55 protein-coding genes and 2 pseudogenes (2 of these 57 cut by a window edge) are annotated in these 57,524 nt (G+C 53.0%); 19 read left to right on the top strand and 38 right to left on the bottom strand.

The annotated features are described in order from the left end of the window. From rph to NWF31_RS09120, 9 genes are all read right to left on the bottom strand, one after another. Positions 1-421, bottom strand: partial view of a ribonuclease PH gene (rph, locus tag NWF31_RS09160; RefSeq protein ID WP_258360200.1) — the 5' portion only. 335 nt of this gene lie to the left of the window's left edge; the window shows 421 of its 756 coding nt (coding positions 1-421); it begins with the start codon at positions 419-421; the stop codon falls past the left edge of the window. Positions 422-436: 15 nt separating this feature from the next. Further along, a complete protein-coding gene (gene murI / locus NWF31_RS09155; protein WP_277998920.1) occupies positions 437-1,252 on the bottom strand; it encodes a glutamate racemase in 816 nt (271 codons plus the stop codon). A gap of 74 nt (positions 1,253-1,326) precedes the next feature. After that, on the bottom strand, positions 1,327-1,896 hold the full coding sequence (locus tag NWF31_RS09150; RefSeq protein ID WP_258360198.1) for a DUF2179 domain-containing protein: 570 nt from the start codon (positions 1,894-1,896) through the stop codon (positions 1,327-1,329). A 59-nt stretch (positions 1,897-1,955) separates the two neighbouring features. Beyond that, the gene (locus NWF31_RS09145; protein WP_258360212.1) at positions 1,956-3,860 is read right to left on the bottom strand and encodes an N-acetylmuramoyl-L-alanine amidase; all 1,905 of its coding nucleotides are present in this window, start codon (positions 3,858-3,860) and stop codon (positions 1,956-1,958) included. A 148-nt stretch (positions 3,861-4,008) separates the two neighbouring features. Next, the gene (locus tag NWF31_RS09140; protein ID WP_258360197.1) at positions 4,009-4,617 is read right to left on the bottom strand and encodes a GerMN domain-containing protein; all 609 of its coding nucleotides are present in this window, start codon (positions 4,615-4,617) and stop codon (positions 4,009-4,011) included. 73 nt (positions 4,618-4,690) lie between these two features. Beyond that, positions 4,691-5,794, bottom strand: a complete 1,104-nt coding sequence (gene hisC, locus NWF31_RS09135; protein ID WP_422880268.1) for a histidinol-phosphate transaminase — start codon at positions 5,792-5,794, stop codon at positions 4,691-4,693. 8 nt (positions 5,795-5,802) lie between these two features. Continuing rightward, entirely contained in the window at positions 5,803-6,234 is a 432-nt protein-coding gene (locus tag NWF31_RS09130) for an ACT domain-containing protein (protein WP_258360195.1), read from the bottom strand. Positions 6,235-6,261: 27 nt separating this feature from the next. Next, positions 6,262-7,533 carry a phenylacetate--CoA ligase gene (locus NWF31_RS09125; protein WP_258360211.1) on the bottom strand — a complete coding sequence of 424 codons (1,272 nt, stop codon included), beginning with the start codon at positions 7,531-7,533 and terminating at the stop codon, positions 6,262-6,264. 150 nt (positions 7,534-7,683) lie between these two features. Beyond that, the gene (locus tag NWF31_RS09120; protein ID WP_258360194.1) at positions 7,684-9,081 is read right to left on the bottom strand and encodes a SpoVR family protein; all 1,398 of its coding nucleotides are present in this window, start codon (positions 9,079-9,081) and stop codon (positions 7,684-7,686) included. A 375-nt stretch (positions 9,082-9,456) separates the two neighbouring features. Here NWF31_RS09120 and NWF31_RS09115 point away from each other — a divergent pair, with 375 nt between their 5' ends. Both NWF31_RS09115 and NWF31_RS09110 read left to right on the top strand, forming a co-directional pair. Continuing rightward, complete coding sequence (locus NWF31_RS09115) at positions 9,457-9,924, top strand: LysM peptidoglycan-binding domain-containing protein (RefSeq protein WP_258360193.1); 468 nt, start codon at positions 9,457-9,459, stop codon at positions 9,922-9,924. Between the two features lie 10 nt (positions 9,925-9,934). Further along, entirely contained in the window at positions 9,935-10,045 is a 111-nt protein-coding gene (locus NWF31_RS09110) for a LysM peptidoglycan-binding domain-containing protein (RefSeq protein WP_258360192.1), read from the top strand. A gap of 190 nt (positions 10,046-10,235) precedes the next feature. Here NWF31_RS09110 and NWF31_RS09105 read toward each other — a convergent pair whose 3' ends face one another. Next, positions 10,236-10,442, bottom strand: coding sequence for a hypothetical protein (locus NWF31_RS09105; RefSeq protein ID WP_258360191.1), 207 nt, complete (start codon positions 10,440-10,442; stop codon positions 10,236-10,238). Between the two features lie 287 nt (positions 10,443-10,729). Between NWF31_RS09105 and asnB the strand changes: the two genes are divergently transcribed. The 9 genes and pseudogenes from asnB to NWF31_RS09060 all read left to right on the top strand — a co-directional run bounded on the left by asnB (position 10,730) and on the right by NWF31_RS09060 (position 20,526). Continuing rightward, on the top strand, positions 10,730-12,571 hold the full coding sequence (gene asnB, locus NWF31_RS09100) for an asparagine synthase (glutamine-hydrolyzing) (RefSeq protein ID WP_258360190.1): 1,842 nt from the start codon (positions 10,730-10,732) through the stop codon (positions 12,569-12,571). Between the two features lie 95 nt (positions 12,572-12,666). Further along, positions 12,667-13,137, top strand: a pseudogene (locus tag NWF31_RS09095) (P-II family nitrogen regulator); the annotation flags it as partial. Between the two features lie 244 nt (positions 13,138-13,381). Beyond that, positions 13,382-13,981 (top strand): ANTAR domain-containing response regulator, encoded by a 600-nt coding sequence (locus NWF31_RS09090; RefSeq protein ID WP_258360189.1) that lies wholly within the window; start codon positions 13,382-13,384, stop codon positions 13,979-13,981. Between the two features lie 136 nt (positions 13,982-14,117). Further along, a complete protein-coding gene (gene glnA, locus NWF31_RS09085) occupies positions 14,118-15,452 on the top strand; it encodes a type I glutamate--ammonia ligase (protein ID WP_258360188.1) in 1,335 nt (444 codons plus the stop codon). Positions 15,453-15,474: 22 nt separating this feature from the next. Continuing rightward, entirely contained in the window at positions 15,475-16,581 is a 1,107-nt protein-coding gene (locus NWF31_RS09080) for a class II glutamine amidotransferase (RefSeq protein ID WP_258360187.1), read from the top strand. Further along, positions 16,563-18,071: a glutamate synthase-related protein gene (locus tag NWF31_RS09075; protein WP_258360186.1), complete on the top strand. Its 1,509-nt coding sequence runs from the start codon at positions 16,563-16,565 to the stop codon at positions 18,069-18,071. The genes NWF31_RS09080 and NWF31_RS09075 overlap by 19 nt, the downstream gene beginning before the upstream one ends. Before the next feature lie 17 nt (positions 18,072-18,088). Continuing rightward, positions 18,089-18,544, top strand: coding sequence for a 4Fe-4S dicluster domain-containing protein (locus NWF31_RS09070; protein ID WP_141264766.1), 456 nt, complete (start codon positions 18,089-18,091; stop codon positions 18,542-18,544). After that, positions 18,541-19,773 (top strand): NAD(P)/FAD-dependent oxidoreductase, encoded by a 1,233-nt coding sequence (locus NWF31_RS09065; protein ID WP_258360185.1) that lies wholly within the window; start codon positions 18,541-18,543, stop codon positions 19,771-19,773. The genes NWF31_RS09070 and NWF31_RS09065 overlap by 4 nt, the downstream gene beginning before the upstream one ends. 15 nt (positions 19,774-19,788) lie before the next feature. Further along, a complete protein-coding gene (locus NWF31_RS09060; RefSeq protein ID WP_258360184.1) occupies positions 19,789-20,526 on the top strand; it encodes a GltB/FmdC/FwdC-like GXGXG domain-containing protein in 738 nt (245 codons plus the stop codon). A gap of 392 nt (positions 20,527-20,918) precedes the next feature. Here NWF31_RS09060 and NWF31_RS09055 read toward each other — a convergent pair whose 3' ends face one another. The 6 genes from NWF31_RS09055 to NWF31_RS09030 all read right to left on the bottom strand — a co-directional run bounded on the left by NWF31_RS09055 (position 20,919) and on the right by NWF31_RS09030 (position 25,962). Then, entirely contained in the window at positions 20,919-22,739 is a 1,821-nt protein-coding gene (locus NWF31_RS09055) for a hypothetical protein (RefSeq protein ID WP_258360183.1), read from the bottom strand. A 108-nt stretch (positions 22,740-22,847) separates the two neighbouring features. Further along, a complete protein-coding gene (locus NWF31_RS09050; RefSeq protein WP_258360182.1) occupies positions 22,848-23,165 on the bottom strand; it encodes a nucleotidyltransferase domain-containing protein in 318 nt (105 codons plus the stop codon). A 16-nt stretch (positions 23,166-23,181) separates the two neighbouring features. Then, positions 23,182-23,625: a nucleotidyltransferase domain-containing protein gene (locus NWF31_RS09045; protein WP_258360181.1), complete on the bottom strand. Its 444-nt coding sequence runs from the start codon at positions 23,623-23,625 to the stop codon at positions 23,182-23,184. A gap of 161 nt (positions 23,626-23,786) precedes the next feature. Beyond that, complete coding sequence (locus NWF31_RS09040; RefSeq protein WP_258360180.1) at positions 23,787-24,107, bottom strand: nucleotidyltransferase domain-containing protein; 321 nt, start codon at positions 24,105-24,107, stop codon at positions 23,787-23,789. Positions 24,108-24,507: 400 nt separating this feature from the next. Next, the gene (locus tag NWF31_RS09035; protein WP_258360179.1) at positions 24,508-24,819 is read right to left on the bottom strand and encodes a hypothetical protein; all 312 of its coding nucleotides are present in this window, start codon (positions 24,817-24,819) and stop codon (positions 24,508-24,510) included. A gap of 117 nt (positions 24,820-24,936) precedes the next feature. Further along, entirely contained in the window at positions 24,937-25,962 is a 1,026-nt protein-coding gene (locus tag NWF31_RS09030) for a ParM/StbA family protein (protein ID WP_258360178.1), read from the bottom strand. A gap of 189 nt (positions 25,963-26,151) precedes the next feature. Between NWF31_RS09030 and NWF31_RS09025 the strand changes: the two genes are divergently transcribed. Then, on the top strand, positions 26,152-26,538 hold the full coding sequence (locus NWF31_RS09025) for a carbonic anhydrase (protein WP_258360177.1): 387 nt from the start codon (positions 26,152-26,154) through the stop codon (positions 26,536-26,538). Between the two features lie 95 nt (positions 26,539-26,633). Here NWF31_RS09025 and NWF31_RS09020 read toward each other — a convergent pair whose 3' ends face one another. After that, positions 26,634-27,401, bottom strand: coding sequence for a type II secretion system F family protein (locus NWF31_RS09020; RefSeq protein WP_258360176.1), 768 nt, complete (start codon positions 27,399-27,401; stop codon positions 26,634-26,636). A 302-nt stretch (positions 27,402-27,703) separates the two neighbouring features. Continuing rightward, positions 27,704-28,168 (bottom strand): annotated as a pseudogene (locus NWF31_RS09015) (reverse transcriptase domain-containing protein); the annotation flags it as partial. A 142-nt stretch (positions 28,169-28,310) separates the two neighbouring features. Here NWF31_RS09015 and NWF31_RS09010 point away from each other — a divergent pair. Further along, positions 28,311-29,165, top strand: a complete 855-nt coding sequence (locus tag NWF31_RS09010) for a DUF6544 family protein (RefSeq protein WP_258360175.1) — start codon at positions 28,311-28,313, stop codon at positions 29,163-29,165. 129 nt (positions 29,166-29,294) lie between these two features. On the opposite strand, the gene NWF31_RS09005 is transcribed toward NWF31_RS09010, so the two are convergent. From NWF31_RS09005 to NWF31_RS08985, 5 genes are all read right to left on the bottom strand, one after another. Then, positions 29,295-29,504, bottom strand: coding sequence for a type II toxin-antitoxin system antitoxin (locus NWF31_RS09005; RefSeq protein ID WP_258360174.1), 210 nt, complete (start codon positions 29,502-29,504; stop codon positions 29,295-29,297). A gap of 44 nt (positions 29,505-29,548) precedes the next feature. Beyond that, entirely contained in the window at positions 29,549-30,586 is a 1,038-nt protein-coding gene (locus NWF31_RS09000; RefSeq protein WP_258360173.1) for an SPFH domain-containing protein, read from the bottom strand. A gap of 95 nt (positions 30,587-30,681) precedes the next feature. Beyond that, complete coding sequence (locus NWF31_RS08995; protein ID WP_258360172.1) at positions 30,682-30,825, bottom strand: hypothetical protein; 144 nt, start codon at positions 30,823-30,825, stop codon at positions 30,682-30,684. A gap of 147 nt (positions 30,826-30,972) precedes the next feature. Continuing rightward, on the bottom strand, positions 30,973-32,136 hold the full coding sequence (yhbH, locus tag NWF31_RS08990) for a sporulation protein YhbH (RefSeq protein ID WP_258360171.1): 1,164 nt from the start codon (positions 32,134-32,136) through the stop codon (positions 30,973-30,975). A 16-nt stretch (positions 32,137-32,152) separates the two neighbouring features. Next, complete coding sequence (locus NWF31_RS08985) at positions 32,153-34,045, bottom strand: PrkA family serine protein kinase (protein ID WP_258360170.1); 1,893 nt, start codon at positions 34,043-34,045, stop codon at positions 32,153-32,155. Between the two features lie 169 nt (positions 34,046-34,214). Here NWF31_RS08985 and NWF31_RS08980 point away from each other — a divergent pair, with 169 nt between their 5' ends. Both NWF31_RS08980 and NWF31_RS08975 read left to right on the top strand, forming a co-directional pair. Further along, the gene (locus NWF31_RS08980) at positions 34,215-34,592 is read left to right on the top strand and encodes a hypothetical protein (RefSeq protein WP_422880269.1); all 378 of its coding nucleotides are present in this window, start codon (positions 34,215-34,217) and stop codon (positions 34,590-34,592) included. Positions 34,593-34,688: 96 nt separating this feature from the next. After that, positions 34,689-35,423, top strand: coding sequence for a glucose-6-phosphate isomerase family protein (locus tag NWF31_RS08975; protein ID WP_258360168.1), 735 nt, complete (start codon positions 34,689-34,691; stop codon positions 35,421-35,423). 68 nt (positions 35,424-35,491) lie between these two features. Here the strand turns inward: NWF31_RS08975 and queG are convergent, their stop codons facing one another. Together queG and NWF31_RS08965 are read right to left on the bottom strand one after the other, a co-directional pair. Continuing rightward, positions 35,492-36,586 carry a tRNA epoxyqueuosine(34) reductase QueG gene (gene queG / locus NWF31_RS08970; protein ID WP_258360167.1) on the bottom strand — a complete coding sequence of 365 codons (1,095 nt, stop codon included), beginning with the start codon at positions 36,584-36,586 and terminating at the stop codon, positions 35,492-35,494. 32 nt (positions 36,587-36,618) lie between these two features. Then, positions 36,619-36,774 carry a hypothetical protein gene (locus NWF31_RS08965; protein ID WP_258360166.1) on the bottom strand — a complete coding sequence of 52 codons (156 nt, stop codon included), beginning with the start codon at positions 36,772-36,774 and terminating at the stop codon, positions 36,619-36,621. 101 nt (positions 36,775-36,875) lie between these two features. On the opposite strand from NWF31_RS08965, the gene NWF31_RS08960 reads away from it, so the two are divergent. Further along, a complete protein-coding gene (locus NWF31_RS08960) occupies positions 36,876-37,082 on the top strand; it encodes a hypothetical protein (RefSeq protein ID WP_258360165.1) in 207 nt (68 codons plus the stop codon). A gap of 83 nt (positions 37,083-37,165) precedes the next feature. Here NWF31_RS08960 and NWF31_RS08955 read toward each other — a convergent pair whose 3' ends face one another. From NWF31_RS08955 to NWF31_RS08895, 13 genes are all read right to left on the bottom strand, one after another. Further along, a complete protein-coding gene (locus tag NWF31_RS08955) occupies positions 37,166-37,747 on the bottom strand; it encodes an HD-GYP domain-containing protein (protein WP_258360164.1) in 582 nt (193 codons plus the stop codon). A 69-nt stretch (positions 37,748-37,816) separates the two neighbouring features. After that, positions 37,817-39,292, bottom strand: a complete 1,476-nt coding sequence (locus NWF31_RS08950; RefSeq protein ID WP_258360163.1) for a long-chain-fatty-acid--CoA ligase — start codon at positions 39,290-39,292, stop codon at positions 37,817-37,819. 103 nt (positions 39,293-39,395) lie between these two features. Further along, positions 39,396-40,649, bottom strand: a complete 1,254-nt coding sequence (locus NWF31_RS08945; RefSeq protein WP_258360162.1) for an adenosylhomocysteinase — start codon at positions 40,647-40,649, stop codon at positions 39,396-39,398. A 111-nt stretch (positions 40,650-40,760) separates the two neighbouring features. Further along, on the bottom strand, positions 40,761-41,624 hold the full coding sequence (locus NWF31_RS08940; RefSeq protein WP_258360161.1) for a DegV family protein: 864 nt from the start codon (positions 41,622-41,624) through the stop codon (positions 40,761-40,763). 19 nt (positions 41,625-41,643) lie between these two features. Next, positions 41,644-43,266 carry a DAK2 domain-containing protein gene (locus NWF31_RS08935; RefSeq protein ID WP_258360160.1) on the bottom strand — a complete coding sequence of 541 codons (1,623 nt, stop codon included), beginning with the start codon at positions 43,264-43,266 and terminating at the stop codon, positions 41,644-41,646. Between the two features lie 158 nt (positions 43,267-43,424). Continuing rightward, positions 43,425-44,735 (bottom strand): TRAP transporter large permease, encoded by a 1,311-nt coding sequence (locus tag NWF31_RS08930; protein WP_258360159.1) that lies wholly within the window; start codon positions 44,733-44,735, stop codon positions 43,425-43,427. 3 nt (positions 44,736-44,738) lie between these two features. Further along, positions 44,739-45,281, bottom strand: coding sequence for a TRAP transporter small permease (locus tag NWF31_RS08925; RefSeq protein WP_258360158.1), 543 nt, complete (start codon positions 45,279-45,281; stop codon positions 44,739-44,741). Between the two features lie 126 nt (positions 45,282-45,407). Next, positions 45,408-46,565, bottom strand: coding sequence for a TRAP transporter substrate-binding protein (locus NWF31_RS08920; RefSeq protein WP_258360157.1), 1,158 nt, complete (start codon positions 46,563-46,565; stop codon positions 45,408-45,410). Positions 46,566-46,832: 267 nt separating this feature from the next. Next, positions 46,833-48,137 carry a TRAP transporter large permease gene (locus NWF31_RS08915; protein WP_258360156.1) on the bottom strand — a complete coding sequence of 435 codons (1,305 nt, stop codon included), beginning with the start codon at positions 48,135-48,137 and terminating at the stop codon, positions 46,833-46,835. Then, positions 48,134-48,604, bottom strand: a complete 471-nt coding sequence (locus NWF31_RS08910; protein WP_258360155.1) for a TRAP transporter small permease — start codon at positions 48,602-48,604, stop codon at positions 48,134-48,136. Before NWF31_RS08910 ends, NWF31_RS08915 begins: the two co-directional genes overlap by 4 nt. 167 nt (positions 48,605-48,771) lie before the next feature. Continuing rightward, on the bottom strand, positions 48,772-49,860 hold the full coding sequence (gene dctP / locus NWF31_RS08905; protein WP_258360154.1) for a TRAP transporter substrate-binding protein DctP: 1,089 nt from the start codon (positions 49,858-49,860) through the stop codon (positions 48,772-48,774). A gap of 417 nt (positions 49,861-50,277) precedes the next feature. After that, positions 50,278-52,377, bottom strand: a complete 2,100-nt coding sequence (locus NWF31_RS08900; protein WP_258360153.1) for an oxidoreductase — start codon at positions 52,375-52,377, stop codon at positions 50,278-50,280. A 238-nt stretch (positions 52,378-52,615) separates the two neighbouring features. Next, on the bottom strand, positions 52,616-54,007 hold the full coding sequence (locus NWF31_RS08895; RefSeq protein ID WP_258360152.1) for an N-acyl-D-amino-acid deacylase family protein: 1,392 nt from the start codon (positions 54,005-54,007) through the stop codon (positions 52,616-52,618). A gap of 165 nt (positions 54,008-54,172) precedes the next feature. Here NWF31_RS08895 and cas3 point away from each other — a divergent pair, with 165 nt between their 5' ends. The 3 genes in view from cas3 to cas8c are tightly spaced (at most 39 nt apart) and all read left to right on the top strand, a layout consistent with a single transcriptional unit that may run on beyond the window. Next, positions 54,173-56,344 carry a CRISPR-associated helicase Cas3' gene (cas3, locus tag NWF31_RS08890; RefSeq protein ID WP_258360151.1) on the top strand — a complete coding sequence of 724 codons (2,172 nt, stop codon included), beginning with the start codon at positions 54,173-54,175 and terminating at the stop codon, positions 56,342-56,344. A 39-nt stretch (positions 56,345-56,383) separates the two neighbouring features. Continuing rightward, positions 56,384-57,079 carry a type I-C CRISPR-associated protein Cas5c gene (gene cas5c / locus NWF31_RS08885; RefSeq protein WP_258360150.1) on the top strand — a complete coding sequence of 232 codons (696 nt, stop codon included), beginning with the start codon at positions 56,384-56,386 and terminating at the stop codon, positions 57,077-57,079. A gap of 9 nt (positions 57,080-57,088) precedes the next feature. Beyond that, a protein-coding gene (gene cas8c, locus NWF31_RS08880) for a type I-C CRISPR-associated protein Cas8c/Csd1 (RefSeq protein WP_258360149.1) crosses the window boundary here: on the top strand, positions 57,089-57,524 show its start. Its footprint extends 1,238 nt past the window's final position; only the first 436 of its 1,674 coding nucleotides appear in the window; the start codon lies at positions 57,089-57,091; the stop codon falls past the right edge of the window.

Raw genomic sequence — 57,524 nt, 5'->3', positions numbered from 1 at the left:
CCAGGGCCACGAAACTGCCGGTAACGGCTGCCGTCCGGGTACCGCCGTCGGCCTGGATGACGTCACAATCAAGCCAGATGGTTCGCTCACCTAAAACCGCCGTGTCGACGACACTGCGTAAAGACCGGCCGATGAGGCGCTGGATTTCCTGGGTACGGCCGCTGGGGCGGCCCCTGGTCGCCTCTCGCACGGTTCTCTCCTGCGTTGAGCGCGGTAGCAGGGCATACTCGGCCGTAATCCATCCCTTGCCGCTGTTACGTAAAAAAGGTGGTACTTTTTCCTCCACAGTGGCACTGCAGATTACCCGGGTATCACCTATGGTAACCAGCACCGAACCCTCGGCGTACTTAAGATAATGCCTTTCGATAGTCACCGGGCGTAACTCCCGGGGACTGCGCCCCTTTACCCTGGTTAGAGACATAGTCGCCTCTCCTTATTAATCGAGTTTCAATTGCCTGACACCCTTAAGCTCCGGCCAGCCTACCAGCTGCATCCCCACCCTGGTAAATAACCGGGCATCACCGCTGACAAAAAAGCTGTGGGCCTTGGAGTAGTGGGCACCCCTGAGGCCGCCACCCGCCGCCAGTACTTGCTTTAGCTCCCGTACCGTGGCTGCCGCCGGGTCAATTAAAGTGACACCCGGACCGGCTACCTCCTGGATTACCGGAGCCAGGAAGGGATAATGGGTACACCCAAGGATCAGAGTATCAATTCCCGCTTCAATCAAGGGTTGCACATATTCTGCCACTGCTGCCTCTACCTCGGGACCGGAAACCAATCCGGCCTCAACCAGGGGTACCAGCTTGGGGCACGCTCTGGCAAAAACCCGGACTTCCCCGGCAAGAGCGTGGATAGCTTTTTCATGGGCATTGCTGGCTACTGTTGCTTCCGTAGCGATGACACCAATGCGACCGTTTCGCGTAGCCCGCAGGGCTTCTGTAACTCCGGGTTCAATTACGCCGATAATGGGGACAGAGTACTTTTTTTTAAGGTAAGGCAGGGCTACCGCAGAGGTAGTGTTGCAGGCATCAACAATAGCCTTGGCTCCCCTGGCAATTAAAAAGGCGGTTATGGTATCGGCAAACTCTCTCAATTCTTCAACAGTCCGGGAACCGTATGGAACATGGGCCGTATCTCCATAATAAATAATGGTTTCTGCCGGCAGCTGCCGGATAATTTCCCGGGCTACCGTCAAACCCCCGATTCCGGAATCAAAAACACCCACTGGCTGGACGGGCTGCACCGCCCTCATCTCCTTATCGAGGATGCTATCTTAAATTAAGAGCAGTACCTCATATTATATGCTTGCTTGGATATAGTTAATGTCTATTTTCCTTTGCGCCGGTAATGACAAAAACCACCATAAGTTGTCCTTGCTTCAAGTACAACTACAAAGGCATTGGGATCCCATGCCTTTACCATATCCCGGACAATATTTAGCTGTTTGCGCGGGAACCCAAGGTTTAAAATGGGATGGCTGCCATCCCGCCCCTGGCCTTCGGTTACAGTGACGCCAAAGCCGGCCGCCCGCAAATTTTCGGCCAGCTCCATGGGGTCCTTAAGGGTAATGATCTGGACCGTTACCTGTCCCAGGGCCACCTTTTCTTCAATGAAACTGCCGACAATATTGCCGGTGGCAAAACCCAGGGCGTAAAAGATAAGGCTTACGGGGTCGTTTAAACGATCAACAACATATTTCAAAGCAATTACATAGATGGTAACTTCAAAAATACCGATCCCCGCCGCGTAAAAGCGTTTACCCCTGACTAAAAGGAGCATTCTCAAAGTAGCCATGCTGACATCGGTAACGCGGGCCAGGAAAATTAAAAAGTATCCACCTACCAGGGCCAGCACCGGTACCCCTCCCGCCAGGTTGCTGCTCCCCCATTGTAACAAAGAAGCAAGGAGCCTGCAAGTAATTGCAGGCTCCTCTACACGGTCAACTAGCAGTTAATTTAATTGCCGGCAAAGTAAGAGCCGAGCCCGTTAAAAATACCCTCCGCCACCCTGGCCTGGAAAGCAGGGTTGTTCAAGAGCTGTTCCTCGGTGGGGTTGGAGATAAAAGCCGTCTCGACCAGTACCGAAGGCATGCCGGTGTTGCGTAAAACGGCAAAATTGGCTTCCAGGACACCGAGGTCTTTTCTCCCAATGGCTTGCACCAGGGCAGCCTGGATGGCAGCAGCCAGGCGCTGGCGCTCTTCCCGCTGCTCCCCGAGAGCCGTGCCCGGCGGGGCATAGAAATAGGTCGAAGTGCCGGAGGATTCGGAGCTTAAGGAAGCGTTGGCATGGATACTGATAAAAAGGTCGGCGCCCACATCATTAGCGTAATAGGCCCGGCCTGCAAGGGTATAGGGACAGGTTTCCCCGTTGCGGGTAAGGTATACGGTAGCCCCGGCCCCCCGGAGTAAGGCCGCCAGTTTCTGGGCTATAGCCAGGTTGACGTCCTTTTCTTTAACGCCGGTAGGGCCAATGGCACCGGGGTCGGCCCCTTCCGGGTCGGTACCGTGGCCGGGATCGAGGACGATCTTACTTCCCTGAATTGAAGGCTTATCTATAATAAAGGTCGTCTCACCCGCGCCGGCTTCTTTTAGCCTTAGCCTGGCGATTCCACTAAGATCAAAGACGAGACGGACGGTATCCGCTGTATACTGACCCAGGCGCACCCTGTCCACGAGAGAGTGGTTCACTTCCACTATTCTCTGTCCTTCCGGTACGGCCAGAAGGGCGCCGGGAATATCCACTATCAAGCGCTTGTCCCAGCGGGAAATTTGATAAGTAAAGATCCAGCTGGCTTTAACGGTGACTTGGAGGGCATCTCCTGCAGGTTTTACCGTCACGCCGGTTATCCGGAGGTTGGATTCCTGGTCATCATCATTCTCCGGAGGTTCATAGGGGGCATAAACGGCAAGGGCACTGGCCAGCCAGCCGCGCCGGCCGTCGTCCATTTCCACCAGCCACCAGCCGTTTCTTTCCTCCCAGATCGGCAGTTTACTGCCGGCAGCAGCCGTGCCCACCTGCTTTTCTACCGGGCTTGGGCCGGCCATAATTGCTACCGGCCTGCTGCCGGTAACTGCCAGGCCCAGGGGTTGACCGGCAGGCGTCTGGCCTTGGCCGGGCGAAGAGTTATCCCCAGGCGGCCGGGTTTGACCCGGGGGCGGGTCCTGGCCCGGCTGCCCGCCGTTTCCCGGCAGGTTATTGTCATACACAGGCTCGGCATAGGTAGCTGACACCCAGCCCTGGCGGCCGTCGCTTAACTGCACACGATACCAACCGGCAGTTTCGCCGAGCAACCCCAGCACCGTATCCCTGGGGAAAACATCAATTATAGTGTAATTGAGCCCAGGACCGGACCTGATGTTTACATAACTGCCAGTCAGGCGGACCTTTCCGGTACCCGTTGCCGTTCCCAGGGTGATCCTGATCGTCTGGGAAGCGGTGTTCCATTCCACCTGGCCGCCAAAGGCCTGGGATACGAAACGGACTGGGACCATGGTCGTCCCGCCCTTTAATACCGGTGTAGTATCCAGCAGGATGCCCTGTCCATTTACATATGCCTGGCGGCTACCAATCCACATCTTTAAAGTTGTTGCTCCCCGGTTGATGACAATACCCTTTTCCTTTTCCACCCATTCCACCCCGGCCCCCATATACTCCATCACAAAACGCAAGGGTACCATGGTGCGGCCGTTACTGTCAATATATGGCGGTACCGATGGATTAACTTGCGTACCGTTAAGGATAAGGGAAACCCCGGGGCCGGCTGTGGCCGGGAGGGCCTTCAATCCCAGCGTTAATATATTCATTAACGCCATCATTAACAATAAAAGACCCCACCGGGCCGTAGATATACTCTTGTCCATCACCCTTCCTTTCTCCTTTCATCTTTACAGCTACCATAAAAACTATTCGCTGCCTCGCAGTTCTTTCCTTCCTTCTTCACCATTTTTTGTGGAAAAAACAAAAAAGGTGCCTGTAAGGCACCCGGACTTTACATATTTCGACAAAAATTTACTGGGCTTCCTTTTTAATAAGGCTTTCATTACGGCTTATAGCCGTCGAAACGTCAATATGACCGGCAATAGTTTCAACGTACTGGCCGTTCACCAGGAACTGGACCTGCTTGACTGTCGGGAACTGGGTCAGGGTATTGACAATGGAGTATACAGTTAAACTTTCTCCCAGGGATCCGCCACTGTGGTTGGCGACCAGTTCTTTGCTAAAATCTACCCTGCACAGGCCGTCGGGGCGGATGTTAATATCTTTTAGAACCGTCCCCCTGGGAATAGTCGGCAGGAGCTGAGAGCCAGGTCCCGGTCCTTTAATGAGTTCTTCAATGGTCGCCCGGGCGATACCCTCTACCAGCGGGATGGTACGCTCTTCAGCTACCAGGTAATTCCCTGTGGGGTCACTGAAATAGAGGACCACTTTGGTTGTTTTGACTTCTTCTTTTGTTTCCCCGCTACTTACCTCCGGCGTGCCGGTTTCCGGTGGTGGCAGCTGGACCTGGACCTGGGACCGTGACCTGCCCGTCAACCTGTCTATTATCCCGCATCCACTCACAAGGGTAGCAACCAGTAACAGGCTCACTATAACTGCCAGGTGTTTTCCTGCCCGCAAAAAAATCCCTCCTTTCAATCCTGCTATAAAATAAATATCAGGGAAAGGAGGGATATATTCCTAATTTTTACGTCTAACCCAGAACTTCCCGTAAAACCTTGATGAAGCGTTCATTCTGCCGCGGTGTTCCTATGGTCACCCGCAGGAAATTATCGTAGCCAAAGATATCGCCGGTACGGACAATCACGCCTCTTTTTAAAAGCTCCTGGAAAACAGTCCTGCTATCTTGCCGGATGTTGACAAAGATGAAATTAGCTTCTGTAGGAACATATTCCAGGCCCAGGGCGGTAAACTGTTCGTAAAGATACTGTTTACCCTCTATATTTACCTCCCGGCTTTTCTTATAATGGGCCTCATCCCTGAGGGCAGCAATGGCCGCCGCCTGGGCTATGAGATTAACGTTAAAAGGCTCCCGTACCCGGTTCAAGTTCCTGATAACTTCCGGCACGGCCACGGCAAACCCTACCCGCAGGCCCGCCAGGCCGTAAATTTTGGAGAATGTACGCAGAACAATGACGTTATCCCGTCCGTAACGGACATAGGCCAGGCTGTCCGGATAATGCTCGGCAGTCACGTAATCGGCATAGGCTTCATCTAAAACCACCAGGACGGAAGGAGGTACTTCTTTTAAGAAGTTATCCAGGAGCATCTGGCCGACAATGGTCCCCGTAGGGTTGTTGGGGTTGCAGATGAAAACCATTTTCGTCCGGGGAGTTATGTGTGCAGCCATGGCCTTCAGGTCGTGGCGGAAACTGCGGCAGGGCACCTTAATGGCCCGGCCGGCCATAACCTGGGCAGCAAATTCATACTCAGAAAAAGTAGGAGCGGCGACTACTATTTCATCCCCGGGGTTGAGATAGGTCTCGGCCAGCATCTTTATTATCTCATCAGTACCGTTACCTACAATAATATTCTCCGGGGAAAAACCAAGTTTTTCCGCCAGGGCATTTTTTAAGTAATAACAATTCCCGTCCGGATACAGGTAAACCCTTTCGGCTGCTTCCTGGATGGCCCGGACGGCGTCGGGCGAAGGTCCCAGGGGATTCTCATTGGACGCCAGTTTAATCACGTCCTTGACCCCCAGTTCCCGCTGGACTTCTTCAATGGGTTTCCCGGGGACATAGGGTTTAATGGCCAGGATGGCTTCCCTGCATGCTACGGTGGCCAATATGTTCATCTCCTTCACTACAGACGATAAATTTTTTCTCCTTCCAGAACGGTTATTCCCCTCTGCTGAAGGATGGTAATAGCCTTGTCCAGTTCTTCAACGCGGAAGATGACCAGGGCGCCGTTATCGCCCTTACCGATAAAGGCATAGAGGTATTCGATATTGATGCCGGCTTCTTCAAGAACAGAAAGGATATTACTCAAGCCCCCGGGCCTGTCCGGCATCTCCACTCCCAGGACATCGGTAAGGCTGACGGTGAAACCGGCTTCCTTCAAGGCGCGGTAGGCCTGTTCCGGATCGTTGACGATAAGGCGTAAAATACCAAAGTCAGAAGTGTCGGCAATGGACAGGGCCCGGATGTTAATTCCCTGTTCGGCCAGCAGGCGCGTTACTGCCGCCAGCCGGCCCGACTTGTTCTCCAGGAACACTGAAAGCTGCTTGATCTTCATGGTTTCGCCCCCCCTCATATCTTCCGCTTATATCTTCCGCTTGTCGATTACCCTGACGGCCTTCCCTTCACTGCGTTCTATGGTTTTGGGCTCCACCAGGGTAACTTTCACACTGATGCCCAGGGTGCTTTCCAGTTCGCTGACCAGCCGCTTCTCCAGCTCTTCCAGACCCCGGACTTTATCGGAGAAAAGGAAGTCTGAAACCTCCACCTTGACCTCCAGGGTGTCCAGGGCTCCCTGCCGGTCGACAATAAGGAGGTAATGGGGTTCGGTACCGCCCATTTCCAGGAGGACGCTCTCAACCTGGGAGGGGAAGACGTTGACCCCGCGGATAATAAGCATGTCGTCAGTCCTGCCGGTGAAACGGGCCACCCGTACGTAGGTACGACCGCAGGAACAAGTCCCGGGAATTATAGTGGTAATGTCCCTGGTCCGGTAGCGGATGACCGGCAGGGCTTCTTTCGTGAGGGAGGTAATGACCAGCTCGCCCAGCTGTCCAGGTGCCACCGGCTTCTCCGTGACCGGGTCAATTACTTCTACCAGGAAGTGGTCGCCAAAAACATGCAGGCCGTTCTTAGCCTGGCACTCAATACCTACCCCGGGGCCGATGACTTCACTCAGTCCGTAAATATCTACGGCACTAATCCCCAGCCGCTTCTCGATCTCCTGGCGCATGTTTTCCGACCACGGTTCCGCACCAAAAATACCGCACCGGAGCTTTAATTCCTCCGGTCTGATGCCCATCTCGGCCATTACCTCGGCAATATACAGGGCATAGGAGGGAGTACAGGTAAGGACCGTACTGCCGTAATCCTTCATAATCATTATCTGGCGCTTGGTATTGCCGCCCGAGATGGGAATAACAGAAGCGCCCAGGCGCTCCGCTCCATAATGAACCCCCAGGCCGCCGGTAAAGAGGCCGTAACCGTAGGCATTCTGGATAATATCGTGACGGGTTGTCCCCCCGCATACCAGGGCCCGGGCCATGAGCTCGGCCCAGACGTCGATATCATGGCGGGTATAACCAACTACCGTCGGCTTGCCGGTGGTACCCGATGAAGAGTGGATGCGTACCACTTCGCTCATGGGTACGGCAAACATGCCGAAGGGGTAATTGTCCCGTAAATCCTGTTTGGTGGTGAAGGGCAATTTCTGGAGATCATCCAGGCTTTTAATGTCGCCCGGTTCCAGCCCGATAGCCTGAAAGGCTTTGCGGTAAAAGGGTACGTTAAAAAAAGCCCTTTTAACCGTTGCCTGGAGGCGTTCCAGCTGGAGTTCCCTTAACTCGTCTTCCGGCATACACTCATATCTTTCGTTCCAGTACAAACCGTACTCCCCCAATTTGTCAACTTCGCTATTGCCGGCGGTGAGAAGCACCCCTTGCCAGTGTTCCACCAGCCGGGCATACAGAAATATTTCCACATCAAAACAGGGATTCCTGCCGCAAAATTAGCGGCGGCTATTTTTCTTGCCGTCATAACTAAAAACAGCCGTCTTGCCGTCAATGACGGTTTCCAGGTGGACCGGGCGGCCCCACAGCAGGTAGACATAGGGCAGGGTCTTTTCCAGGTAAGGAACGTCCAGTTCCAGGTCTTCATAGCAGTGCTTGAGGTAAAGCTCGCCCCGGCGCTGGTAATCGCCATCGGTAACAACGATATAGGGAAAACCGCAGTTGGTAAGACGGCCGACCAGGCCGTCCCGCACTTTTTCCCAGTCCTTCTCCACCACCACCCATTCCGATCCAACCTTCTGGTAAAGGAAGAGATCCAGCTCTTCCACCAATTCCCGGGTCAAGTAATTACGCAGGAAAGAAATGTCGTTTTCGCAGCTACGGACTTCAAAGATCTTGGCCCGGCCTTCCCCACCCCGGCGGCCGTAACATTCCCTTTCCTCCCGGGAGGGGTTATCCCAGCGCCTTTCAATATCCTCAAAAATCTTGCTGCCCACATAATAGGGGTTAATCTGCATTTTGCCCGGTTGAGTAACGCTGGCGTGAAGGTGGGCAAATTCAATGGTTTCTGTTGCGGATAAATCCAGTTCCCGCATGATACGGGTATGCCAGTAGGTGGCCCATCCTTCATTTATGATTTTAGTCTCCATCTGGGGCCAGAAATACCGCATCTCTTCCCTGACTATGGCCAGGATGTCCCGCTGCCAGTCCTCCAGTTCGGGACTGTGCTCCATGATAAAGGCCAGCATATCCTTGGTGGGCCGCGGGGGTATCCTGCGGGTACGCTCTTTGGACGGTTCCTTCGTTTTGCCGTCCAGGGCCCACAGGTCGTCATAGGGCGTCTCCGGGGGGCGGGTGGGGGCGGTATCCTTTTCTCTCCCCTCTTCTCGTGCCGGAAAGATAGCTGGAGGCTCGATATGCTCCTGGATAGACAGGGCTGCGTCCAGGAAAATCTCCACCTCCCGGTGGCCGTATTTAAACTCATACTCCCTTATTTTAGCTGCATGGACGGCCATAGTTTCCACCATATGGCGGGAAGTAGGGGCAAAGTGAATGTTATTCTTAAAAAAATCACTGTGAGCAAAGACGTGGGCAATGACCAGCTTATTCTGGATCAGGTCATTGCCCTCCAGCAAAAAGGCATAGCAGGGATCGGAGTTGATGACCATTTCATAAATCCGGTTCAGGTTGAAGTCATACTGGAGTTTCATCTTGTAGAAGTGCTTGCCGAAGGTCCAGTGGGTAAACCTGGTCGGCATGCCGTAGGCGCCAAAGGCATAGATGACGTCTGCAGGTACCAGTTCAAAACGCATGGGAAAAAAGTCCAGGCCGAATTTCCCGGCCTGATCATGGATGACTTCGATGGCTGCGGCAAGGGCTTTAAATTCTTGTTCCACCGGGCTCCCTCCCCTGCTTTTTACCTTCTCCCTCTACTGCTAATGCTATTCAGCCGGCGGTTTGTCCTATGAAAAGTTGTACCTCTAAATTAAGCAGTTGTTCCCCCGGCCCCAAAGTCGTCATAATCTGCCTCGGGACGCATGGCAAAAATCGTAGACAGGGTTTTACTCGTTCAGCTGGCAGTTGTTGCCTTATCCATTAGGCTTATCCTAAAAAATAGCCGGGGGCAGAAATACGCCACCGGCTCGTGCATGGTAGCGGAGGTTTCCTGATCTTTGGGGCAGGCCGCGCCCAGGATAACGCTAAAGAAAACTTCTATCTAACTGTGCTTGCCGATGATACAACGCCTCCTGCTGTAACAGGCGTTTTAGCAAATGGTAATACTATTAGCAATCAAGTTTGACGAAGAGCTGGACACAGAAAGCGTGCCTGCTGCGAGCGCCTTCACGGTCAACATCGAGGGGACGGTTTACACGGCGGGGGGAATACAGCTTCCCGGTTACCAGCAAAACGCGCTGAGCCTGACCATACCAGTTCCCGTTCTTTACGGGGATGATGTCACGGTCAGCTTCAACGCCGGCATCGGCCCCGGCTTCAGCGATTTGGACGGGAATGAACTGGCCTCTTTTACCATTGATTCGGGCATAAATATCAGGCCCGGGGACACGTTCTTTAGCATTGCCCGGCGTTTCGGGTTCACCCTTGAAGCGATTTTGGCTGCCAATCCCGGGGTAGACCCTAACAATCTCCAGGTAGGGCAAGTAATTTGTTTGCCCCCGTCTCCGGGGGGGCGGGCCTGTCCCCTTCCCGGGCGGGCAAATTTATGTAGTTCAGCCGGGTGACACCCTCTATTTGATTGCCCAGCGGCACGGCATTTCTTTAAACGCCCTTGTTGCTGCTAATCCCCATATTGCCGACCCCGACAGGATACAGGTCGGCCTGCCGGTTTGCATCCCGGGATGAAATAAAGTGAAAGCCTTTTAACCCCTGCTTAAAAAAGCCCCCGGATTGTACCCGGAGGCTTTTTTATGCCGATACCGCACATGAATGACACTAAGTTAAGAACCATTGCGATAGTTTTTCTGCTCTTGCCCTTTTACCATTTTTCTACCTAATCCTAAAGCAAGAAGATAAATAGCCATTTGATTTAGGCTTAAACGTTGCGGCGGCCCCTTATTTCCCCTTTATCCCTCTGCTCTTTAAAATACCAGCAGGCTGCCCCGTAAGGGTTGACCCCTCTGCCTGCTATCTCGCAATGCCCGCGCTTTTTGCCCCAGTAATGACGGCAGGCAGCGCATATTCTGGCCGCCGGTGGCCGTAACGCCTTTGTAGTATCTCCGGATCCGGCATTTGTGGTCATGTCCCGCCACCTTCTTCCATCTCGCTATAAATCAAACCAACCTGTATAAATCCCGGTATTTATCATTAGCCTTGCTTTACCATGGCGGCCTGGGTAACTTCCCTTTCCCTTTCCTGTCCAACAGGCGTAAGAACCTCTGGCTCAATTCTGTACTCCAAGGAATAAGGTGAACATTTCCCACCGCCAATCATACAATAAAAAACATAAGGGCAAGGACGTCCTTTAGCACCATGTGCAGGGACGTCTTTTCTTTTTTCGCAACATTAGATTACAGGAGGGATGAATTCATGTGTGGCATTTGCGGGTGGATTGACCGGGAAGTAGATGTGACCCGGTACGGACACGTCCTGGAAAAAATGATTGAAACCCTCTCATGCCGCGGACCTGATGCTGGTGGGATGTGGTTGTCACCAAAGGCAGCCCTGGGCCACCGGCGCCTGATAGTAGTAGATCCTGAAGGTGGGAGCCAGCCCATGATTCGTAAGCGGGGTAAGGATAAATACATCATAAGTTATAACGGCGAACTTTATAACATGCCTGAGTTACGCAGGGAACTTGAATCTCGGGGACACTTTTTTCAAACCCGTTCTGATACTGAAATTATCCTGGCCGCCTTTATGGAATGGGGGGTGGAATGTGTTGAACATTTAAATGGCATTTTTGCCTTTGCCATCTGGAGTGAAAAAGACCAGAGTTTGTTCCTTGCCCGCGACCGCCTGGGTGTTAAACCTTTATTTTACACCCGGCGAGGCAGCACTTTCCTTTTCGCCTCGGAATTAAAAGCTCTTCTTTCCCACCCGGCAGTTATGCCGGAAATAGATGCCGAGGGACTTGCTGAGATCTTTGTTATCGGCCCGGCCCGTACACCAGGGCACGGGGTGTTTAAAGGAGTTGCCGAGCTTAAACCCGGACACTGCCTCCTGTATCATCAAAACGGCATATCTATACGTCAGTACTGGAAACTTGAAAGCCACCCGCACCTTGATGACTTGGATACCTCTACTGCAAAAGTCAGGGAGCTTTTAAAAGATTCGGTGAAGCGACAGCTCTTATCTGATGTTCCTCTCTGCTCCCTGTTATCAGGTGGTATAGATTCAAGTGCTATTACCGCTTTTGCTGCCGGAGCATTACAACAAAATGGTTCAGAACGTCTTAAGACTTACTCCATAGATTATGCAGGCAACGAAAGCTATTTTATGCCCAATGAATTTGAACCTAACTCTGACAGGGACTGGGGGCATAAGGTTGCGGCCTTTTTAGGTACTCATCATCACACTGTCCTGATCGATACTTCTGAACTTGTTGAGGCCTTAACGGCAGCTGTTCGGGCGCGCGATTTACCGGGTATGGCTGATATTGATGCCTCCCTTTACCTGTTTTGCCGCGAAATCAAGAAAGAAGCAAGCGTAGGTTTATCGGGTGAATGTGCGGATGAAGTATTCGGGGGCTACCCGTGGTTCAGGCGCCAGGAAGCACACTTTGCCGACACCTTTCCCTGGTCCCTCAAACTTGAGGATAGGATCCGCTTACTATCACCCGAGCTAATCAAAAAGATCCGGCCGCGGGAATATGTAGCCGACCGGTACCGGGAGGCACTGGCCGAGGTGCCCCGCCTGCCGGGAGAAGATCCCTTTGCGGCCCGCATACGCGAAATCTTTTACCTGACCCTGACCCGCTGGATGCCTACCTTACTGGACCGGAATGACCGTATGAGTATGGCGGTTGGCCTTGAACTGCGCGTCCCCTTCTGTGATCATCGACTGGTTGAATATGTCTGGAATATTCCCTGGTCCATGAAATATGTGGATGAAAAAGAAAAAGGCCTCCTACGCCGGGCTTTAAAAGGAGTACTCCCTGAAGATGTACTGGCGAGGCGCAAAAGCCCATATCCCAAAACCCATAATCCTGCTTTTTTGAATGCTATGCGCACCTGGGTAGGAGATATTCTAAACCATGCCGGTTCACCGCTGCTTCCACTGATCGATGTTGCCTTTATACGCACTCTTATTGAATCAGAGGCCAATTTCCAACTGCCATGGTTTGGCCAGCTTATGAGACTGCCGCAGCTACTGGCTTATTTAGCCCAGGTAGACTTTTGGCTGCGTGAATACATGGTAACTATTTGCTAGGCAATTACCCGATTTTCTTAATTGGGTCTTGACGAAATGAAGGAGCCTGCTATTATAGAATAAAATAATAACATAGAGACAACGCTGTCTCGGTACACAGCAAAGAGGCTGTTAGCACACTTCGTGCGGGCAGCCTCTTTATGTTTAGAACTGGCCGAGCTGCCGGCAGTAACGGTTTATTCTATGGCAACCCTTCGCTTTTACTAACCCAGATGATAGCTGTAGTTGCTGTTTGGGCTTTTGTAGCAATTGCGACCTTTATTATTCTCAAGGCAGTAGCATTGATAACACCGTTAAGAGCCAGCACGGAGGAAGAAGAGATGGGAATGGACATCACCCAGCACGGCGAAGAAGGCTATGCAGGTGTGGCGATGGTAACGGTGGAATTGCCAGGGAACGGGGAAAGGATAGAAGAAACGTTAACAGGGGAGAAAACTGCTTTAAAGAATGAAGAAGAGGGGCATATGCGAAAAATCGAAGCTATAATCCGCCCCGAAAAGCTAGAAAAGGTTAAAGAGGCCCTGGGCAAGTTCGGGATCCGTGAACGCGGGAAAGATTTAATTTAAAGGAGCAGATGGTGTTATTAAACAAAACTGTTATTAAAGCCCTAAAAATAATATATCTAGTGTTTGTTTTCATCAGGCGGAAATTTATTTCGAAATACAGAATACATGTGCTTTACCCCCTTGCCTACATGTTGATCTTCCTTTATAATTGAGTCATCTAATAGTGAAATTGTTTTTCATAGGGCAAAGAGGTCCTTTGGCAGCGCTACAACGGCGTAGTGCGGAAAGGACAGGGTAGGAAAATATGGTTCAATCCCAGATTTTTATCGCCAGTGCCGATCCGGCTACCCGGCAGAACCTTAAGTATATGCTAGTGCGGGAAGGGTACTTGATAGCCGGGGAAGCCCAGGATGGGAGCCAGGCCTTGCGGATGATCCGCACCCTGCAGCCCGGCCTGGTAATTCTGGATTGCGAACTTCAAGGTACCAGTGCCCTGGAAATAGCCAGGATCATCGAGGAAGATGGCGTGGCGCCAATCATTTTTCTGGCCACATCCTGGCATCGCAACTTGCTGGACCGTACGAGCAATTTCCCGATCTATGCTTATTTAATCAAACCCGTCCAGGATAGCACCCTGTTGCCGGCGGTAGAAGCCGCCCTGGCCAATTTCCAAAAAATGCGCCGCCTGCAGCAGGAAATCAACAGGCTGAAGGAAACCCTGGCCGCCCGGAAAATAATTGAACGGGCCAAGGGGATTCTCATGGATACCATGGGATTAACGGAAGCCGAGGCTTACCGGCGTATGCAGCGCCAGAGCATGGACCGCTGCGTTCCCATGAAAAGTATTGCAGAAGCCATTATCGTTGCTTATGAACTTCAAAGCGGTAGCAAGGAAAAAAAGTAGAACGGCAGGGGCGGGTAAAAAACCTTATAATTACTTGGGGCAACGGCGTCCTGAAGGAGAAGGGTTATATACCTTCTTCGGCAGGACGCTTTTTTAAGGGGAGCAAAAAAGAATTTTTATGAGGAGGATTTAAACGATGGAAGACAAGGAAAAGCGTGCAGCTGTCCTTAACCAGGCCGAGGAATGGGGGGTTAAATTTATTCGCCTCCAGTTCACCGATATTTTCGGGGTCTTGAAAAATGTCGCCATACCGGTAAACCAGCTGCCCAAGGCTTTAAACAATGAGCTCATGTTTGACGGCTCTTCTATTGAAGGCTTTGTGCGCATCGAGGAGTCGGATATGTACCTGTACCCCGATCCTGACACCTTTGCTGTTTTCCCCTGGCGCCCCCATGAGGGAGCAGTGGCCCGCCTCATCTGCGACGTTTATAACCCTGATGGTACGCCCTTTGCCGGTTGTCCCCGCTGTACTTTGAAGAAGGTTATCGCTGAAGCGGCCGCCATGGGTTACACCATGAACGTCGGTCCTGAAGCCGAATTCTTTCTTTTCCACACCGACACCTCCGGCCGGCCGACCCTGGCAACCCATGACCGGGCCGGGTACTTCGATCTCACCCCGGTAGACCTGGGGGAGGACGCCCGCCGGGACATGGTCCTGACCCTGGAGCAGATGGGCTTTGAAATTGAAGCCTCCCATCACGAGGTAGCCCACGGCCAACATGAAATTGACTTTAAATACGCCGAGGCCCTGACCACGGCCGACCGCATCGCTACGTTTAAATTCGTAGTGCGGACCATAGCCCAGCGCCACGGCCTCCATGCCACCTTTATGCCCAAGCCCATTTACGGCATCAACGGTTCGGGGATGCACGTGAACATCTCCCTTTCAAAAGACGGCCGGAACGCCTTTTACGACCCCGCCGACAGGCTGGGCCTGAGCCGGACTGCCTACCAGTTTATTGCCGGTATCATGAAGCACGCCCGCGCCCTAGCAGCCGTAACCAACCCGACGGTCAATTCGTATAAACGCCTGGTTCCAGGTTATGAAGCGCCGGTCTATATTGCCTGGTCGCCGCGCAACCGCAGCCCTTTGATCCGGGTGCCGGCCAAGCGCGGTCCTTCCACCCGTATTGAAGTGCGGCACCCGGATCCTTCATGTAACCCCTACCTGGCCCTGGCCGTACTGCTGAAGGCCGGGCTGGACGGGATCAAAAAAGGCTTGACCCCGCCGCCGCCGACGGATAAAAATATCTTTGCCATGACCCCGGCCGAACTCCAGGCGGAAGGCATCGGCGTCCTGCCGGGAAGCCTTGATGAAGCCCTGGAAGCCCTGGCAGAAGATGAGGTTATCAAAGAAGCCCTGGGACCCCATATCTATGAGCGCCTGACCCTGGCCCAGAAACTCGAATGGGAACAGTACCGTACCAGGGTACACCAGTGGGAGATCGACCAGTATTTGACCAAGTTTTAATAGAGCAAGGGAGTGAGCAACGATGCTCAGGGAAGGAGACTACCGGGTCCCTTCGGGATGCGCCATCAGCGGCTTTATCAATAAAGACGGCCGCCGGGTTGACGGCAGCGCCATCATCCAGTCCATCGCTTTGATGCAGGAGCGTTCCAACGGCCTGGGCGGTGGCTTCGCCGCCTATGGCATCTACCCGGAATACAAAGATTACTATGCCCTGCATCTCCTCTTTGAGGATAAGTTGAGCCGCAACCTGGTGGAAGAGTTAATTAAGGACAATTTTTATATTGAAGCCGAAGACCGTATCCCTACCCGTCATGTCCGGTCCATTGGCAAAGCGCCCTTACTATGGCGCTATTTTGTAACCCCCAGGCTGTCGAAAATTGAAGAATCCAAGGAGACAGAGGCCGACTTCATGACCCGGCTGGTCATGCGCATCAATGATAGTGTCAACGGCGCCTATGTCGTTTCCAGCGGTAAAAACATGGGAGCCTTTAAAGGAGTGGGTTATCCGGAAGATATCGGCGAGTTTTTCCGCCTGGACGAGTACCAGGCCTACACCTGGATTGCCCACGGCCGCTTTCCAACCAACACGCCCGGATGGTGGGGGGGTGCCCACCCCTTTACCCTGCTGGACTGGTCGGTAGTTCATAACGGCGAGATTTCTTCCTATGGAGCCAATCGCCGTTTTCTGGAAATGTACGGTTATAAAATGACCCTGCAGACCGATACGGAAGTAGTGGCCTATGCCATCGATTTACTGGTGCGGCGCCATAAACTCCCCCTGGAACTGGCGGCCAGGGTCCTGGCAGCTCCCCTCTGGCAGGTAATCGACCGCCTGCCGGCGGCGGAACGTGACCTTTATACCCGCCTGCGGGTGGTTTACGGTAGCCTCCTGTTGAACGGGCCCTTTTCCATCATTGTCGGCTTCAGCGGCGGCCTCATGGCCCTCAACGACCGCATCAAACTGCGGCCCCTGGTGGCCGCTTTCCACGGCGCCACCCTGTATGTGGCCAGCGAGGAAGCGGCCATCCGGGAAATTTGCCCTGACGTGGAGAGGGTATGGTACCCGCAGGGTGGCGAGCCGGTCATCGGCCGTCTGGAGGAGGAATCCCAATGCCGACTCTCAGCCTGATGCCACCTGAATTCAGGGTCGCCCGCGATGATAACAAATGCATTAAATGCCTGGCCTGCGTGCGCCAGTGCGGCTTTGACGCCCAGCAGTATGACGCGGAAGACGACCGCCTCTATGCTATTGATGCCAACTGTGTCAACTGCCAGCGTTGCGTCAGCATCTGCCCGGCCGGGGCGCTGACTATTTATAAAAACCCGCCGCCCATGCGGCCCAATGCCCACTGGACGGAGGGCCACTTGCGCAACATTGTCAAGCAGGCGGAAACCGGCGGGGTGCTCCTCACCGGCATGGGGAACGACCAGCCCTTTCCTACCTATTTCGATCGGCTGCTCCTTAACGCCAGCCAGGTGACCAATCCTTCCATTGATCCCTTAAGGGAACCCATGGAACTGCGGACTTACCTGGGCAGCCGTGTCGAGCCGGTAACCCTGGAGGAATGCCGGGATAAAACCAGGACCCCCCTGGTGCCTATAGAAACGCCCATCATGTTTTCCGCCATGTCCTACGGGTCCATCAGCCATGAGGCCTTTGCATCCCTGGCCCGGGCGGCGAAAGCCTTCGGCACCCTGTTTAATACCGGCGAAGGCGGCCTGCCCGAGGATCTCTATGAGTATGCCGATCACGCCGTAGTCCAGGTGGCCTCAGGACGCTTCGGCGTCCATGCCGGTTACCTGAATGCCGGGCGCGTGATCGAAATTAAAATCGGCCAGGGGGCTAAACCAGGAATCGGCGGCCACCTGCCGGGGGAAAAGATTACCGCGCCTGTGGCAGAGACGCGGATGATACCTGAGGGTACCGACGCCCTGTCACCGGCTCCCCATCATGATATCTACTCCATTGAAGACTTGAAGCAATTAATCTTTACTTTAAAAGAAGCAACCCGTTACCAGAAACCGGTCTCCGTCAAAATTTCGGCCGTCCATAACGTGGCGGCCATTGCCAGCGGCATTGCCCGGGCCGGGGCCGATATCATCGCCATTGACGGCTTTCGGGGGGGGACCGGGGCGGCACCCACCATGATCCGCGACCATGTGGGTATTCCCATCGAGCTGGCCATTGCCGCCGTGGACCAGCGCTTGCGCGAGGAAGGTATCCGCAACCGGGTATCCCTGGTGGCTGCCGGGGGCTTCCGCAGCAGCGCCGATGTGGTGAAGGCCATAGCCCTGGGTGCCGATGCGGTCTACATCGCCACCGCCGCCTTGATTGCCCTGGGCTGCCACCTCTGCCAGAAATGCTATACCGGCAAGTGCAGCTGGGGCATCGCCACCCAGGATCCCTACCGCAGCCGGCGTTTGAACCCGGAAATCGGCGCCGAACGCCTCTACAACCTGCTGCGGGGCTGGTCCCATGAAATAAAAGAAATGCTGGGCGGCATGGGCATCAACTCCATTGAAAGCCTGCGCGGCAACCGCCTGCACCTGCGAGGCGTAGGCTTAAACGAAGTGGAACTGAAGCTCCTGGGTGTCAAGCATGCCGGCGAAGCAATGTAGCAGGGGAGGGAACACCAGTGAAAAAAGTATATGCCCGGCCGGCCTACTGCATGAACTGTCACCTCTGCGAAGTGAACTGCATTGTGGCCCATTCCCGCAGCCGCGACCTTTTCCGGGCCTATAAGCGCGAGAATTTAAGGGGTACGGCGCGGGTTATTGTCGAAGAACGGTTGCCCCTATCGGTAGCCGTCCAGTGCCGCCACTGCGATGATCCCCGCTGTGTGGCCGGCTGCATCTCCGGGGCCATGGTCAAAGATCCGGAGACGGGGATTGTCTACTGCCAGGAAGATAAATGCGTGGGTTGCTGGACCTGTGTGGCCGGCTGTCCTTATGGCGCCATCCGGCCAGGGGAGAAAAACGGCCGCCCGGTGCCTTTGAAATGCGACCTCTGCCGGGAGGCTGATGAGCCGGCCTGCGTGGCCGGTTGTCCCAACCGGGCCCTTGTTTTTGAGGAAAGGAGGGCAGGGGCATGAACTACGTCATTATCGGCAATTCCGTAGCTGCCGTCAACGCCGTCGCAGGAATCCGGGATTATGACCGGGAAGGCTCCATTACCATCGTCTCGGCGGAAAACTATTATGCCTATGGCCGGCCCCTTATTTCCTACTGGCTGGAAAAGCGGGTCCAGGACCAGGATATGCCCTACCGGCCGCAAGAGTTTTATGCTCAAAATAACGTCTGCGTCCTTCTGGGACGGCGGGCGGTAAAACTGGACCCGGAAGCCTGCCAGGTCCACTTGGATAACGGTGAGAAGCTCCCATACGACCGTTTGCTCCTCGCCACCGGGGGCCGGCCTTTTGTACCGCCCATTGAGGGGTTAACGCCTGCAAACTATTTTACCTTTATAAACTATGACGACGTTCGCCGCCTGCAGGCTGCCGCCATCCCCGGGCGGGAAGCTGTTATCCTGGGGGCTGGCCCTACTGGCCTGAAGGCCATGGAGAGCCTGGTGCAGCGGGGCGTCAAGGTAACGCTGGTAGAGCTGGCCGACCGCCTCTGGGCCCCGGCCCTGGACCCGGAAGCGGGAGCTTTAGTAGCCGGCTTCCTGCAGGATAATGGTGTCAACCTTTATTTAAACGATACCCTGACGAGCGTCTACCGGGAGGCAGACGGCCGCCTTCACCTGGAGCTTAAATCCGGCCGGGAACTCCAGGCCGACATCCTGGTGATGGCCATCGGCGTGCGGCCCAATGTTGAGCTGCTCGAGGGTTTACCCGGGGTGACCATTAACCGCGGCGTCGTTGTGGGACCGGATCTCGGTATCGGCTTACCCGGTATTTATGCCGCCGGGGATGTGGTGGCCGGCAGCCCACCTTTACTACCCCATGCCGCCATCCAGGGGAAAATAGCCGGGCGCAATATGGCCGGAGCCCGGGAAACCTACCTGCCCTTACCACCCTATAACGCCCTCGGTTTCCTGGGACTGCACATTATCAGCATAGGTAACAGTGTAGCCAACGAGGGATATGAAGTCCTGACGGAAGTAGACCCCGCCGCCCTGGTCTACCGCAAGCTTGTCTTAAAGGATAACCGCCTGGCCGGCGTGCTGCTGATCAATAAAATCGACCACCGGGCCGGCATCTACCGCCAGTTGCTCGAAGAAGGCCTTGAGGTCGCGCCCTTTAAAGATGCATTGTTGCGGCCGGATTTCGGTCTCTTGAGTTTGCCGGAAACCATCTGGCGGCAAAAGCTGGCAGAGTGAGGTGAAGGGAATTTTATGGAAACATTGAATGCCAAGAGTCTGTCTTATCAAGCCTTGAATGATTACATCAGGACCCTCCTGGATAACGGCTGCCGGGAACTGGTTTTAAAAAACGTTAACGGCCAGCGTTACATCGGTGCCGGGGTCCGGGGCCGGGCCCGGCTGGAGATTCACGGCGTGCCGGGCAACAACCTGGCGGCCCTGATGGACGGGCTGGAAATAGAGGTTTTCGGGAATGCTCAAGACGGCGTAGGCAACACCATGAACGACGGCACGGTAATTATCCACGGCAACGCCACCGACATAGCCGGTTACTCCATGCGCGGCGGCCGCATCTTCATCCGTGGTAATGCCGGCTACCGGGTGGGCATCCACATGAAAGCCTTCCGGTATAAAAAACCCTTGATTGTCATCGGCGGCAAGGCCGGGGATTTTTTCGGCGAGTATATGGCCGGCGGCACCCTGGTCCTGCTGGGGCTGGATTTGCAACCCGGGGAAGCCATTGTAGGTAATTTTGTAGGCACCGGGATGCACGGTGGCGAGATCTTTATCCGTGGCCAGGTAGATTCCTTCTACCTCGGTAAAGAAGTTAAAGCGGTACCGCCTACAGCTGCCGACCAGGAACGCCTGCGGGAAATTGTGGGCGATTTTGCCCGTTATTTTGACCTGGAGGCCGAAAAGATCCTGGCCCGTCCCTTTACCAAGTTAATTCCCTACAATAAACGGCCATATGGTACGTTGTATGCTTATTGAGTTACCGGTTCAAGGGAGCGACTCGCCGAACTATTTGCACCCAAGCCGGTATTTCCAGAGAGGATTTTTGGGCGACTTATGAGGAGGCCTAATTGGGGAAATAGCAACGGCCAAAATTACATCCCTTCTACTAAATTCGTAGTTATCTTTTTTAAACACAATTTTATTCCACCATCGATCAAAAGGAACCCAAACTCGAGGTCGCCCTGGAGGGCCATCATCCAAAGGGGCCCAATACGGCTTCTTCGGTAAGGGCTTTTTCTAAAATATCCCTGACTAAAACTGCGACCGACAACTCCCTCCTGGTGGTTTCTGCACGCAATCCCACCAGGTGCTTTAAACAGTATTGCTGTTAAAAAACTGGTCAAAGTATACATCCGGTTAGGCTTACCTCACTTTGTTATGCATACACCGTTTTCGCTGGGATTAAGATTATACCAGAATACGATGCGCCCGTCGGCAAGAACGCCGAGGATATGCGTTTCGGCTGCTTTAACGGTGATGATTTTAGGCTCGACCTGTAATGTTTTCAGGTTCAGACGGTTAAGATAGAACTCATTGTTGGCGTTGTTAGTATTATCTACTTTAGAGGTGATAAAGGCGGCAAAGTTTTGGCCTACATAACCATAGTCAGGCGTCCTGATATACCCCGTATCGCCGGGATCGGCAAGACTAATCTCCTGCAAGCCTCCTGTCTTAAAATCCAGATACATTGTTTTATAATCACCAGTTTGGTTTTCTTGATCACGGAGATAGATATTTACCTCCAGCAGGCCGGTATCATATCTGATAAGGCCGGTGCAAGAACTCTCCGAAGCGATACGGTAATTTTTCGCAGTCCCGCTTTCCAGATCGCACAAAGTGTAACCTATGGCGCCTTCATAACCGGTCATAGTGGTGATAACCTTTTGCTCATCGGCTACAAAGCGGGGATTCTTGTGAAAGGAATTAGCATATAATTCGCTGTTGGTAATCGATATTGTAGGGGAAAGGAGTTTTTCGCTGTTATCAGTAGCGTTAAACAGCTTTACGCCTGTTTCATCAGCGTACACATATCTTTTCCTATCACTTGCTACGTCGTAACCCCCGAAGAAAACATCAGGGTTACCTTTGGCATTGTATTGAGGTTCCCTGTTTATTTTCGCCGCGATTGTTTTCGGCAAGGGAACACTCTCTGACCGGGTAAGGGTTTTATCAACAACCATGAACCTATCTTTGAATCGAATGATAATACTATCTCCTCTTAGGCTGATATTGGTAGGCGCACCATCAGACGCGAAATCCCCGCTTATTTCCATCTTTTTATCTACCGTCATGGTTTCTGGATTGACCAGCATCAGGGCAGCATTTTCCCCTTTGGCAGAGGGCGTATTTTTATAGGGCATATAGGCGAGAATCAGCCTGCCGTCAACCTCACCTAACATTGAAAGCCAATCTAGATTTTCGTCAAAACCCGTGATTTTGTCATAACGTTGATAATCGCCGGTTAGACTGACAAGATTATTATTTACATACTCCCATCTGCCGCTTACAAAGTACAGGCTGCCGTCTTCACGCTGCTTTAAGGTGTAAGTCTTGGTCAACTCAATACGGTCATTCCGGCGCCGTACCAGCATGGCTGTCACTGTACCATCACTGTTCCTTGTGACCTTATCCAGGTGTTCACCCCATGAGTTGACAGCGTTATAGGAAGGACGGGTTCGTTCATTGCCAAAGTTAAAAATGAAGGCACGTTTTTGCGGATCATAGGAACCTGACTCAATATTGGACACATCCAGGCTGGTTAAATTAAAATAGCGCTCGGCATATTCAAGAACAATATCAAGAGGCAACAGCTGAAAAGGACTTCCCTCGGCTGCCGGCGCCAGGCTCTCCTTGCCGTGCTCCGCCACATACCTCAACCCGCAGAACCTGGCCACATTGAGGGGATCTATTTCCTGGGCCGAGTTAAACACACGGGTGTTTCCTACGTTAGCAATTGTATCATAAAAATATTCCTGCCAGAGCCTCTCCAGTTCAACCGGATCGGTTATGTCTCCATATTGCAGGGCCTGCTTCGTTTTTTCCGGAACCTGCCCGGGCGTATTCTTAGAGCTGGTCTGGCATCCCGCAAGAAAGGCCAGCCAGAGAACAACTATGGCAATTGCGCTTAATGATAAAATCGGCTTTAATTTCCGGATCCAAAAAAACCTTAAGGTTATCCTGGCTGTCATTGCCACCATCCATCCGTACTAAAAGTGGTAGCGAAGTGAGCGCGGTTCATTCTGTATATGATTAATTATTTAATTTCTTCTTTCGTCATAAGACTATTCCCTCTCGCCTTACATTCTGACTAAAGGCATTGCCTGGTAAAGAGGGGAATTCCATTCTTTTTCACTAAAAGCAGCTATAGATAAAGCTGCCCCTGTCTCTAATTCAAGCGGGTAAAGTTTTTCGCGGATCGCGTCTTCAAGACGCCAATCAACAGGTTCTTTGGTAATAATTAATAAATCATAGTCCGAATCGGGTTCAGCATCACCACGTGCCCTGGAACCGTACAGGATTACGGTAGCCCCCGGAACAATGTCTTTAATAAGGTCCCGGCAGCGACTTAAAAGAGCCCGTTCATCACTTATTTCTGTTGTACCTTGATAACTCATAAATAATTTCCCCCGGTTACAGCTGGTACTCTATTGTTTCCGGTTGGGGCAAGATATGGCGGATAAAGTTTCCTTCCTGTTTCATTAAAGCTTCAACTTCTTCGGGAGTATAGGCTAATGGTTCTACCGGCTCCGTGATGCGGGCAACAGCTTTACCAAGGACCTCCCACCTGCGCCAGGCCGGCATTTTAGAAAAATCACTGGAGATTACTATAAGGTTTATGTCGCTAGTCTCGTTTGCCTCCCCCCTGGCATGGGCCCCATAAAGGAAAGCCCTGTCTACTTTAATGCCATGTGAGTTTACCGCTCGGAGAAAGTCCTTTATTATTTTCTCGACTGCAATTCTATCTTGAGACATTGCATCACTTCCCTGGTTGATATTGTTCTGCCTATCCCCCTGCCTCATGAGTATACTATACTGATAACATATTTTTCCACCATCATATCTTATTAGTACCATACGACGCCGCAAATAGTAATCGCTATGTTTTTGCATATCCTTCCATGACCAAGAGGTAAACCTCTGTATGTAACGGACCCTTAACGTTTTTGTTGTAGGGCCAGGTCTGCAATGTTAACCTGCAAAATAAAAATACCCGGCAGGTTTCACTACCAGGTGCATTACAGTATTACTTTTCCTTTGCTTATGATTTCATCATGCAGGAATTCCCCCTGCCTGGCTTTACGGTATTGTTCAAGGGAATACGGCCGGGGAGACAGGTCGTAATCAATTTCTTCGGCGAGCTTTTTTAGCATAATGGTTTCCTCTATCCTGTCTTTTCCCAAGTCAGGGCTAATAATGGCCACATCGATATCGCTATCTTCGCCGGCGCGGCCCTCGGCATAAGAGCCAAAAAGGATGGCGGTAGCGACGTTAATCTTACTTTTCCTCAGTAATTTTATATACTCTTTTACCGTCAATTCAACTTGCTTGCCAGCCATTGAAACACTTCCCCCGCCTGTTTAATAATGTCTCGGGTATGTTCCTCTGTGCATTTAGCGCTTAACTTCAGCTTGCTTTTGGGTTTATTGAAAAATTTATCCAAGTTAACTGCCTTGGGCTATATACAGCTTTTTCCACTCTAAAAACATAGTACCATATGATATCTCGAAAATCAATTAAACAACCCTTATCTTTAGGCCGGCCACCAGAGCATCGTCTATGGGCCATCTTCGGGTCCAGGCCGGCGTAATGCTTGATGTACTCCCAGCCGTGCCAGAGGTATCCTTTCGCCCCGTATAGCTCGCATAACACGCAGGAAGGCCCGGAGGCTTAAAATCGAAGGCAGCAGGTACGCTTAGGCACTCCTGCTGCCTGCCGCTGGTTGCAACGGGGCCGCCGCTACGTCAGCCCGTAAGGGCGTAAACGCTGCGGCGGCCCCCAGTTCGCGTTCAGATACCGCCGTAGTAGACCTGTATCCTGCCGGGATTTCTTATTACCGCTTCGATGTCGTCTTTTTTGAGCAACGGGATCACCGCCTTTTCGCCAGGGGCTGTATAGTTTCCGCTCGCCGGCGAAGTATTCTTCTACCTTCTCAATTTGGGCGGGGCCGATATAATAAACCGTAACGGGCGGCTGCCCGGGTAGATTCATGACAATAATCTCGCTTTCAGGTATAAGGACCAGTTTTGATACCTGTACGTGCACCGGCACAAACGGGTTCTTCTCCCCCACCTCCGGCCACCACCTCTCACTTAAAAATCAAAAACCCCCGCCAGGGTTTCCCGGAACTTAACAGGGTCAATTCCTTTCCCATCCTGGTTACTTGCTTCAGGGGCGGGGACCGCAGCCCCCTTTCCTCCCAGCCGGGCCAGCCTCTCTTCTATAGCCGCCAGGCGCATCCCTATCTCCAACCACTCCCGTGCTACCTGTCCTCTTAACCGGGGAGGATATCAGAAAACAGGGTGGTCTGGAGGGATGCGAATTTCCAGGCGTTTCAATGCTTGAGGCAACTTTTCCCCCTCCCTTTCCCGCCAATATGTCGATGATAGGAAATGCTGCATAGTGAATGGGCCTCCCGGCCAAGGCACTTTCAACAACATCCTGGTACATGACCGGGGCTAAGGGGGCGCCTGTCTGGCGCTGGAACTCGGCCGCCAGGGCACGGTGTACCAGGTGGACTCCAACTTCTAAGCTGCCGCAGGCCTCCGGCAGGGGTCTGGGCACGCCGTCGCCACGGTCTTCAAAGAGCAGGTAGTCAGTGGTGTATATCCCAGCATCGACAACTCCCAGATAACCTTTCCCGGGCAGAGCTAACTCCCCCGCTAGCACCACGCCCGCCCCCTGGGGGAAAACCATCACCTTTCCGAAGCTGATATACCTCTCTTCCCCGCCGTCAACGCTTACCCAGGCTGCCATGCCCTCCAGGCGCTTCTTCAGGGCGTCCTTCTGGGCGCGGAAATAGGCCAGTGGTAATCCCACCGCCAGGTCAACCTGTTTGGGGAAAGGACCCCTGTCACCCGCACCCGCCAGGTAAGCTGCTGCAAGCAGCATCAGGTCATGGAAGGCCGCCGGTTTCTCCCGGCTCAAAGTGGCGGTGACAGCCAGGGACCTTAAGGCCGCTTCGCCGACAAGCTTATCTTCTACTTCCCCGCTTGCTTTCTGCAACCGCACCTTGTGGCCCGTCCCATCGTGAAAAACGCCCGCCAGGGGGTTCTCTATGTAAGGCGCTACTACCGCGGGAAATGACACCCTGGCCGCCGGCGATACGACTTTGACAAAACCGTAACCCACGTCTACCCCTATGGCCTTAACCGGGGCCAGGACCGTTTGGTTGTTAACTTGAAGTGCCTGCATAAGACCACGCTCCTTTTCATGTGCTAAATAAAAGCCTCAATTAAAAAAAAACAGGGTAACAATTCGCCCTGGTAGCATACAATCATGTTTTTAAACGCAAGTTGAATTTGACACTTCTTAAAATCTTTTAGCCAAGAGTTTTTAACCATGCAAATCTCATTTATAATTGACGGTGGAGGTGTTAGAGCAATGGCTAACTGCCAGGCGTGTGTGTTGACCTGCATGGATTTCCGTATTCAGGCCGCTGTTGCTGATTGGTTGCGGCAAAAAGGTTTAACCGGAAATTATGATTATTTATCCCTCCCCGGAGCCAGCCGCAATTTCCTAAGTGAAGGTAAAATAAAACTGGTCGAACTTTCTTACCAGCTCCATCAGATAAAAGAAGTATACTTATTCCACCACGAAGATTGTGGCGCTTATGATTTGGGCGACATGCCCGTCGAGGAACAACTAGCCCGCCAGCGCCAGGACATGGATGCGGCAGCCAGGATGATAAAAGAACGCCATCCTGAACTGGAAGTACATATGGCCTTCCTCTACTTGAACGGCAATGTAATTAATCTGACAGCCTTATAAAAAATACTTAAATTGTAAAACCCCAAAAAAGCCGGGGCGACAATCCACCCCGGCTCCAACTTCTCATCCGCATTAGAAAGCACTGAGCCTGTCAATTATGCTAGCATACATGGGAAACACAAAAGGAGCAAGAGGGAAAGGGACATAACCGCCGGTATGACGGCCATCAAAATTGACTGTACCTTTATCCTGCGCCTTATCTCATTTACCCTCTCGTCATAGGCGTGCCGGGCGAAGGTATCCAGGACCTCCTCCACATCGGCGCCCGTCTGGATGGCCATCAAAACCACGCCCACAAGATTGGCCAGCGGCCCGTACCCCGCCCTCTTTGCCAGGTTGTCCAGGGCTTCATGTAAAGGAAATACCTCTAATTCCGCGGCCAGGATATCAAGCTGCCTCTTCAGTTCTCCCCTTACGCCCCCCCTTACCACCCGCATGGCCTGGTAGAGGTCGCCGGCCCGGGTAAACACCTTGAGAAGGGTTACCATAGAAGGGAATTCCCGGCGCAGATCCTTAAGCCGCTGTTCTTCTTTTCTTTCCAGGTATTTCCCCGGGAGGATATAAAGCAGGCCCCCTGCACCCAGGAACAATGCCGCCAGGGGTAGGCTTGCAGGCCAAACAACCGCACCCGCCAGGACCGCCGCGCCGGCCGCTATGGCCCGCAAGCCCAGGATCATCTCCGGGTCCACCTCCTGTTCCCTTCCCAGGAGCCATAAATATAACCTGTACCTTTCCCTGGCGGCGGCGGAAGAAAACCTCAGGCCAGCACGCCGCACCAGGTCAGGAGGAGCTTTCCACGCCACAATCAACAGGAAGATCGCAACCGCCACCAGGATGCATACCGGCAGTACCGCGGTTATCATAACTCCTCCACCACCCCTACGCCCCGGGTAAGATACCGGGCCAGGAACTCCACCAGGATAATGAAGCACATTTTTTTACTGCCTTAGTAATACCCGAGTTCGACAGTTGCTAGGTAATCGAGTAGGAGGGGGCGATTAACCCCCGTCCCCTCACACCACCGGACATGCGGGTCCGCATCCGGCGGTTCACCAAGCTTGACGAAGATAAGAATAGCGTTCGGTTAAGCTCATCAGGCCCTGGGACTGCCAGTAGGCATTGCCCAGGGCTCTATTCATTGGCCCATGGGCCAACCGCCACGGCTGTTGCAGTCATCGGCGTAACGGATGAATTTGTGACCCCTCTTCTCCAGTTCTTTATCCAGATCGTCTAGTAGAATGTTGGCCAAAAGCGGGCTTATTGGTCCGCCCTGGGGCGTCCCTTCTGCCGTCTCCATGACCACCCCGTTTATCATGACGCCTGCGGTAAGATAGCGGCGGATAAGTGTAAGTACCCTCTTATCCGTTACTTTCCGGGCCACCCGGGCCATGAGTATGTGATGGTTTACCCGGTCAAAGTATTTCTCAATGTCCAGGTCCACGGCCCATTCGTATCCTTCTTCCACGTATTGTCGCGCCTTCTTTACCGCGTCGTGGGCTCTCCTTCCGGGTCGGAACCCGAAACTTGCCTCGGAAAACTGCGGTTCGAAGATGGGCGTTAATACTTGCAGGAGGGCCTGCTGGATCAGGCGGTCCATCACGATGGGTATCCCTAGTAACCGTTTGCCTCCTCATAACCTGGATAATGAGGCTGTTTGATGAGATATTTTAGTAAACTGCTTGAGATTTTCATTTACTGTTGTATGCAATGGGATTATAATTAAAGAAGTTTGCCTAGATTAAAATTATCATGAATAAGAGGAGGTTGAAGATTTGCCCAAGATTGCACTAGTAATACTAAGCGTCCTAGGAATTATTGTTTTCCTGTTCCTCATAGTTTCCTTTATATCCAGTATCCTGTTTGAGCAAAAGGTTTATAGAGAAGTCAGCGAGCTTTTCAGTGAAGTGGAGAGCAGAAGTCAAATTGTTCAACCAGCAGATTTGGCGGGTTTGCCACATCCCGTGCAAAAATGGCTGCAATACTCCCAGGTAATTGGCAAAGAAAGGATTAGCACCGTCCGCTTAAAACAAAAAGTAGAGCTACGGCTAAAAGAAGGACAACAGTGGATGCATGCTGATGCGGAACAGTACTTTACAGTAGAGAAACCGGGATTTATCTGGAAGGCCAAAATTAAAGCAGCTCCTTTATTACATATTGCGGGAAGGGATAAGTATCAAGCAGGCATGGGAAACATGCTTATTAAAGCACTTTCATTGATAACGGTTGCAGATGCCAGCGGGGAAGAAATAGACCAGGGTACGCTGCTGCGGTATCTCGCTGAAACGGTGTGGTTTCCAACTGCGGCTTTGAGCAGCTATATTACCTGGGAAGAAATCGACGCCAATTCGGCCAAGGTTACTATGAGCTACGGCGGGATAACTGCCTCAGGGATATTTACGTTTAACGAAAAAGGCGAGATTATTAATTTTGTTGCCAAGAGATACGGGGAGTTTGATGGCCAGTATCGCTTGGAAACATGGTCGGTGCCGGTACAGGACTACAGGGAGTTTAACGGCATCAAAGTGCCGACCAGAGGGCAAGTCATCTGGAAATTGGAGAGCGGAGATTTTAATTGGTATCATTTTGAAGTCACCGAAATTGAATACAACAAACCCGTTGTTTATTAGTAAGGGGCTACAATCCTATCCCGTTAATCCTGGCTAATGCAAAAGGATCTATTCCAGCCAGCCCCGGCATAAATCTGTATTCAAAGGCAAAGCCCTTAAGACTGCTGCTACAGTCTTAAGGGCTTTATTTCATCCTGACTCCTGGCTTCTGGGTTCTAAGTTCTGGGAACTTAAATTCTTTTTCCCTTTCTTACGCTGTTTTACGCACTCGGATAAAAGATACTCGATCTGGCCGTTGATCGAGCGGAAATCATCCTCCGCCCAGGCGGCAAGCTCCTGCCAGAGTGAGGCTGATATCCGAAGTAATATTTGTTTTTTATCTTTTTCCTTGTTTCCCATCTGCCAGCGTTCCTTTTTATCTTTATTTCTTTATTTAGTACATTTTAGTATAGGGAACCGCTGTTGATAACCGGCTGCGCATCCCTGTTACCGCACAGGACCACAAGCAGGTTGCTGACCATGGCCGCCTTGCGCTCCTCGTCCAGTTGCACGATCTCGTTTTCACTCAGTTTGGCCAGAGCCATCTCCACTATGCTCACAGCCCCCTCTACGATCATCTGCCTGGCGTCGATAATAGCCGAAGCCTGCTGCCTTTGGAGCATTGCCGCGGCGATTTCAGGAGCATAGGCCAAATGGGTGATCCTCGCCTCTAAAATTTCCAGCCCCGCGATCTCCACTTTTGATTGAATTTCTTCTTTCAACATCTCTGCAACTTCCTGGCTGCTACTGCGCAGGGTTTTTTCATTATCATTGCCTGAGGTGTCGTAGGGGTAGAGCCGCACGATATTCCGGAGGGCGGAGTCACATTGAATGGACAGATACTCGATGTAGTTGTCAACATTGAAGACCGCCTTTACCGTGTTGACAACCCTCCAGATAACTACAATACTAATAATAATCGGGTTGCCCAACTGGTCATTGATTTTTTGTTTGTCATTGTTTAAGGTCATGACCTTGAGGGAGATTTTTTTATTTGGCAATCGCAGGTTGGGCAACTGCTTCGCCTCTTTGGCAGAAGGCGTTACATGTTTCAAAGAGAGGATCTCGGAAGAAGTCATCTCGGCCGCGGGATTAACCGCAACAACAAAGGGATTGACAAAGAAAAAACCCTCGCCTTTAAGTGTGCCGTAGTACTTGCCGAAGAGGGTCAGAACCAGGGCTTCGTTAGGCTTGAGCACCTTTAAACCGAAAAATATGACCGGTCCCACAATAAAAAAATAAATAGATCCTGCCACAATCGAAATAACCCCGCGAACAGTATCTACTCCTTCTTTAACAAGTAAAATACCCCAAATAAACAGGGCCAGCGCACCAAGCATAAGGAGAATGTTCAACACGAGAATCAGTATTCCGTTTTTGGCTTTCAGTATAATTTCTTGATCATACAACTGCCTATTGTTTGATGCAGCCATTTCAGACATCGCAAAGCTCCTCTCTTTTACCGGTCTAACGATATTAAATTGATATCATCAATATATTACATTGAAATTAAAACATCAATATGTTGATTAGTCGTTCACTGCAAATTCACAGCCCACCAATAGGTCTGGACTTCCTGCACAATTTCTTCCACTTCTTCCGGCGTCGGGATTACTTCCGGCAAAAAATTGGCGCCATGAATAAGAAATTCCGGCCTGGAGCCGGATTGCTGGTAACCCACCCTTGAAATTGTCACGAAGGGTAGGTATACTTTAATTCCTCACTCTACCCAAAAAAGTTTTTGTCTCTAATGGTAAGTTTAGCTTACCGAAGGTTCCAGTGGGTAAATCTCGTCGGCAGGCCGTAGGCGCCAAAGGCATAGAGGACTTTAAATTCTTGTTCCACCGGCATCCCTTCCTTTTGAGCCGGCAAAAAATTGTCGCAGGGCTTGATAAACCTCGTTTTTATCCTTGATGGCCACCGTTACCAGGCGCTCATCTTTGATGCGCTTGAGGACGTTCATCAGGGTACTGGTGCGGTAATAGGGGTTGACAATTTCCCCGTACCCCAGGAGGTTTACCTTCGGCAGGAGCTGCTGCACCGCCTCCAGGCAGGCCTCATTGTCGCTGGGAAGGTTATCGCCGTCGGTAAAATGAAAGGGGTAGATATTATAATCGGCCGGGGGAAAGCGCTTATCAATAATCTCCAGGGCCAGGCGGTAGGCCGAGGAACAGCGGGTTCCGCCGCTTTCCCCCCTGGCAAAGAATTCCTCTTCAGTAACTTCCTTGGCCTGGGTGTGGTGGGCGATAAAGACAATTTCTACCTGCTGGTACTTACTGCGCAGGAAACGTACCATCCAGAAATAGAAAGTCCGGGCAATGTATTTTTCATAGGTCCCCATGCTGCCGGAGGTATCCATCATGGCCAGGATGACGGCACTAGTTTCATAGCGCATTTTTTCCTCCCATGTTTTGAAGCGTAGATTTTCCGGGGTGATGCCGCCGATACCGGTCTTCCCCCTGAGGGCGTTGTGTTTAAGATTCTCCAGGAGGGTGCGTTTTTTGTCCAGGTTACCCATAAGGCCCTTGCGGCGGACATCGCGAAATTCATAGGTAGGCGAGGCCAGGATGGGCCTTTTCTTTTCCTGGAGATTGGGAAGCTCCAGGTCCTGGAAAAGCATTTCCTGGACTTCCTCCAGGGTGACCTCGGCTTCGTAATAATCAATTCCCGGCCGGTCGCCCGCTCCCGGTCCTTTACCCGTACCCTCGGGGGCATCCCGGCCGATGATCGTTCCCTTCCTGGTGCCGCCGCTGCCCTGGCCTACGTTCCGTCCCTGGTTATAATTAAAACGGAAGTGGTACTCCTCAAGGCTCCTGATGGGTATCCTGACCACCTTTTTACCTTTACCCATGATGATACTTTCTTCGGTGATGATCTGGGGCAGGTTTTTCCTGAGGGCTTCCCGCACCTTTTCCTGGTGCCGCTGCTGGTCCAGGTAGCCTTTGCGGTGCAGGGACCAGTCTTCCCGTGAAAGAATATACCGGGTATCCATGGCCATCACCCCGGGGCTAGCGGTTTAAGAGGCTGCCGGTATATTTCAACAGCTCGTTGGCGCAAACCGGGCAATAACCGTGCTGGGATATAAGGCGGTCGATAACGGCGTTAATGCGCTTCAGTTGCTCCGGGTCCGGCGTTCGCGTCGAAGTAGTAATCTTGATGATATCCTTCATATCGGCAAAGAGCTTTTTCTCAATGGCTTCCCGCAGGCGCTCGTGGGAATTATAGTCGAAGGTCCTCCCCTTGCGCGCGTAGGAAGAGAGGCGGATGAGGATCTCTTCCCGGAAGGCCTTCTTGGCGTTTTCAGTAACGCCTATTTGCTCTTCAATAGAGCGCATGAGCTTTTCATCGGGGTCCAGCTCTTCATCGGTAATGGGGTCGCGGACTTTGGTCTTGTTGACATAGGCCTCCACATTATCCAGGTAATTGTTAAACAGGGCCCGGGCCGACTCCTCATAGGAGTAAACAAAAGCCCGCTGGACTTCCTTTTTAGCGTATTCATCGTACTCCTGGCGCGCCATAGCAATGAAATTGATGAGGCGCTCCTTGTCTTCTTTAGTTATGGAAGGATGCTGGTCCAGGCCATCCTTTAAAGCCCTCAGGATATCAAGGGCGTTGATGCAACGGGTGTCGGCAGTGATGAGGGCGCTGGATATGCGGTTGATGACATAGCGGGGGTCGACACCGCTCATCCCTTCCCCTTCAACTTCATTCATGAGTTCCAGGACGTCCTTTTGCTTAAAGCCCTCCACATCCTCGCCGTCGTAAAGCTTCATCTTTTTGAGGAGATCCATACCCTGCTTTTTCGATTCCTTAAGGCGGGACAGGATGGAAAAGATGGCCGCCGCCTGGAGGGCAAAAGGCGCAATGTGGACGTTAATATCGCTCTGGCGGATCAGTTTTTGATAAATCTTTACCTCATCCCGCACCCTCAGGTTGTAGGGAATGGTAATGACCATTATCCTGGACTGCAGGGCTTCATTCTTGGGATTACTGATAAAGGCCCGGTATTCCGCTTCGTTGGTGTGGGCTATAATCACCTCGTCGGCCGAAATCAGAGCAAAACGCCCAGCCTTGAAATTACCCTCCTGGGAAAGGCTGAGGAGATTGTATAGAAATTTCTCGTCGCATTTCAGCATTTCCTGGAATTCCATGATGCCCCGGTTGGCAATATTAAGTTCGCCGTCAAAACGGTAAGCCCTGGGGTCTGATTCCGAGCCGTATTCGGCAATAGTAGAAAAGTCGATGCTTCCGGTTAGCTCGGCAATATCCTGGGATTTGGGGTCGGAGGGGCTGAAGGTACCGATGCCGACCCGTTTTTCTTCCGAAAAGACAATGCGTTCCACCGGCACTTCCTCCACCCGGCCGTCATATATTTCTTCGACCATCAGCTGGCAGGCGGGGCAGAGGCTGCCTTCAATATAAATCCCGTATTCCTTCTGGAATTCCGGCCTGAGATCCCGGGGAATAAGGTGCAAAGGCTCCTCATGCATGGGACATCCTTTAATGGCGTAGACGGCGCCGGCGTCGGTCTGGCTGTATCTTTCCAGGCCCCGCTTGAGCATTGTTACAATGGTGGACTTGCCGCCGCTGACCGGGCCCATGAGGAGCAGGATTCTCTTCCGCACATCCAGGCGGCAGGCGGCTGAATGAAAATACTCTTCAACCAGCTTTTCCAATGTCCGCTCCAACCCGAAGATTTCATCGCTAAAAAAGCGGTAGTGCTTGACGCCGTCAACTTCTTCCACGCCGGCGGCAGCAATCATGTCATAAATCCGGGCATGGGCCAGCCGCGCCAGCCGGGAATTGTTAATAACCATGGCCAGGTAATCGGCAAAAGTGCCTTCCCAGCATAGCTTTTTCGCTTCCTGGCGGTATTCCTCCAGGCGCCGCAGGATTTTCACCGGCCCTTCCTCCTTTCCAGGAAAAGAAAAATGGCAACTGGTATAAGACAGGAGTATTATATAAATATGAATCACGGATTAGAAAAAGAATGGCACTGACAGAAGCAGGAAAATTAAGGAGTGAAGCCGAATGATTATATAAAGTTTGGCAAAAAATATCGCCGAGGTGATGGATTTGGGGTATAAGTACGAGTTTACCTGGCTGATCCGCCTGCCGGTAGACGAACTGCCACAAAAACCCAACGAGCAAAAAGGTGACGGCGAAAACCTCCTCCTGTGGAAACGCACCAGCGGTAATATTATCCTGGGATTTTTCCGCCAGGGCCATAAGCTGGCCCACCCGGTAGGTATGGAAGCCCTGATCGTGACAAAGAGCGAGGAAGTCCTGGGCTACGGCCATATTGTCAAATCAGAGATTTACGAGCTGCCCGACGGCACCCTGACAACCGTGGTAGAATTTTCTGTAACCCGCCTGTTTGATGAAGAAGAAAAAAGGGTTATAACCCGCATCTTCCGGGAGATGTACGGGCAAAGGGACCAATACTGAAAACCGCCAGCAGGAGTACCCCTTTCGCATAAGGCTTGTATTTCAGAGCCAGTAAGTTATAATGATAGAGAGAATATTCCAGGGAGGTCAGCCTCCATGATTTTGGGAAAGCATTTTACTCTGGAAACAAACGGTCTTTTAACCTTTGCCAGCGGGGTAATAGCCCCTGAACCGGATATCCGGCGCCTGATAGATGCCCTGCCGGTCCTCTATACTGAAGTCCCGCCCAGCGACCAACCCCTTTACTATATGTACCGGGGTGTCTACCTGGAAAAGGACCAGCAGCTATACCAGCAACACGACATCCGCTACGATATTACCGTTATCCTGCCGGGCACCATAGGCAAGGAATATATTAAGACCGTAGGTCATTTTCACCCGCTAAAACCCCATTCCTCCGAAACCTATCCCGAATACTATGAGGTACTTGAGGGAGAAGCCATTTACCTGCTCCAGAAAAATAACCGCAGCGGCGAAGTGGAAGAAATCATGGCCGTCGAGGCAAAAAAAGGCGATAAAGTCTTCATCCCTCCGGCATACGGCCATGTGACCATCAATCCCGGTAACCAGCCCCTGGTCATGGCCAATCTCGTTGAGAGCCACTTTTCTTCTATCTATGGACCCTTCAGGGAAAAACACGGTGCCGCTTATTACTACCTCGAAGGTGAAGACGGCAAAGGCGATTTTGTTAAAAATACCCATTACCAGAACTCGGTAGCCCTAAAAATGATTGCCGCCCCCAATCTTGCCCAGCCCATCAGTATTGTTAAAAATAAATCTTTATATGAAGCCTTCGTAACCGAGCCGGATGCCTTTAAAATCTTAAAGTAAAGCTGTAACATAAAAGCAATTCTTCCCGGACGGCACAACAAAACCCCGGTAAATTCTAAACCGGGGTTTTAAATTACTCCAAGGGCCACCTCAATCTCCCGGCGCACCCAGGGGTCGGTTTCTTCCCGGCGGGCCTTTTCCAGGGCCTTGCGAGCCGCTGCACCTAAGCGGCCCAGGGCCCAGGCGGCATGCCCGCGCACCACAGGGGCAGGAGAACGCAGGGCCTGCTCTAAAAGGGGCAGGTCTTTCACTACTAGCCGGTTGCCCAGGAGGAGAACGGCATTGCGTTGGAGCACCGTCTTTCCCCGCCAGGCCAGGGCCGTATGACCAAAGACCTGCTTAAATTGTTCATTATTCATGGCAATTATGGCCGCCAGGTCCGGCCATGCCAGGCCTTCACCGGGGCCTGCTACCGCCTCCCGCCATTTTTCCTTCTCCCGCAGGTTGACCGGGCAGGCTTCCTGGCAGGCGTCGCAACCCCAGATATACTGCTTAAAAAAGGGGCGCAGTTCTACCGGGATTACACCCCGCTTCTGGGTAAGATAAGACAGGCAGCGTTCCGGATCCAGGCGGCCGGGAGCTACCAGAGCTCCTGTCGGGCAGACTGCCAGGCAGCGGCCGCATCCCTCGCAGGCAGCAGGTTCCAGGGGTACGCCGGGTTCCAGCTCCAGGTCGGTTGCCAGGATACCCAGGGAGGCACCCGAGCCCAGTCCCGGTATAATTAAGTTGCAGCTGGCGCCGTAATAACCCAGCCCGGCCAGGTAAGCCGCTTCCCTTTCCAGCAGGGGGCCGTTATCCACCTGGATGGCAGTTAAGCCGGCCCCGACCTGCTGTAAAAAGACCGCCAGTTCCCGGAGATGGCAGTACAGCACGTCATGATAATCCCGTCCCAGGGCGTAACGGGCGATCAGCCCCTCTCCCGGTCCTGCAGCAGCGGCAGGTTCCAGGTGGGGTTTGGCCACCACTACCAGGGAACGTGCTTCCGGGTACAAGAGCCAGGGCCGGCAGCGTTCTTCCACGCTGCCGCTGGCAAAGGGAGTATTAATGCCCCTTCCCGCCCGCCATTTTAAGGCTTCCTCGCCCAATTTGAAGGAGCGAACCGGAGCTATCCCCAGGACCAGACCCCTTTGTAACGCCCACTCCTTCAGAGCTCTTACCCGCATTACCCGGTTCCCCTCTCCCTAATTTTTCAACTTTAATAACCCTCATCAGAGGATTCTACCTGCCGGCATCTGTCGGGACCACAATTAAACCCGCAGATAGGACAGATACTGGCGCCGCCGGGGTTGACCTTAAAGGTATTGCCACAGCGGCTGCAACGGTAGCTCAGGGGAGCATTATCAGCACCCATTTTTAGCTAATCCCTCCTCGCATTTTCCTCCTTAGTATAGCCCGGTAAAGTCTATCTTATAAGGAAAAATAATAGTAATTACTACTGAAGGTTATAAAGAGATGTGTGATCATATTACCCGCCGCGCCCTGGAGCTGGCCCTCCCGGGAGAAAATTTCAACTATGAGGGCAGTGTTTCAGCTTACCTGATGCAGGTCGGCCGCCACAACCCCTCAACCGGTAGTAACCTGTTACAGGCCTACCAGGAACGTAAAAAAGCAAACTGTAAATGTTGCCGATGCATTGTTGTTAAAAGTAACGCTTTGTAGCAGGTCTACAAGGGGTAAAGAATAAATTTAAAAAAGCCACCGGATTTGTTTTACCACGGTGGCTTTGTTAATCTATACTTGTCTCAACAGGCCCGGCGGCTGTTACGTTTGAGGATAGAAGGCATAATATCGAAAAAAAGCTGCACAAGGCGGGGATCAAACTGCTTGCCGGACCCGGCCACCAGTTCCTGGATGCCGTCCAACAAATTTTTAGAATACTGGTAAGCCCGGCAGGAGGTCATGGCGTCGAAAGCATCGGCCAGGGCGATAATACGTGCTCCCAGAGGAATTTCATCGCCCTGAAGGCCATAATAACCACCCCCGTCCCAACGTTCATGGTGGTAGGCCACCAGAGGCTCAAGGATTTCAAATTTATCATTTGCCGCCAGGAGCTGGACGCCGAATTCCGGATGGCGGCGCATGACCTCCCACTCTTGCGTCGTCAAACGCGCCGCCTTATGAAGAATGTTCGCCCGTACGCGCGCTTTGCCTATATCGTGCAGGAGCCCGCCAACGGTGATAATGTTCACTTCTTCCTGATGGAGCCCCAGTCCCTCAGCCAGGGCGCAGGCCAGGTTGCCGACATTGCAGGAATGCTGGTAAGTCGTCATGCTGTGTTTACGCAGGCGATCCAGTAAACCTGCCACCTCTGGTGCCAATGACACCGGGACCACTCCTCTTCCCGCCTGTCACCATTTTACCCTAAAAAATGACAGGACTCAAGGAGATTTTCCCTAACCTTTTAAAAGCTTTTTCAACACCTTGCCCGTAGGGCTTTTCGGTAGTTCGGGTACAAATTCAAATATGCGGGGGATTTTGTATAGGGCCAGGCGCTCTTTTAAAAACTCCTGCAACTGCCGCCTGTCAACAGCAGCCCCTTCCTTTAATACAATATAAGCTTTTACCGTCTCGCCCTTGAGGGGGTCCCCGACACCTACTACTGCCGCATCCTGAACGGCCGGGTGAGTCAGGAGGACCTCTTCTACTTCCCGGGGATAGACGTTAAAGCCGCCCAGGATGATCATGTCTTTTTTACGGTCGACAATGTAGAAATATCCATCCTCGTCCCGGCGCGCCAGGTCGCCGGTGTGGAGCCAGCCCCCCCTTAAAGCTGCGGCCGTCTCTTCCGGCTGGTTGTAATAACCGGCCATGACATTGGGGCCGCGGACTACCAGCTCGCCCACCTCATTCACCGGGACTTCCTGGTCATTATCGTCCACCACTTTAACCTCGACCCCCGGCAGGGGCAGGCCAATGGACCCCGGCTTACGGACGCCGTAGAGGGGATTCAGGCATACCACCGGAGCTGCTTCGGATAGGCCGTAACCCTCTATCAGGGGGAAGGAAAATTTCTCCTCAAAACCGCGCTGGATCTCGGCTGCCAGGGGGGCCCCGCCGGAAATGGCCAGCTTCAGGCTCTTAAATTGTCCCTCCTCGCCCATACGCATGAGGACGGCATACATGGAGGGCACGCCGCAAAAGACGGTGATATTTTCTTCGGTGAGGGTTTTCAAAGTATCCTTGGGCTGGAAGCTTTCCTTAATGGTGATGGTACTGCCCAGGTACAGGGGCAGGAGAACGCTGGTCGTCCAGGCAAAGCTGTGAAACATGGGCAGCACGCACAGGAAGTTGTTTTCCGGCCCCAGATTGGAGACGGCGTCCAGGGCTTCGATGTCTGCCAGGAAGTTTCTATGGCTCAGCATCGCTCCCTTGGGTCGACCGGTAGTACCGGATGTGTAAAGGAAAACACAGATGTCTTCCTCTGATGCCGCCGCCGGTGTTGCCGGTGGTGCGGCCTTGGCCCTGGCCGCAGTGCTTTCGTCAAGGACCAAAAGGTGCTTCAAACCCAGGGCAGCCGCCTGCTGCGGTGCCAGGCCTATACGCTCCAAAATCGTCCTGTGAATGACCATTGCGGTACAGCCGGCATCCCGGATAATATAGGCGATTTCCTCCCGGGCAAGCAACAGGTTCAAAGGAACAACAACAGCCCCCGCCTGCAGGGCCCCCATGTAGCTATAAATGAATTCCGGGCAATTCGGTGAACAGATTGCCACCTTTTCACCGGTCCTGACACCTATTTCCTGGAACAACCTTGCAAAGGCATCAATCCACTCTATTAATTCCTCATAGCTAATCCTTTGGCCTTGAAAAATAAGAGCCGGTCGGGGGACTTTTTCCCCATGTCGCCGTGGTAACTGCCAGAGTAACATCTATGTAACCTCCTTTTTAAAAGCATACATAAAAATTCCCTGCCATTTTACGTTTTCCTGCCGGGCAGGGAACTTTATAGCCAAAATCGCTAATTTTATAAAATTACCCGTGGCTCCAGCTGGCCAGGTAACGTTCCTGTTCCCCTGTCAGGGTATCGATTTCCACTCCCAGGGAACGCAGGCGTAATGTCGCCACCCGGCGGTCGATTTCCCCGGTCACAGGAAGAACCCGGGCGGGCAGCTTGCCGGCGTTTTTCAGCAGGTATTCCAGGGAAAGGGCCTGGAGGGCAAAGGTAAGGTCCATGATCTCCGCCGGGTGACCATCGGCTGCGGCAATATTTACCAGACGCCCCTCGGCCAGGAGATAGATACGCCGGCCGTCTTCCAGGATAAATTCTTCGATATTGCGGCGGGCCACCCGGCGGCTCCTGGCCATGGCCGCCAGTTCCGGTTTATTTATTTCCACATCAAAATGACCGGCATTGGCCAGGATTGCCCCGTCCTTCATTACCGCGTAATGCTCGCCGCGGATGACATCCCTGCAGCCGGTAGCAGTGACAAAGAAATCACCATGCCTGGCAGCTTCCCGCATGGGCATAACCTGGAAACCGTCCATCAGGGCCTCGTTGGCGGCAATGGGGTTGACCTCGGTAACGATTACCCGCGCTCCCAGGCCCCTGGCCCGCATGGCTATACCCTTGCCGCACCAGCCGTAACCGGACACGACCACAGTTTTGCCGCAGACCGTCAGGTTGGTAGTACGCATGATCCCGTCCCAGGTGGACTGGCCGGTGCCGTAACGGTTGTCAAAAAGGTGCTTGCAGTCACCGTCGTTAACAGCGATCATGGGAAAAGCCAGGGCGCCCTCGGCTTCCATGGCCTTCAGGCGTAAAATCCCGGTAGTGGTTTCCTCGGCGCCGCCGGTAATTTCCGGGAGCAGTTCCCGCCGGCCGGTATGGAGGAGATAGACTAGGTCGCCGCCGTCATCGATGATTAACTGGGGCCTTGTATCCAGGACATAGTTCAAATAGGCGTTGTACTCCTCCGCCGTACAACCATGGTGGGCGTAAACGGCAACACCCTGGCCAGCAAGCCCGGCGCAGACGTCGTCCTGGGTGGAGAGGGGGTTGGAACCGCAAACGGCTACTTCCGCTCCCCCGGCCTTGAGGACCAGGGCCAGGTAGGCGGTCTTGGCCTCCAGGTGCAGGCAGATAGCCACCCGCTTGCCGGCAAAGGGCCGGCGTTCCTCAAATTCGCGACGAATTTCGTTTAAAATAGGCATGTTATGGCTTACCCAATCGATCTTTAACCAGCCTTCGGGGGCCAGGCCGGGATCGCGAATAATTGAAGCCGGCATCAGGCTTTCCTCCCTCAATTTTACCTGTGGCCGGGGGTTGCCAGGTATTTCTTCCTGCAGGATTATTTTTATCCAGCCACAGTAAAGATAATACCCATGGGAAATTCCTTTTTAATTCCCGGGATTGAAGGGATCGGGGCAAACTATAATTGCCAATAAGCCCGGCCCGCCGTGGGTACCCACAACCGGCCCGATCTCCCCGGTAAGCAGGTAGCTACAAGATATCCTATTTTGCAGCTTTTTCTCCAGTTGTTCAAGTCCTTCCGGGTCGTCACCGTGGGCCGGGACACACCATAAAGGACGGCCGTCCGGGAATTTCCCGGCCACTATTTCCACCAGGCGGTCGATGGCCCTGGCTTTACCCCGGGTTTTCTCATAAGGATATATAATTCCTTCGTGCAACATTAAAACCGGTTTGATATTGAGCAGGCTCCCCAGGAAAGCCTGGGCCTTGCCGATGCGGCCGCCCCGCTGCAGGTATTCCAGGGTGTCTACCATAAAGTACGCCTGGATACTATCCATAACCCGGTGGGCTACCTGCAACACCTCTTCTTTAGAACCGCCGGCAGCGGCCTTTTGCGCCGCCGCCAGGACGACCAGGCCTAAGGCCAGGCTTACCAGGCGGGAATCGATTATTTCCAAATCTTCATAGCCCAGCATGGTCTTGGCCAGCCTGGCCGACTGGATTGTCCCGCTTAATGCTGAAGAAATATGGATGGAAACAATACCGGCCCCTTCTTCAACAAGGGGGCGGTAGGCTTCGCTAAATTCCTGGGGAGAGGGCTGGGAGGTGGTGGGTAAATCCCTGCAATTTTTAAGCTTCTCAAAGAACTGCCTGGAAGTAATATCCACCCCATCCCGGTAAATTTCTTGACCGAATATTACCTTCAATGGGACTACAGTAATGCCGTATTTTTCAACCAGATCCCGCGGCAGGTCGGCCGTGCTGTCGGTTACAATCTTGACCCTGTCCATTGCCTGCTTGCCCTCCTTTTTACTCCACCGAAATAATAAATTGATATAAAGGCTGCCCGCCGTAATAGAGCTCAAAGTCTACCCCGGGAAAATGCCGGCGCATTATCCCGGCAAAGCCTTCGGCTTCTGCCGTGGACAGGCCGTTGCCGAAATACAGGCTTACCAGGCCGGAACTATCATCAATCATTCGGGCCAGGACCTCCTGCATTACCTCCGCCAGCCCGGTCCCGCAGGCTACTACCTTCCCTTCTACCAGGCCAATATATTCCCCGGCAAGAATTTCCCGGCCGTTTACCCGGGAATTCCTGGCCGCCCGGGTTATCTCCCCGGTTTTAACTCTAGTAATCGCTTCCGTCATTTTAGCCACGTTTTCCTCCAGCCCGGCAAACGGGTTAAATGCCATAAGAGCGGCAATGCCCTGGGGTATGGTTACGGCAGGTACTACCCGCGTGGTCACGGGAGCAATCCGGGCGGCCTGTTCGGCCGCCATCAGGATGTTGCCGTTATTCGGCAGGATAATCACCTGTCCGGCACTTGTATCTTCTATCGCCGCAGCCAGGTCTTGAGCGCTGGGATTCATCGTCTGGCCGCCTTCTACAATTTTAATAGCCCCCAGGCTTTCCATTATGGCATTGAGGCCCTCCCCGGGCCCTACAGCCACGACCCCTATTTCCGGCTTTTCTTTACTGCGCGCCGATTTCCATTCCAGGTGCTGCTGTTCCATATTATTTATCTCTACCGAATGCAGGGCCCCGTACTTGAGGCCGCATTCCAGTACCAGCCCGGGGTGGTTAGAATGGATATGAACCTTGGCCGTCTTCTGGTCCCCTACAATTAAGAGACAATCGCCATAGGGGGCAAGTTCGGATTTAAGGGTCTGCAGCGGGATATTAGTACCGGCCAGGACAAATTCGGTGCAGTAGGTGAATTCTATCTGCGCCGGCAGGGTTGCCGTTCGCAGGGGAGCAAACTGTTTCTGCTGCGACACGGCCAGGTCGAAGAGTTGAATGTCCTTTTTCAAGGCCAGGTCCTTCAAAGACTGGATAATACCTTCCAGGATTACAACCAGCCCCTTGCCGCCCGCGTCAACTACTCCTGCCTCTTTCAAGACGGGTAACAGGTCGGGAGTACGTTCCAGTGCCTGCTGCGCCTGCCGGCAGGCGTAAACTATGACCCGTGGCAGGTCCCTGGTCTTTGCTGCCGCTTCTGCTACTGCCTGGCCGATAGCGCGGCAGACGGTAAGGATGGTGCCTTCCACCGGTTCGGTGACAGCGCGATAGGCATAATCCGTACCGCGGGCAAAAGCACGCGCCAGTTCCCCGGCCCCGGCCCGTTCTTTACCCGCTAAGGCATCGGCAAAGCCCCGTATAATTTGTGACAGGATTACACCTGAATTCCCCCTGGCGCCCAGGAGGCAACCCCTGGCAGCAGCACCGGCGGCGATTCCCAAGGCCGGGTTATTGAGACCCTGTATTTCCTTAACACCATTCAATAGGGTCAAATACATATTAGTGCCGGTATCCCCGTCGGGAACGGGATACACATTTAAAGCATCTATTTCGGCCCGGGCGGCGGCCAGCTGGTTGACGGCCCCCACCAGCATGTCTTTAAAATCCCTGCCGTCAAAAAAATAATAATTCAAGACCCGGCCTCCATTCTCTAGTATAGGCTGTATGCTACTTTTCTACATCTATAAACCTTTTTCCTGCTAACGGCCGGGAGGCCTGCGTTAAAATGCAGGGAGGGGGACACCTGTCCCCCTCCCAAAATTTAAACTGCCAAAAATACCGGTACCCTTCTTTATTTGCCGGCCATCAGGCCCGGCAACCATGTCGATAATGCGGGAAAGAAGATGACCAGCACCTGCAGGGCCAGGCCCATGACGATAAAGGGGAATGTACCCCGGAACACCTCCATTAACGGCACATCCTTTGTGGCATTCTGGACCGCGTATACCACGATACCGAAGGGTGGGGTAAGGGTACCCAGGAGAAGGGCGATATTCACCACGATGGAATAATGCAGGGGATCGATACCCAGGCTGACAGCTACAGGATGCAATATAGGAATGGTGAGCAGGAGGATAGGGATGGCGTCGAGAAACATGCCCATAAAAAGGAGTACGATTACGCTGATAAACATGAAAATTACGGGGTTACCCTGGCTGACGCCAATTATTCCTTTACCGATAACTTTAGGAAGGCCGGTAGCCACCAGGAAGGTATTGAAAAGCATGGTGCCTACCAGGAGCATGCCTACCATCCCGGTGTTAAGGCCCGTTTCTACCAGGCTCTTCTTAAAGCCCTGCCAGTTGAGCTTTCTCCTGAAAAGAGATATCAGCAATACTATCGCCGCACCGGCAGCTCCTGCTTCGGTAGGAGTAAATACGCCGGCAAAGATGCCCCCGATAATGACCAGCATTACTATAACTATAGTCCACATGCCTGCCCCGGCGCGGAACCTTTCACCCCAGGAAGCCTTCGGTCCCGGGGGGCCGGCCTGGGGATCCTTCAGGCACCAGATATGGACTGCAGCCATGTAGAGGGCGGTAAGCACCACTCCCGGGATCACGCCGGCTATGAAAAGCTTGCCGATGGAGGTCTCGGTTACGGCGCCGTAAATAATAAAAGGCATGCTGGGCGGTATCAACGCCGCCAGGAGCCCGGCCGCAGCGACGGCTCCCAGGGTCAGTTTATCCTTATAACCGTAGCGCCGCATCTCCGGTAAACACATGGAAGCAAAGGTTACGGCCGAGGCAATAGGGTTGCCGCAACAGGCGCCGAAGATGGCGTTGCCAACGACCACCGCGTGGGCCAGGCCGCCGCGGACATGCCCGATCCAGCGGCGTACCCCGCCGAAAAACTCCCCGGCTATATTGCTGTAAAAAACAATATACCCCATCCACACAAAGAGGGGAACAACCGACCAGGTATAATTACAGGCCGTGCTGTAGGGTATGCTGCCCAGGGAACCCAGGGCCGCTTTGAGCCCCCGTACCAGCCACAGGCCCAAGAAACCTACGCCAGTAAAGGCCACATAAATGGGCATTCCTAAAAAGATCAGGAGAAAGCATATTATAAGACCCAGGACGCCTATAGCAACAAGGCTCACCGATTACCACTCCTTAACGCTCTTAATGTACTCCCGCAGGCGAAACAATACCGCAACCGCCAGCAGCAGCCACCCTATAACTACCAGGAAAATGAAAGGATAATGAGGTATGCTTAAGACCGAACTCACATACCCGCTCTTTTGAATAAACTTTGCCCGTAGCAATGACTGCCAGGCGGCAAATACCATTAATAAGAAATATAATAAATACATTAATATCTCGCTGGCCGTCCTTATTTTTCGCGGCAAGAGGTCCAGCACCAGGGATATAACCGTATGGCCCTTTTGTAATTCCGTATAGGGCGCGGCAAGAAAAATTATGGGTACAAGCATAAACGTGCACATTTCTACCATGCCCGGCACCGGCCGGTTGAATAAATAGCGGCCAAGGGCATGAATGACGGTGATGACGGTCATCAATACCACGAATAACCCGCTGATATAATGAATTCCTAAAAAAATGCCATGCCCATACCGGCTAATGCCCCCGCCACCGGTCTGGAGTTGCTCCATATTCTTTTGCTTTAAAGAATTTTCCTCGACCACTTTTTCCCTACCCCCTCACGCTACTTAAAGCAGGCCGGATGCCCGTACCAGGAGTGAGTGGTGGAGAGATTATTTCCCCCAGTTACGGGCATCCGGAAATGCTTATAATCTATCCCGGTTTGCTCTTTAATAACCTGGCATGCCCCAATCGTGCAGGATCTGGGCTGCTTCCGGGTTGGCTTTATCGGGTTCACCGGCGTATTTTTTCGCGATCTGCTTGGCATCCTCAAGGATAGCCCTGGCTTTTTCTTCACCGATTTTTGCGGCTGCGGCTTTCACCCACTCTTCCTGGATAGGCATGATGGCTGCTACCCATTTTTCCCTTTCGGCTTGCGGTAACTCGTAAACTGGAGGAAGGCCTTTTGATGTGTAATACTTGTTAAGCTCATCTTTAAATGCCAGGTCGCGCTTGTCGAAATTGTAGCCCTGCAGCATGGAGTACTGGCGGCAATTATCGTCTGAGAACAGCGCCTGCAGGTCGGGCGGCAGGCTGTTCCAGGTATCCAGGTTCATGACGTGGATAAAGGTGTACAGGGATATACCTACCTCGGTGGAATACTTGGTCAGCTCCTGGAGCTTGAAGGCGTACTGCCCTTCATACTCGCTCAGGTTGCCTTCTACCACGCCCTTGGCCATGGCGTCGTACTTCTCGCCGACGTTAATGGTTTCCGGCGTGCCGCCGAGTAATTTCACAGCTCCTACACTGTACTTGCCTGCCGTGCACAGCACCATGCCCTTCAGGTCTTCCAGGGTTTTAACCGGTTTTTTGGTGGTATGAATATGCTGGAGGCCGTTGGCGTGGAAGCCGATCACTTTTACTCCCTGGTGCTCGGCCTGCAGTTCCGGGTACTTATTGTAAAGCTCCCAGGCTGTGAGGGCGGCCGCCCTGGAACCCGGGTTGCCCAGGATAAAGGGCAGGTCGGTCACCTCGGTCAAGGGCCATCTCCCGGGGTTAAGCCCGATCATCTGGCAGGCCATATCAACCGTACCGTTCATGACGGCATCATATAGCTCCGGGCCTTTGGCCGCCTGTTCAGCCGGTAGCATGGTGATTTTTATCCTGCCTTTGCTTTCCTTCTCAATCCACTTAATCCAGGCTTCATTGAGCTTGTTCATTTCCGAATCGCCGGGGTGCATGTTGGCAAAGGTAAGCTCATATACTTTACCCTGGTCCTGCTTGGCCTCCTGGCCTCCCTGCTTATTCCCGCCGCAACCGGCCATTAAAGCAAGCAACAGGCATAAAATTGCAATAAAAAGCCCTCTCATAAGCGTCTTTTTCTTCACTTCTAATTAACCTCCTTTAGTATTTACTTCGGGTGCCAACTCTCTTGTTATAAATTGCATATATCGCCGGTTAATATACTACCGGTGCCATTCCCATGTGTCTCTTTACATTCCCACCCCCTATAATTCCTGTAATGCCTTAATATTTCTTTAAATAATGTTGCTAAATATAAGCAATTTCCTTTTGAACTAATCTGGCCGGGTAATAACCCGGCAGCTGCCCGGCAATCACCCGGCCAAAGTGTTATCCGATGACACCAGCAACAATCATTTAACCACCATCATGCTGGGCAGCCACAGGGCGAGCTGGGGGAAACAGGCGATAAGGATCATGCACACGTACTCCGCTATCAGGAACGGCCAGACGCTGCTAAACACCGTTGAAAGCGGCACGCCGCTGAGGCCGGAGAAGAGATAGGCGTCCAGGCCCACCGGTGGCGTTACCTCTCCCATCATCACCCACAGGGTCACCATAACGCCGAACCATATGGGATCAAAACCCAGCTGCAAGATCAGGGGATAGGTAATCGGCATGGTAAGAATAATGGCCGAAAAGATATCAAGAAACATGCCCAGTATGGTATAAACTACGACCAAAGCCAGGAGGATCACCCACCGTGAAACCGGCAGGGCGGCGGCGGTTGCACCGAGCAGGGCCGGCAGCCGGCTGACGGCCATAAACTTCATGAAAATATAAGCGCCAACAATTAAAAACATGACCATGGCTGTAGTCTGGCCGGCTTCAAACAGGGAGGCCAGGAAATCCTTGAATTTCAGGCGGCGGGTAAAGACCCCGATCAATATCGCCCCGAAGGATCCCACCGCACCGGCTTCGGTGGGGGTAAAAACACCGGCGTAAATGCCGCCGAGCATAAGCAGGAATAGTAAAATAGCGTGCCAGGTGCCTTTCAGGGCTGCTATCTTCTCCCTCACAGTAGTTTTTGGTCCCGGAGACCCGGCCTGGGGGTTGCGCAGGGTAATCAACCATACGGTAAGACAGAAAAGAAACACCAGCAATAACCCGGGAATAATACCGGCAATGTAAAGCTCGCCTACCGAGTTCTCGGTAAGGATGCCGTAGATTATGAAGGACATGCTCGGCGGGATAATAAAAGCCAGTGGCCCGGCACAGATAATGGAGCCGACGGCCAGCCTTTCGTTGTAACGATACTCCCGCATTTTAGGCAGGGCAACCTTGCCCATGGTGGACAGGGCCGGCGCGCTGACGCCGGTAATGGCCGCATAAAAAGCGCAAGCCACCGTACTGGCCATGGCCAGGCCACCGCGGAAGGACCCCACCCATTTATAGGCGCTTTCAAACAGGTCCTGGCCGATGTTGGTGTAAAACAGGATTACGCCCATAAAGATAAAGAGAGGAACGGCCGACAGGGGATAATCGCCTACGGTTGTAAAAGGAATCTGGGAAACTACGCCCAGGGCCGCTTTCGGTCCCAGGATGGCGGCATAACCGACCAGCCCGACCAGGGCCATAGCGGCACCGATCCACATGCGGGCGAACAAAAGAATTATCAGGACGACCAGGCCAAGGCCACCAAGAAACTCCGGCGTCATTTCTTCATCACCTTTCCGGCGTTACTGATTAGCTGTACTACAACTGCCAGGCAGAATAAAACCATTCCCAGGCTCATCACCCAGTAGAAGGGAGCGTGAGGGATACGCAGGAGCCCCGTCCGGGTATTTACTTCGAGGGTTTCCCTTATGGTCGCCCACGTGATCACCGCGTAAGTCCCCAAAGTCAAAAGAAGAGTTATCACGCCGACCACTGCCTGGAGGCGACCGGATAACCTGGCCATCAGTAGATCCACGGCTATGTGCTTATCTTCCATGACGCACCACGCCAGGGACGGGAAGACGATGATAATCAACATAAACTCTACCAGTTCTATGGCGCCGTTCACGGGCCTGTTCAGAAAGTAGCGCCCGCCAACGTCGGCCACGGTAAGCAGCATCATGATAAAGATGAACAGGGACGAAACCGTACCGGCCCAGCGGCTTACCGTGCTCATCACCTGTTTCATGTTCTCACAGGACCTCCAATCTACTAGTCCCATTTGCCAATCATTACCACAGGCACTTAAGAAAAGGGTTACCCGGCCCGCGCCGGCGGCTTTACGTGCAGGAATTTAGAGCAGCCGGCAACTCAGGGCCGGGTAATCAAGTTTTAATTCCTGTCCGATCTAATCTCTTACTTAACCTGACCGGCGAGCTGCAAAATGGTATTATAGACTTCCTGTCCCGGCAGGCCTTTATCGGCGCACTCTTTCAGCCACTTGTCGTGGACCGGCTTCACAACTTCGCGCCACTGTTCTATCTCGTCGGGTGTAAGGGTGACGATACTGTGACCCTTATCCTGGGCCATCTTCATGCACTGCTCGATGTCCTTGAGGGTGTTCTGGTAAGCCGTCTCTTCCCAGACCTTGGCGGATTCTTCGAGGAGCTTCTTGACATCGTCAGGCAGTTTGTTCCAGGTATCCTCGTTCATGATGAGCATCATCGGCGTCATGTCGATGCCGCCTTCGCCGAACATCAGGTGGTTCTTGAGCAGGGGCAGGACACCGAACACGTTGAGCACCGGCATGTGGTTGTACACGCCATCCACCATGCCGCGCTCCACGGCCTGGTACATGTCGGCAATATCAATTTCTACCGGGGTCGCCTTCAGGGCCGACAGGACTTCCGCCTTTACGGATTCGGCAATGGCGATTTTCTTACCCACGATGTCAGCCAGGGTCTTAACCTGGGCTTTGCTGAAGTGGAAGTGCGTGCCGGGCATCATGGCGACGGCCAGGATTTTTACGCCCTTCCATTCTGCCTTCATCTGGGGGAATTTATCCAGCAGCTGCTTGTAAATCTCCCGTGATTCTTTAATTTCAGGCAGTCCCAGGAAAGGCATGGTGGTTACCAAGTTCAGCAGGAAACCGTCCTCGCGGTCGACAACGTAGTGGGCGCCGGCCACCACACCTGTCTGCACTCCCCGGAAGGCTTCGTTGCCTTTAAGCAGGGCGCCGCCGGAAACAACGTTTACCTTAACCTTGCCGCCGGAATTTTCATTGACCCATTTGGACCATGTTACATAAATCTGGCCAACCGGGGATTCGGCTGGGTCATGGTCGTTAATGGTAAGTTCAATCGTCTTGGGCTGTTCTGCCGGGGCCTGCGACGACTGCTGCTGGGTGGCACCCTGCTGCTTGCCGCAGCCCGCCACAACCGCTACCAAGGCCACCACTGTCAGGCAAATTAAAACTACCGTGAACCACTTACGCCTTATTTGCATATACGGACCTCCTTCATGACATTGGTCATTTTCCTTTCCACAATTCCCACTCTTCCTCATATAATTCGCGCCGCCATGCCTATGAGCAAAATCACCCCCCTGTTGTGGTGTTGCCTTTTATTATAGAATTATCTTTAAGAAATTATTTTATTGTCAGAAGTAACATGTCAAGTCCTATACTTAAAGCTAATGAGAACAAGGTTTTGTTTCTCCCCGATTAGACCTAAACCTATGCAATTATTGTTTTATGAATCTTATTTTAATAATAAAGAAGAATACGGTTAAAGTGAAATACCATATTTAGCATGCCCTTATACGGTTTTGGCATAAACAAACCACCGGGCAATAGGTATGGGTATAATAAAGCCCCGGCAATTGCCGGGGCATTCAACTTGCCTCCATTTTGTCATTTGCAAATTAAATCTGGCGACCAATGCGGGAGCCGTCGGCTATAGCGTCAACTATTAACCCGGGTTCCCTGGCATCGCCGATGACATATACTTCATTTGCTTTAGATTTCATCTCTTCAACAATCTCCGTATCGGGCTTTAATGGCATTGCAGTCACTATTGACCTGGCTGTCAAAGTCATGCGCCGGCCCTCACGGGTAGTTATAACCAGCCCATCTCTTGTTATCTCTTCCAGTTTAACCTCGGCAAATACCTTGACCCCTTTTTCATCCAACCATTCCAGGAGGAAGGGCTTCATAAATACTTCCACCAGGCCGTCGCCGATTTTATCTTCGGGGCAGCTGTCAACAATAGTCGCCTTTCTGCCCCTCTTGATCAGGAACTCTGCCGTCTGGCATCCCTGGAGCCCGGCACCAATAACAATTGCATCTTTGGCCACCGGCATATAGAGCCTGGTAAGGGAACGCAAGCGCTCCGGCCCGGCAAACTTCAGCGCCGCTTTCAACTGGTGATGCAGTTGCTCGCTGGTTACCACATTGTCACCCTTTATCCCCGGGATATCCGGTATGTTATGTTTGGCGCCGGTAGCCAGCACCAACACGTCCGGTTTCACCTGCTCAACCAGTTCCGGGGTTACTTCTTTGTTGAGGGTAACCTTGACCCCCAGTTTCTTCAACTGCGTTTCCAGGTAACGGATAATGGCAATTAAATCTTCCTTTTCCGTGCCTTTTACTGTTGCAGCGACAAGCATGGACCCGCCCAGCCGGTTAATTTTATCATACAGCTCTACCTCATGGCCGCGCAGGGCCGCCACCCGTGCGGCTTCCATACCCGCCGGGCCACCGCCGACGATCATTATCTTTTTCTTTACCGCGGCAGGTTTGATTTCGTATTCCTTCTCTTTACCAAAGGCCGCGTTGATACGGCACCTGGGTTGCCCCCCTGTCTCGGCGGAAACAAAACAGGTCATACATGCCGTGCAGGGCGCGATATCCTCTTCCCGGCCTTCGGCAATCTTTCTGGGATATTCATGGTCGGCCAGAAGGCGACGGTTAATATTAATAAAATCAATCATGCCTTCACCGATCAGTTTTTCACCCAGCGCCGCGTCCATGCGGCCAACGGCGATAACGGGAATAGAAACGGCTTTTTTAATTTCCGCCGCCGCCACCGTCCAGCAACCGGCACCATGCCTGCTAAGATCCAGCACGTCTTTATATTCTTTTACCACCCAGTCCGGCAGTTCCGGGTAGAAAAGCATATCCGGGAAATGGGTGCTGTCGCGCTTGCTGTAATCACGGGGTTGATAGTAAAATTCACACCGCACATGAATGGCGTCCGCCCCTGCCGCCTCAAGCAGCCTGGCAAAAGCCTTGCTCTCTTCAAGGGTAATACCGTCTTTCAGGCCGATTTCGAGGCCGTTGATGAGGGCCACCACGGCAAAATCTTTGCCCGTTGCCTCCTTGATCCCCTTGAGCACTTCCACCATGAACCGGGCCCGGTTTTCTACGCTGCCGCCGTATTCATCCGTGCGCCTGTTCCAGAAACCGGACAGGAAGCTGTTGAGCAGGTGATTGCAGGCGCCATTCAATTCGATGCCGTCAAAGCCGGCTTTCTGAGCCCGCACTGCCGCCTCTATGAACTTGCCTTTGACCCGCTCAATATCTGCTCCGGTCATTTCCCTGGCTACAAAATATCGCCCCACGGGAATTTCATCCTGGGGCAAAGAAGAAGCAGCAATAGGCTGGTGCCCGGAAAGAACCTGCGGGTGCATGGGACCCATATGAAAAAGCTGGATAAACGCCGGGCAGTCGTGCTTATGGATAGCGCCGGCAAGCCTTTGCAGGCTGGGGATAAAACGATCTTCGTCGATACGATATCCCTGGCCCGGGACTGTACCTATCGGCCAGTCGATTTCACCGGTCCCCGTCGTAACCAAACCGATGCCACCTGCAGCCAGGGCTTCATAAAAGTCAATTATCTGCTGAGGTACATTACCATCCTCATAAGGATAAAAACCCGGATTGGCACCGCCCCTGATCATGCGCGACCTGGTGCGCACCGGGCCAATATAGCCGGGTTCAAGAAGCTTCTGATATTTTGACATTTACGCATCTCCCTTACCTCAGGCTAATTTATTTGATGGGAGTCCCTGACATGATTTTATTTTAAAACAATAACAAAGTGTAATGCCAAAATAGATGCAATGTTATGCGAAAAATGCATTTTTTATAGGGACATAAAAAAAGCGCTCCCTTCCTCCCGGGCTGTTTCACCAGCCTGCTCCACCGCGCCTTAAAAAATATGGAAATTGCCAGAAAAAAGCTACCCGCCGGCCTTTTAACTCAAGATCGACGCAATACCTCCCCGGCATAGCATCCCGTAGGCTCTCCATTTTTTACCGCCACCCGGCCGTTTACCAGGACCCAGCGCACCCCGGCGGCCGGCTGGTTGGGGTTGGCGCGGGTAGCCCGGTCGGTTATGCTCCCCGGGTCAAACGCTACCACATCGGCTTTATAACCGGGAGCCAGGAGGCCGCGGTCCTCCAGCCCCATACGCTGCGCCGGCATGGCCGTCATTTTATGAACGGCCTGCTCCAAGGGGATAACTCCTTTATCATAAACATACCTGTACAGAATACGGGGATAGTTGCCGTAGGCGCGGGGGTGGACGGCCAGCCCCCGGTTGTCCAGGCCGCTGTCGCTGCCGATCATTACCGCCGGGTGTTGCAGGGCGAGAATTAAGTCGTCTTCACTAATGGAATTGCGTGTGCTCCCCAGGTCCCAGCTGGAAAAAGTGTAGCCGTAAACGTCGGCGGTTATATCCAGCCCTCCCCGGCGGGCGCCGTCAAGGAGTTCCAGGATCCCCTTCATTTTACCCCAGTTGCGCTGGAAGGAAGCCTTAACATGGGAATACTGCACCGGGACACCTGCCCGGTGTCCTATCTCCAGGGCCTCCTCCACCGCTTTAAGCACCGCGTCGCTTTCGCTGCGGATATGGGTGGCATAGAAGCCGCCGTACTCTTTTAAAACCTGGCACAGGTCAATTAATTCCCTTGTCGTGGCCAGGGTCTGGGGCCAGTACTCCAGCCCCACCGATAAGCCGAAAGCACCCTCCTTAAGCGCTGCAGCCAGCCTGTCCTGCATAACAGCCACTTCACCGGCCCGGGCCGGCCGCCCTTCCCCGGCAACGGCGGCCTTGCGCAGGTTTTTATACCCTGCCAGCAGGCCCATATTTACGGCCAGCTTCTGGATGCCGTCCAGAAAAGCGCCTACCCTGTCAACCGAAGTGCCGCAGTTGCCGCCCAGGTGGGTCGTGACACCCTGCCGCAGCAGCATCTCCGCCCCACCGCCGGCGGCCAGGTACTGCTCCGTGTGGGTATGAATATCAATAAAGCCGGGACAGATGATTAGCCCGCCCGCGTCGATTTCTTCCGCTCCCGGTGCTACCTGGAAGTCTCCCACCGCAACGACCTGTTGCCCTTTAATACCGACACTGCCGGTATAACCTTTTTCACCGCTGCCGTCGATAATAAAGCCGTTGCGAAATACCAGGTCGCATTCCACCGGCGGCGGGAGCACCGGCGGGCTTTGATCTACCGGTGCTCCCGGTTGTCCCGCCCCGATTTTATTCCCCGGGAAAATAATGCCGGGCAAGCCCAGGTAGGACAGATAACCCAGGGCCAGCAAGGAACCGGTACCAAATAAAAACTGGCGCCGCGAAATTTGTTTGCTCATAATAGAGCTACTATTCGACGCCAGCCGGCAAAATCCCTGTTTTCATTGCGGGGTTAAATTCCAGGCTAAAAATTCAATAATTCATGCACACCTGATGCAGGTTTTGGTAATTACCTGTCGAATATCCTTTTAAAGCATATTTTGTCAAGGAATGATCTTTTAGCCATGTTTGAGTTCCTGGCCCACAGCGCTAATATAAAAGGGCAGCAACACCAGCTAAAAGAACACCTCTTATCCGTCGCTCGCCTGGCAAGGGATTTTGCAAAAAATCTAGGTGCACCATGTCCGGGTTATTATGCCGGCCTCTGGCACGACCTGGGAAAATTTCACCCCGAATTCCAGGCTTACCTGCGCGGTGAAGGTGGCCGCCGCGGCCCTAATCATTCCAGTGCCGGCACCCTGCTGGCCGCAAAATTTTTTGAGCCCCTGGCCTTCCTGATCGCCGGCCATCATGGCGGCCTGCCTGATCTGGAAGAATTGAAAGCGCGTTTAAAGGATAAAGTCCAACTGGAACGTTATAAGACAGCCCTGCAAAATGCCCTCCAGGTCATACCGTCTTTAGAACCGGAACAAGCCTTAGAAAAACAAATTCCCTCCTTTTTACAAAGCAATACACCGGATGCATTTAGCCGGCTCGAGCTATTTCTGCGGCTTCTTTTCAGCTGTCTCGTCGATGCCGATTATCTCGATACCGAAAAACATTTTGACCCGCAGATAACAGGCTTGCGGCAAACGAAAACTTCTATAGCTGATTTATGGACTATATTTGCCGCCGACCAGGATAAACTAATAGCCAAAAGCCAAGGTCCTTTAAACCAGATCCGCCGGGAAATATACGAGCACTGCTGCCGGGCGGCAACGCTAACCCCGGGTTTCTTTTCCTTGACCGTCCCCACCGGCGGCGGCAAGACCCGCTCCGGCATGGCTTTCGCTCTCCTTCATGCCCTCCATTACCAGAAGGATAGAATAATAGTTGCCATACCCTATACCAGCATAATCGAGCAGACGGCCGATGTGTACAGGAACATTTTTGGCGACACCAATGTCCTGGAACATCATAGCGCCGTTGCCCCGCCGCCCGATCCCGAAAATCTTACCCCCGGGGAACTATGGGCCCGCCTGGCCAGTGAAAACTGGGACGCTGGAATCATCGTCACGACCACGGTGCAGCTATTCGAAAGTTTATTCTCCGACCGCAGCAGCAGCTGCCGCAAACTTCACAACCTCGCCAACAGCGTGGTCATCCTGGATGAGGTCCAGACCCTGCCGGTACACCTTCTAGAGCCGGTCCTTGACGTCCTGCAACAGCTGGTCCGGTTTTATGGCGTAACGGCGGTCCTGTGCTCCGCAACCCAGCCGGCCCTGGAGGACGGTCCCTTTTTCCGGGGATTGCCAAACGTCAGGGAGATCATTCCTGAGCCGCAAAAATATTTTGCCATGCTTAAGAGGGTAAATTACCGGCTGCCTTCCGGCAACGAAAAATGGAGCTGGGAAGAGGTTGCCGGGGCAATGCGCCGGTCCCCCCAGGCCCTAGCTGTTGTTAACACCAAACAGGACGCCCTCGCCCTCCTGGATGCCTTAGACGATCCCGGAACATTGCATCTATCCACCCTCCTTTGCGGGGCACACCGGCGAAAAGTCCTGCAGGAAGTGCGCCGGCGTTTAAGCAGCGGCCGGCCCTGCCGCCTGGTCGCCACCCAGGTAGTGGAAGCAGGGGTCGACCTGGATTTTCCCCTCGTCCTGCGGGCAATCGGTCCCCTGGACAGGATTGTTCAGGCTGCCGGCCGCTGCAACCGGGAAGGAAAGCTGCAGGAAGGCCGGGTGATAATTTTTAATCCCGGTGAAGGCAGGCTGCCCCCCGGTAGCTATAAGACCGGGACCGAAATCGCCGCCACTATGCTTGTCAATGCAAAGGCAGTAGACCTGCACGACCCCGGACTATACCGCGCCTATTTCCAGCGCCTCTACCAGTCCTGCACCCTGGACGTTAAAGGAATCCAGGCCAGCCGCAGCGGCCTGAATTATCCCGAAGTGGCGCAGAAATTCAGGATGATCGAGCAAAGGGTGGTCCCGGTAATTGTCAACTATCGTGAAAACCCCGGGGATCGAAAGGTAGAGGATCTGATCATTGCCATACGCCAGCGGGGGGCAAACCGGCAAATCATGCGTTTATTGCAGCCGTACATAGTAAACATCAACGCTTACAAAATCAACTCTCTCCAGAAGGAAGGTGTGATCCAGGAATTAACACCCGGCCTGTATGAGTGGCTGGGAGGGTACGATGAAGTCCGGGGGGTTGTGACAGCGGCCCGTGACCCGGAAGAACTGGTGTTTTAATCTGGCTAAAACTACCCGGGAAAGGAAGTGCTGAAAAACATGGTTTTCCTTACAGGCGCCGGGTTAAATAATCCGGCGAGGATTGAGGGCTGGCTGGCGGTTAAAGTCTGGGGCGACCTGGCCTGTTTCACCCGGCCGGAAATGAAAGTAGAGCGCGTCTCTTACCCGGTGATGACGCCTTCGGCGGCGAGGGGAATACTGGAAGCCATCTTCTGGAAACCGGAGTTTTACTGGCGCGTGCGGCAGATTGAAGTATTGAAGCCGATTCGTTATTTCTCTATCCTCCGCAACGAAGTAAATAACAAAATGGTCGTATCCACCGCCCAGGGCTGGGCCAAAAATGGCGGTGGTTATTACGCCGACCAGGACCGCGCCCAGCGCCACACCCTGGCCCTGCGGGAGGTGGCCTACGTCATCCGGGCCGAGCAGGTCCCGGCCCCCCACGCCGGGGATATCCACCCGGCCAAATACAGGGACCAGTTCCGGCGGCGGGTAGAACGCGGCCAGTGCTACCATCGCCCCTACCTGGGCTGCCGGGAATTCTCCGCCTTTTTCGGGCCGGCCAGCGCCAATGACAAACCGGTATCCCACACCGAGAACCTTGGCCGCATGCTCCTGGACCTGAAATACAACACCGGCGGCAGCGGTACGGGTAAACCGGTATTCTTCGAAGCCCGTTTGGATAACGGCATCCTCCGGGTGCCGCAGGAGTTGTATGAAGAAATCGGGAGGTGAGTAAGCTACATGCTCTTAGAAAGCCTGCGGGAGTATTCCATGCGTTTGGAGGACATGCCTCCGGTCATGTACATTAAGACCCCCATCCGCTGGTTTATCGACCTGGACGGGGAGGGTAACCTGCTGGGCTTTGTTTCCGCCACGGGATCGAAAGCCAGGGGCAAAGATCGCGGCAAAATGATGTATGCGCCAAACATTTTACGCTCTTCCGGTATCAAACCAAAATTGCTCGCCGATAAAGGCGATTACGTCCTGGGCCTGGCCGACGAAAATTCAAAGCCGGAACGGGTGAAGGAATGTCATAATGCTTTTGTGGAACTGGTGCGCCAGTGCGCCGCCGCCACAAACAAATCGTCCGTCCGGGCGGTCCTGCGTTTCCTGGAAAACTGGGATCCCCAAAAAACAAGCCTGCCTGAAGACCTGGACCCAGGCGATAACCTGACCT

This window comes from Neomoorella sulfitireducens (assembly GCF_024733845.1).
GTDB lineage: Bacteria > Bacillota > DSM-521 > Neomoorellales > Neomoorellaceae > Neomoorella > Neomoorella sulfitireducens.
This window is presented reverse-complemented; position numbering and strand designations above follow the sequence as displayed.

What these genes read in the sequence shown, in the direction of transcription:
- NWF31_RS09115 (WP_258360193.1), top strand. Translation starts at nt 9,457, where the DNA reads ATGGTAATACTATTAGCAATCAAGTTTGACGAAGAGCTGGACACAGAA.
- NWF31_RS08965 (WP_258360166.1), bottom strand. Translation starts at nt 36,774, where the DNA reads ATGGGTGCTGATAATGCTCCCCTGAGCTACCGTTGCAGCCGCTGTGGC.
- NWF31_RS09030 (WP_258360178.1), bottom strand. Translation starts at nt 25,962, where the DNA reads ATGCAGGCACTTCAAGTTAACAACCAAACGGTCCTGGCCCCGGTTAAG.
- NWF31_RS09090 (WP_258360189.1), top strand. Translation starts at nt 13,382, where the DNA reads ATGGTTCAATCCCAGATTTTTATCGCCAGTGCCGATCCGGCTACCCGG.
- NWF31_RS08940 (WP_258360161.1), bottom strand. Translation starts at nt 41,624, where the DNA reads ATGGACAGGGTCAAGATTGTAACCGACAGCACGGCCGACCTGCCGCGG.
- cas5c (WP_258360150.1), top strand. Translation starts at nt 56,384, where the DNA reads ATGGTTTTCCTTACAGGCGCCGGGTTAAATAATCCGGCGAGGATTGAG.
- NWF31_RS09125 (WP_258360211.1), bottom strand. Translation starts at nt 7,533, where the DNA reads ATGCCGGAAGACGAGTTAAGGGAACTCCAGCTGGAACGCCTCCAGGCA.
- hisC (WP_422880268.1), bottom strand. Translation starts at nt 5,794, where the DNA reads ATGAACATATTGGCCACCGTAGCATGCAGGGAAGCCATCCTGGCCATT.
- queG (WP_258360167.1), bottom strand. Translation starts at nt 36,586, where the DNA reads ATGCGGGTAAGAGCTCTGAAGGAGTGGGCGTTACAAAGGGGTCTGGTC.
- cas3 (WP_258360151.1), top strand. Translation starts at nt 54,173, where the DNA reads ATGTTTGAGTTCCTGGCCCACAGCGCTAATATAAAAGGGCAGCAACAC.
- NWF31_RS08895 (WP_258360152.1), bottom strand. Translation starts at nt 54,007, where the DNA reads ATGAGCAAACAAATTTCGCGGCGCCAGTTTTTATTTGGTACCGGTTCC.
- NWF31_RS08900 (WP_258360153.1), bottom strand. Translation starts at nt 52,377, where the DNA reads ATGTCAAAATATCAGAAGCTTCTTGAACCCGGCTATATTGGCCCGGTG.
- NWF31_RS09025 (WP_258360177.1), top strand. Translation starts at nt 26,152, where the DNA reads ATGGCTAACTGCCAGGCGTGTGTGTTGACCTGCATGGATTTCCGTATT.
- NWF31_RS08975 (WP_258360168.1), top strand. Translation starts at nt 34,689, where the DNA reads ATGATTTTGGGAAAGCATTTTACTCTGGAAACAAACGGTCTTTTAACC.
- NWF31_RS09075 (WP_258360186.1), top strand. Translation starts at nt 16,563, where the DNA reads ATGCCGACTCTCAGCCTGATGCCACCTGAATTCAGGGTCGCCCGCGAT.
- NWF31_RS08945 (WP_258360162.1), bottom strand. Translation starts at nt 40,649, where the DNA reads ATGCCGGCTTCAATTATTCGCGATCCCGGCCTGGCCCCCGAAGGCTGG.
- NWF31_RS09145 (WP_258360212.1), bottom strand. Translation starts at nt 3,860, where the DNA reads ATGGACAAGAGTATATCTACGGCCCGGTGGGGTCTTTTATTGTTAATG.
- NWF31_RS09040 (WP_258360180.1), bottom strand. Translation starts at nt 24,107, where the DNA reads ATGGCTGGCAAGCAAGTTGAATTGACGGTAAAAGAGTATATAAAATTA.
- glnA (WP_258360188.1), top strand. Translation starts at nt 14,118, where the DNA reads ATGGAAGACAAGGAAAAGCGTGCAGCTGTCCTTAACCAGGCCGAGGAA.
- NWF31_RS09080 (WP_258360187.1), top strand. Translation starts at nt 15,475, where the DNA reads ATGCTCAGGGAAGGAGACTACCGGGTCCCTTCGGGATGCGCCATCAGC.
- NWF31_RS09055 (WP_258360183.1), bottom strand. Translation starts at nt 22,739, where the DNA reads ATGACAGCCAGGATAACCTTAAGGTTTTTTTGGATCCGGAAATTAAAG.
- NWF31_RS09005 (WP_258360174.1), bottom strand. Translation starts at nt 29,504, where the DNA reads ATGGGAAACAAGGAAAAAGATAAAAAACAAATATTACTTCGGATATCA.
- NWF31_RS09045 (WP_258360181.1), bottom strand. Translation starts at nt 23,625, where the DNA reads ATGGTACTAATAAGATATGATGGTGGAAAAATATGTTATCAGTATAGT.
- NWF31_RS08980 (WP_422880269.1), top strand. Translation starts at nt 34,215, where the DNA reads ATGGATTTGGGGTATAAGTACGAGTTTACCTGGCTGATCCGCCTGCCG.
- NWF31_RS09065 (WP_258360185.1), top strand. Translation starts at nt 18,541, where the DNA reads ATGAACTACGTCATTATCGGCAATTCCGTAGCTGCCGTCAACGCCGTC.
- yhbH (WP_258360171.1), bottom strand. Translation starts at nt 32,136, where the DNA reads ATGGATACCCGGTATATTCTTTCACGGGAAGACTGGTCCCTGCACCGC.
- NWF31_RS08910 (WP_258360155.1), bottom strand. Translation starts at nt 48,604, where the DNA reads ATGAAACAGGTGATGAGCACGGTAAGCCGCTGGGCCGGTACGGTTTCG.
- NWF31_RS09050 (WP_258360182.1), bottom strand. Translation starts at nt 23,165, where the DNA reads ATGAGTTATCAAGGTACAACAGAAATAAGTGATGAACGGGCTCTTTTA.
- NWF31_RS09105 (WP_258360191.1), bottom strand. Translation starts at nt 10,442, where the DNA reads ATGACCACAAATGCCGGATCCGGAGATACTACAAAGGCGTTACGGCCA.
- NWF31_RS08950 (WP_258360163.1), bottom strand. Translation starts at nt 39,292, where the DNA reads ATGTTACTCTGGCAGTTACCACGGCGACATGGGGAAAAAGTCCCCCGA.
- NWF31_RS09060 (WP_258360184.1), top strand. Translation starts at nt 19,789, where the DNA reads ATGGAAACATTGAATGCCAAGAGTCTGTCTTATCAAGCCTTGAATGAT.
- NWF31_RS09000 (WP_258360173.1), bottom strand. Translation starts at nt 30,586, where the DNA reads ATGTCTGAAATGGCTGCATCAAACAATAGGCAGTTGTATGATCAAGAA.
- NWF31_RS09020 (WP_258360176.1), bottom strand. Translation starts at nt 27,401, where the DNA reads ATGATAACCGCGGTACTGCCGGTATGCATCCTGGTGGCGGTTGCGATC.
- NWF31_RS08960 (WP_258360165.1), top strand. Translation starts at nt 36,876, where the DNA reads ATGTGTGATCATATTACCCGCCGCGCCCTGGAGCTGGCCCTCCCGGGA.
- murI (WP_277998920.1), bottom strand. Translation starts at nt 1,252, where the DNA reads ATGAGGGCGGTGCAGCCCGTCCAGCCAGTGGGTGTTTTTGATTCCGGA.
- asnB (WP_258360190.1), top strand. Translation starts at nt 10,730, where the DNA reads ATGTGTGGCATTTGCGGGTGGATTGACCGGGAAGTAGATGTGACCCGG.
- NWF31_RS08915 (WP_258360156.1), bottom strand. Translation starts at nt 48,137, where the DNA reads ATGACGCCGGAGTTTCTTGGTGGCCTTGGCCTGGTCGTCCTGATAATT.
- dctP (WP_258360154.1), bottom strand. Translation starts at nt 49,860, where the DNA reads ATGCAAATAAGGCGTAAGTGGTTCACGGTAGTTTTAATTTGCCTGACA.
- NWF31_RS09130 (WP_258360195.1), bottom strand. Translation starts at nt 6,234, where the DNA reads ATGAAGATCAAGCAGCTTTCAGTGTTCCTGGAGAACAAGTCGGGCCGG.